This is a genomic window from Paraburkholderia nemoris (genome assembly GCF_905221015.1).
Taxonomy (GTDB): Bacteria; Pseudomonadota; Gammaproteobacteria; order Burkholderiales; family Burkholderiaceae; genus Paraburkholderia; species Paraburkholderia nemoris.
The window spans coordinates 229,251-283,970 of record NZ_CAJNBO010000011.1 but is presented as its reverse complement, the minus strand read 5'-3'; the positions used below and the strand labels follow the sequence as shown (position 1 = coordinate 283,970).

Below are 54,720 nucleotides of genomic sequence, written 5' to 3'. Positions count from 1 at the left end.
CAACGGGCAAGGCCGCGGCGGCCAGCGAGGCGCCCACGCCGGCGATAAACGCGCGACGCGTGAGCAACGGATGACGGGACATAAAAGTGCTCGTTAAAAAGACGGACGCGAAACGGACCGATTAGCTTCGACGATAATTCGTCTGCAAGCCTGGACGAACCGATAAATTCGCATAAGCAAATCACGCCGGAGGGGGCGGGACACCCCAGCGGTCCCGCACTGCGTGTCTCACTGCGTCAAGTCACCTTGCCCCGCTACAATCCGTCATCCGCGCGCAGTCGCGGCTGCGTCAATCGGAAAAAGGGACATCGTGCATCTGACGACAACACTCGCGCCGTGGTCATCCCACGACACTCAACTGATTTTGTCGTGCGTGCTCGGGCTCGCACTGATCATCGTTTTCATCAGCGTGCTGAAGCTCGCACCGTTTCTGTCGATTCTGGTCGGCACGTTCGCAGCGGGCTTTTCGGCCGGTCTGCCGCTGGAAGCGGTGGCCAGCGCATTCAGCAAAGGCGCGGGTGCATTGCTCGGCGACGTCGGCATCATCATCGCGCTCGGGGCGATGCTCGGCGCGCTCATGGCCGAATCGGGCGCCGCCGACCGGCTCGTCTCGACCATCCTCAAACATTCCACGCCACGCACACTGCCGTGGATGATGGCGCTGGTAGCAATCATCGTTGGCCTGCCGCTCTTCTTTGAAGTCGGCCTGGTAATGATGGTGCCGATCATCTTCGTGATGGCGCGCCGTTCGCAGCAGCCGATCCTGCGGATTGCGATTCCCGCGCTCGCCGGCATGACCACGCTGCACGCCCTGTTGCCGCCGCATCCGGGGCCGCTGATCGCCGTGAGCGCGCTGCACGCCGATCTCGGTCTGACGCTCGGTCTCGGCCTGATCGTTGCGATTCCGGCGGTCATTCTGGCGGGACCGGTCTACGGCATCTGGTTGTCGAAGCGGATGCATGTGGTCGAGCCTGAAGAAATGGGCAAGCTTTTCACCGCAGAACAAAGCACCGGCGAGCCGCCGAGTTTCGCGATCTCGCTCATCACGATCCTGTTGCCGGTCGTGCTGATGCTGGGCCGCACGGTCGCCAAACTTCTGCTTCAACCCGAGACCTTCCTGTTCGACGCGCTCAATTTTCTCGGTGAGCCGTTGGTTGCGCTCGGCCTCACCGTGCTATTCGCGGTGGTGGCGCTGGGCTGGTCGCGCGGCATGGCACGCGACCGGGTCGGCGGCATTCTGCGCAAGAGCTTGCCACCGATCGCTGCGTTGCTGCTGACCATCGGCGCAGGCGGTGGCCTCAAGCAGGCGCTCGTGGTGGCCGGCATCAGCACGACGATCGGCAAGATCGCGGTCGGCGCGCACATGCCGCTGATTCTGCTGGCTTGGCTGATCGCCGTCGCGCTGCGGCAGGCAACCGGCTCCGCGACGGTTGCGACCACTACGACGGCCGGTATCGTCGCACCGGTCGTCGCGGGCCTCAGCGCGACTCACAATTCATTGATGGCGCTCGCGATCGGCGCTGGGTCCGTCTTCTTCTGCCACGTGAACGATGCGGGCTTCTGGATGGTGCGCGAGTACTTCGGGTTGCAATTGAAGCAGACGGTGATGGTCTGGTCGGTGCTGCAGACGATCGTATCCGTCGTCGGCCTCGCATTGACGTTCGCGTTGTGGACCGTGTTGACCTGAACCTGGCCCAAGGATCACAAGCGGTGGCAGGAATTGACGCCTGGCTGTCAATTCCGCGTGGTTCGATCCGCTTACACTGCTTCGACACAGACGAGGCGTAGTCCCGCGCCTCGCTTCCCTGCCGACCCGGAGCCACCATGCTTGAACTGAGACCGTCCTGCGAAGGATGCGGCAAATCACTGCCGCCGAACGCGCCCGACGCAATGATCTGCACGTACGAATGCACCTTCTGCGAAGTGTGTGCGCTCAGCACGCTACGCAACGTGTGTCCGAACTGCGGCGGCAATTTCCAGCATCGGCCGATCCGCACGCGCGCGCAGTTGGCTAAACATCCGGCCGGTGCCCAAGCGCATCCCGTTTCCATCGACGAAGCGTCACACGCAAGCTTCTTCGAGCGCTACCGGAACACGCCACCCGGCGAGCGCTAACAAGCGCCACCTCAATCGTCACTACCACCCGCACCCGGCGTCGCAATCCCGCTCACCGTGCGCGCCGCCACGCGCAGCAGACGGATCTGTTTGCGGTAATTGCGGCAGCCGCTGCAAGTCGGCAGATGCAGCCGGATCGCGACCCATTCGCCGGTCGTCAAACGGCGGTCGAGCGCGTCTGATAATAGCCGCGTGATGTGCTTACACTTCCCCATTCGCATCCTCTCTGGATAGGCCCTTTTCGCTCAGGCAAGTGCGCAAGCGCAGCCGCGCGCGGTAGATCAGCACGCTGCAGTGATTGGCGGTCATCTGCAGTTCGGCGCAGATCGCTTCGGTTTCGAGATCGAGGAATTCGCGCATCATGAACACGCGCCCGATGTGCTCGGGCAGGTGCTCCAGACACATCTCGAACAAGGTCCAGAATTGCTGCTGACGCAGCGCGGTCTCAGGCGTCGGCCATGGTTGCGGCTTGCTCTCGCGTGACCAGTGGCCGTTGTCCTTGAAGAGCTCGCGATCGAGCAGCGTTTCGCCGTCGATTTCGGATTCGAGCGCCGACAGATTCACCGTGCGCTGCCGGGCGCGCAAGGTGTCGATAAGCTTGTGCCGCAGGATGCCGAACACCCACGTCTTGTGCTCCGATTGCGCGGCAAACCGGTCGGCTTGTGTCCAGGCGGCGGCCAAGGCCTCCTGGACGGCATCTTCGGCGGCAGCGGCATCGCGCAATTGCAAACGGGCGAAACGCAACAGGTCGCGCCGCAATTGCGTCAGATAAACGGGATCATCGAGCGCCGGCCCGCTTACTTGCGCCATGGCAGGCTCCATCGCCGCGCTCGCAGTTGCCGCGCGTTTTCTTCTGAATCGGTGTGGTTCATAAACGGGTGGCTTTCCTCGCGCGGTTCCCGGACATGGGCGCCATTCTCCCGCACGTTCCAGCGCAAGCGAATTGGTATTGAACATATGCCCGCCTGCAAGCGATGACCAGATGACCTTAGTCGCGCCGCAACGGGCTTTATGACAGCAAAAAATATTATTGCGAAAAATGAAATCAAGGCTGCAGCGGCCAATCGTAACTTCAAGCGCATGAGCGAGACGTGCCGTGACACCCGTCTCAAGCCCGCCGCAAACACGCGTCCCGATTATTTCATTATTTGAAAAAACATCTTCTTGTCTTCGGTATTTTTAGGCGGGCACTGAATCGCTATTCTCCACTCCATCGATCGCCCTAGATCGCGAACTAAACGCCGAAGAGGAGTAGCACCATGAAACGCATTCTTACCGCCCTGATCGCTTCCGTCGCCCTGTTTGCTGCTGCGTCGGGCGCAGCTCAAGCTGCTGCACCGGCCCAATGCAGCGGCCCGGCATCGTACTGCAACGTGTTCTTCGGCAACTAATCGTCTGGCGGACGTGCCCGGACACCGGTCCGGCACAAGTCTGCTGACGAGACGGGTTCTCGAAATCAGGAAAGGGCGCCGATCAAGGCGCCCTTTTTGCATTTAATCCCGAACGTTTTGTCGCGTGTGTGAAGCATCCGCAGAACATGCCTGTGAATCCACTTCATCGGTGTGCGAGCGTCGAGAAACAGAAAGCGGTACGCAATACCCGGCACTCGGAAGCAACACCCGCGCCCGGCGCGCAAATGCGCCTAATGCTCACTCTTCTAACGTGTTACAGTGAGCCAACAGCTTGCAGTTCTCCTGCGCGTCTCGCGCAGTCCCTCAGGCATCAGCCTCTCATCACAGCGCCCTGAATCGAACGGGGTCCTTTCCTTCTACTTCGCTTGACGTTGTCGTCGGCGTGGCCTCACAGAAGCCGCTCCTGACGCGCATCGTCGTCGAAACACCTTGTCCGCTGAAACGCCGCGACTCGCCCGGCGTCACGCCCAACGCACAGCCACACGTTTCACGCGAGATCCTTCACCGGAGACGACTACCATGAACAATACGATCAGAAGCTATCGGGGCCTTGAGATTTACCCACTGGTTTATCCGCACCAGCCGCGTTCTGCCGATGGCGCCCGCCACTACGATTCAGGCTTCGACGCCGCCGTGCGAATCTGCCGCCGCGGCACCGACGACACCTTGACCAGCAGCCGTGTATTTCGCGTGCCGAGCCGTTCACCGTTTGGCGCGGCCGGCGACGCACGCATTGCCTCAGCGAGTTACGCGGAGCGGGTGATCGACGGCATGGTTGCCGGCGAGTCGATCGTCGGACTCTGATGCGCGCACCGATGGCAGGCCACACTTCCAGGCGCTCGCAGGGCGCGAATTCCACGCCGTTGACGGGCCGCGCGAACTATCAGGTCGCCGTGTCGTCGCGTCGGACGTCCAGCGGGACGGTGCCGACGCTGAAAGTGATCCGGTTGAGCGACGAGCGCGTGATCTATCCCTTTCAGGGCCACGCGGACATGCCGTTTTTTGAAAATGCGGATGCGGCTCAGGTGTTTGCCGAGACGTACGGCTGGCAGCTCGTAGATGGCGACATCGCTGTCCCGGAATGACAGCGAAGAACGTGCAGTTGCCTCAAATCGTCCTAGGCCGAAAGCATGCTTGATTGACAAGGCAAAAGTACCAGTTATCCACAAGGTTATTCAGTGAATCTGTGGATAACTTTTGTTGCTACAGGGTTATCCACCGGTAGCAACTTTCGAGCTCTGGACCGGCGCAACCAGAAGCCGGCACTTTTTGTGCGCGCCGTCGCCGCACCGCCCGGCGATTGCCTATGATGGACAGTTCGTACCCTTTAGCGCGTCAAGCGCCCAACCTCAAGGAAGCGAACCATGGCCCATCACATCGCAGTGGTCGTCGGCAGCCTGCGCCGCGAGTCGTTCAACCGCCAATTGGCGCAAGCCGTGATTTCACTCGCGCCCGCGGACTTCACCTTCGAGTTCATCGATATCGGCTCCTTGCCGCTCTACAGTCAGGACTACGACGCCGACTATCCCGAAGTCGCCAGGCACCTGAAGAAGCGCATCGAAGCTGCAGACGGCCTGCTGTTCGTCACGCCCGAGTACAACCGTTCCATGCCAGGCGTCCTGAAGAACGCACTCGACTGGGGCTCGCGGCCATGGGGTACCAATTCGTGGGGCAACAAGCCCGGCGCGGTGCTCGGCACCTCGCTCGGCGCGACCGGCACGGCGCTCGCGCAACAGCATCTGCGCAACGTGCTGGCGTACCTCGATGTCGCCACGCTGGGTCAGCCTGAAGTGTTCATCAAACACGACCCGGCGGCCATCAACGAGAAAGGCGAGATCGTGAACGACGGCACCCGCAAGTTTTTGCAGAGCTTCGTCGACCGTTATGTCGCGTGGGTCAAACGTCAGACCGCTGCCTGACGGCCAATTCGGGCCATATCAAAGCACCCATCCAGACTGAGAACGCCGTCGTCGCCGCAGCTTCACGGCACGCCGGCGCCCCCGCCCCCCGTTTACACGTGATGATGTCCCGTCACCCGTTCCCAGCCATGACGCACGGCGAGCTTGAAGCGCTCCCACGTGCTGTTGGGCGAGGTGGTTTCCCAATGGCGCCTGGCTTCCGGCTCGACGTCGTCCCACGGCCGGTCGCGATAACGCGCGTCCCGACCGATCTCCGCGCCGTAGCGATAGGCCGGCACGTAATCTTCATAGCGCGCATTCTCGGCCGCGTATTGCTCGTCGTAGTGCGTGCGGAAATCCTCTTCGTATTCCAGATACTCGTTTGGCATCTGGCTGCCTAAACCCGCGGTCGGCTGCCCCGCTTCGGAGACGACGTCCGACGGCTGCAGGATCGCGCCCGAACCCGGCATCGAACCGGCCGCAATCGCGGTACGTCCCGCATCGCCGACCAGCGGGTCGATGACCGGCTCGCTGAGCGGGTCGCGCATCGGCCGCACAGCCAGCGGCGGCGGGACGAACGGCTCGGCGTCGGTGCCCATGAGCGGCGGCGGATAGAGCGGATCGGCCGGGGTCACTGGTCGCGTGGTTGAAGCCGGCGTCGCCACGCCGGCCGTCGTCGTGCTCGACGTATGCGGCGTGCCTGGCGTCACGGCGCCAATGCCGAGTTCGTCGAGTATCGAATGATCGCGGCTCGATTCCGGCGGCGTGTCCCAGTCGGGCGAGCGCTCGCCGATGTCGGTCGCGCCCAGCCTCGTCAACGTATTGCGAGCGAGTTCCGCATGCGATTCGCTCGCTGCGCTCACGCAGACCAGCACGGCGCCGCGGCGCACGGCTTCCGTGTAGCGAGCCGTTTCCGACGCGCGAGGGCTGCTCGCAAACAGGCTCGAAAGAAAACGTTCGATATTGGCGAGCACGCCGGAACCCGCGACCTCGTCGGTTGCTGAGCCGACGGAGGGTTCCGGATTCGCCTGCAACTCGATCGTTTCGCGCGCAAAACCGGTCTGTACCAGCGTGTCGCGCGCGGACTCGGCTTGAGAATAGGTGTCGAATAAACCAATCACGGTATGTCGCATGGCTGTCTCCCGACGGTTTCAGGTGGATCGAACGGCGCAAGAACGCGTCGGCCTCTTTCCCAAAAATATCGCAACGATCATGCCGGGGTGGCGCGACGTGTCCGCACGCCCGCTGCTGGCCGCGCTCACGGGTCTGGTTACGTAGAAACCGCAGCATTCCGCTGCCGCGCTTTTACAACCGCCGGTAATTGACGGCGACGCTGAAAACGCCGGCGTTAGCCGGCCGGATGGGCTGCCGCAGCCGGATCGGCGCCCGTTTGCGTCAGCTCGCGCTGGATCGCTTGCAGGAGTTCTTCCAGCAACGCGATATCGAAGGGTTTGGACAGCACCCGCACGTTCACATGCCGCGCACGGTCGAGCTCTTCCGCATAGCCGGTGACCAGAATGACCGGCAGCCGGGTGTCGAAAGCCTGCACGGCTTCGGCCAGGTCGATGCCGTTCATCGTGCCGGGCATGTGGATGTCCGACAGCACCAGGTCGAACGGCAGCGGCTCGCCGGTGCGCGCCTGCCTCGCGTGGGCGTCGTCGAACAGGCAAAGCGCGGTATCGGCGTTGAATACACACGTGACCTGGTGGCCCATCATCTGCAACAGGGCCTCGGTGCCGGCGGCGACTTCGTCGTTGTCCTCGACCAGCAGGATGCGCAAGCCGTGCGGCGTGCCGCTTTCCGCGACGCCCGTTTCAGCCGGCAGTTCGGCCTCGGGAGCGGCTGTGGCGCGCGGCAGATAGAGGCGCACCGAGGTACCTGCTCCGATTGCGCTGTCGATCGCGGCAAGGCCGCCGGAGCGCTCGCAGAAGGCGAAAACCTGCGGCAACCCGAGACCGGTGCCCATGCCTTTCGGCTTCGTGGTGAAAAGCGGTTCGAAGGCGCGCGCGAGCACTTCAGGCGGCATGCCGCCACCGGTATCTTCAAGCGACAGTTGCACGAAATCGCCGGTCAGCGGAAAGCCGTCCTGGTGACGGAAGTTGATATTGGCGGCGCGAACCGTGAAGCGGCCGCCGTTGGGCATGGCGTCGCGCGCGTTCACCGCGATGTTGATCAGCGCCAGTTCGAGCTCGGCGACGTCGACACGCATGGGCCAGATATCGACGCCGATGTCCATCACCAGCGAAATCTTCGCGCCGAGCGATGCGCGCAGCAGTTCGCGGCAGGCCGGCAGCCAACGCTCGAGCGCCAGCGTCTCGTTGCGCAACGGCTGTTTGCGCGCGACGCCGAGCAATTGCCGGGTGAGCGACTGGCCGCCCTTGAGCGCGCGCTCCATCGCCGACAATTCGCGGTCGAGCCCCGGCGCGCCGCGCCGCCGGGCGATCTGCACGTTGGCCGAGACGATCATCAGCAGGTTGTTGAAATCGTGCGCCACACTGCCGACCAGGTTGCCGAGCGCCTCCATCTTGCGCGACTGGCGATACGCGGATTCGATCGAGCGGCGCATCGAGGCTTCGGCCTGCCAGCGCTCCCACGCCTCCTCTTCGGCGCCGAGGCGCCGCAGCGACAGCCAGATCACACACCACAGCACGATGGATGGCGTGAACATCGACAGAATCAGCACGCTCAGGTGCCGGTACCACGCGGCCCAGATCGCCGAGGTGCGATAGCCGCACAACGCGTAGACCGGATAGGCGCCGATGCGCCGGAACGCGAGGATTACGTTGTCGTCGTCGATGTCGGAGTGCATGCGTACGACGCCGGCTCGCCGCCCTTGCGACAGCGCTTCGGCCAGCGGCGAATGCGGCGCCGTTGCCAGCGGCTCGCGCGGGCGGCGCGGATAGTGCGCGAGGATCGCGCCGTCGGTGCGCACGAGGCTCATGATCATCGGCGTGCTGTCGCTGCCGCCGAGCAGTTCCCGGTAGAACGCATCGAAATAGCTGGGCCGCAGTGCGACCGAGACCACGCCGGCAAATGAGCCGTCGGCTGCGAGCCGCTCCACGCCCGTGTTGAATACCTGTTCGCCCACCACATGTCCCGTCATGACCTTCGAGACATGCTCGAGACCCTTGCCGTCGCGAATGCCGGTGAAATCGTCGCGGTCGGCAATCGACAGCACCGGCGCAGGATAGAAACGGCTGGTGGCGAGCAGATCCCCCTCACGACCGAAGATCGAGACGGCCGCCACCTGAGGATAGCCGCCGCCCATGGTGCGGAGCTTCTCGTGAATCTCGCCTTCCTGAGCGCGAATGCCGTTGTCGTCCAGACCTTCCGTCAGATCGACAATGCGCGAGTCGAGCGTCTCGTTCATGTCGAACACTTTCAGCGCGTGTTCTTCCGCCACGCGCACGGTGCGCAGCGTTACGTCGGTCGCGTCGGCCATGCGCGCGCGCAGATCGCTGAACGCCATCGCCGCGACGTACACGCAAGGCAGCACGATGGCGGCGATCAGCAGCGCAATCAGCGTGATGCGCCGGACGTGGAAATTCTGTTCCGGTACGGCTGGAAACCGCGCCTCGTCCTGGCGGCCAGCGGGTGGGCGGCTCGCTTCAGGCGGGTCGAACCGTTCTGATGTCATGGTCGGTAACGCTAAGGTCGTTCAGGACGAAAAGGCCGGGAGTCGGTGTCATACGAAAAGCATAGACATGTAGCAGCCGTACTGGTTACTGTGACAAATGGTCGGCCCCCGATTTGTCGGCCGTTTGAATCAGTGACAAATCGAGCAGCGCAAACGTACACAAAAGTATAAATGTAAAAGAAAGCCTTCGAAATCTACCGAAATGTTTTCAGAAATAGTACTTATAAGGAAAATCTCTTTAATCAAAGCGAAATTGGCGAGTTGCCTTTCCGCCAATTTGCTTCGAAAATCGATGCCATCACAAATAATGCGTCCGCCATGTTCGGATGCATCTGCCGCGAGGACCGCCAGGCAACGCGCACAACGCGTGACCGAAGGCGCTCGCGGAAACAGCCGCGCGGCAAGGGGACCAGCCCGATCCGTGGAGCCGCGCGGATTCATCTACGGGGTAGGCTCGAACATGCCGGTCATAGCCGTCGTCCACCGTGCTCGCACGCATCCATGCGCGCCCACGGCTTCCGTCACAAGCGCCTCGCTGCGCGCGCGCCCCGCTCGTTTGCAAGCTTCATTCTCGCAAGCTTCAGCCCGTTTGAGCGCCGGTCGACAGACCGCGCGCTAAAGAAATCACCTCTACCCGCCGTTAACGCGCAAGAGCTAATTCCGCTTACCGACCCGCCCATGTCTTTGCCCATTGTGATCGCCGACGATTCATTGCTTGCCCGCAAGGTGCTCACCAAGGCATTGCCGCCGGACTGGGATGTCGACGTGTCTTACGCGACGAACGGGCGCGAAGCGCTCGGCCTGTATCGCGAAGGCAAAGCGTCGGTGATGTTCCTCGACCTGACAATGCCGGACATGACCGGCTATCAGGTGCTGGAAGCATTGCAGCATGAGGATCTGAACACCTTCGTCATTGTCGTCTCCGCCGATGTCCAGCCGATGGCTCAGTCGCGCGTGCGCGCGCTCGGCGCCGCCGCATTCATCGCCAAGCCCGTGACGCCCGAGGCGGTACTACCCATCCTCAAGGAGTACGGGTTGTATGTCTGAGCCAGTCCTCACCGAAGACCGGCGCGACGCGCTGCAAGAGGTCGCCAATCTGGCGATGGGCCAGGCCGCGACGCGTCTCGCGAGCCTGCTCGATGCGTTCATCGAATTGTCGGTGCCGCGCGTGAAGGTGGTGGCGGTGAGCGAGGCGGCCGAGGCGCTGCGCGAGATGACCGGGATCGAGGACACGGTGAGCGCGGTGCGCCAGGGCTTTCGCTCCGACATCAAGGGCGAAGCGCTGGTGATCTGCCGCAGCGACAGCGTCGACCAGTTGTGTTCGCTCGTGAGCGACCCGTATTCGCGCTCGAGCTATGAGGCGGTGAGCCAGCAGGAACTCGTGTTCGACGTCGCCAACGTGCTGACGGGCGCGTGTGTCTCGTGCATTCTCGACCAGCTCGGCCGCACGCCGGTTTTCTCCGCGCCGGGCCTGCTTGGCGAAGCGATGACGCTTGACGAAGTGTTCCAGCCCGGCGTGCTGCAATGGGAAGTCGCGTTGCTGGTCGAAGTCAATTTCGCGCTCGAGGACCAGAGTTTCCGTGCGCACCTCGTGATGCTGATGGCCGAAGAGTCGATCCGCCATATGAACGAGGCGCTCGACGAGCTGTTGTCCAGCTTATGAATGTGTCCGCGGAGTCGTTGAGCGATCTGGTGGTCGAACGTGTCGGTTTCGGCATCTTTGTGCTCGATCGCAACATGACCGTGCTGATGTGGAATCGCTTCATGCAGGATCACAGCGGCTTGACGCCGGAGCAGGTGGTCGGCAAATCGCTCTTCACGCACTTTCCGGAATTGCCGCGTGTGTGGCTGTCGCGCAAGATCGAAAGCGTGTTTCAGCTCGGCAGTTTCGCGTTCAGTTCGTGGGAACAGCGCCCATACCTGTTCAAGTTCGATCACGACCGGCCGATTACCGGCGGCGTCGACTTTATGCAGCAGGACTGCACCTTCATGCCGCTCACGCGCGATCGCGAAGTGGTGGCCGTGTGCGTGACCATCTCCGACGTCACCCATGTCAGCATCGTGCAGCGCGAGCGTGAAGAGGCGGTCGCCAAGCTGCAGGAATACGCGGACCGCGACGGTCTGACGGGCATCGCCAACCGGCGTTACTTCGAAGCGCGCCTGCGCGACGAATTCACGCGCTGGCAGCGCTATGGCGGCGAGATGTCCGTGTTGCTGTTCGATCTCGATCACTTCAAGAAAATCAACGACCAGTTCGGCCACGGTGTCGGCGATACGGTGCTGCGCGTGATGGCGCAGCGGGTCGCCGAGGTGGTGCGGGCGCAGGATACCTTCGGGCGTTTCGGTGGCGAGGAATTTGCCTTGCTGTTGCCGTGTACGCCGCTCGAAGACGCCATGCGGGTCGCGGAGAAAATCCGCTGCACGATCGCCGACACGCCGGTCGACGTGCAGGGCACGAGCGTGCCGGTGACGGCGAGCGTTGGTGGCGCGGCGGCGCGCCTTGGCGTGCCGGCGTACGACGTGCTCATCAATGAAGCCGACGCGGCGCTGTATAGCGCCAAGCGGCAGGGGCGCAATCGCTCGGTGGCGTTTACCTGAGCGCTTCCCGCGGAGCGCCGCGTCCGTCTTCCGGCCCCTTATTCGCCCCTAAACTGCGGCATCTCACAAAGGTTGTTATACTTTTCGCCGTTTCCGGCATCCCTGCCGGGTGTTTCGCGCGTGTCCGCGCGCGCGGGGCGCATGCCTTGCAGTAACCACAAAATTTCTTGAACGCCTTTCAGCGGGCGCCTCCAGCGGAGATCGTCTTGGCTGTTTCCAATCTTGTCGTGGACGATACAGAAATCGACGCCGCTGCCGCTACGTCCGGCAGCTCGTTCTATCTCGCAATGCGCATCCTGCCGGCCGCGCAGCGTGACGCGATGTATCAGGTCTACGCTTTTTGCCGCGCTGTCGACGATATCGCCGACAGCGACATGCCGCGCGCCGAACGTGCCGCCGCGCTCGAGCGCTGGCGCGCCGACATCGACGCGTGCTACGCCGGCGCACCGCGCGCTTCTTTGCGCGCGCTGACGCGGCACATTCATACGTTTCACCTGCTACGCGAAGATTTTTACGCAATGATCGACGGCATGGCGATGGATGCCGCCGCCGACATCTGCGCGCCCGACGAAGTCACACTCGACCTGTACTGCGATCGCGTCGCGAGCGCGGCGGGCCGTCTATCGGTGAGGATATTCGGGATGCAGGAGGAGCCGGGCCGTTTGCTGGCGCACCATCTGGGCCGCGCGCTGCAACTGACCAACATCCTGCGCGATATCGACGAAGACGCCGGCATCAACCGCTGCTATCTCCCGCACGAATTGCTGGCGCGCGAGGGTATTGCCGTGACGAGCCCGACCCAGATCGCCGACGATCCGTCGCTGCCGCGCGTCTGCGCGACGCTTGCCGAGCGCGCCAAGGAGCATTTCGCCGCCTCCGACGCGATCATGGACCGCGAGCCGCGCAGCCATGTGCGCGCACCGCGCATCATGTCGGGCGTTTATCGCGTGCTGCTCGAACGCACGCTCGAGCGCGGTTTCGACATTCCGCGTACGAAGGTCAGCAAGCCGAAACTGCGCATGCTGTGGATCGTCGCGCGTTACGCGCTCTTCTGAGCTGATGCCGAAGCTCATCCATGTGATCGGCGCCGGCCTCGCCGGCCTGGCCGCAGCGGTGCAATTGCAGCGTCGCGGCGCACAAGTTGTGCTTCATGAAGCGGCGCCGCAAGCGGGTGGTCGTTGCCGGTCGTATTACGACCCCAAGCTTGGCGCCACCATCGACAGCGGCAATCACATGGTGTTGTCGGGCAATTACGCCACGCTCAACTACGTGCGCGCGATCGGCGCCGCCGACGAACTGGTCGGCCCGGCCCAGCCCGAGTTTCCGTTCATGGATATGGCGACGCGGGCGCGCTGGACCGTGCGCATGTCGCCGGGCCGCCTGCCGTGGTGGATCTTCGACCCGAACGCGCGCGTGCCGAACACCGGACCGAGCGACTATCTGGCGCTCGTGCCGCTGCTGTTCGCCAAACCCGGGCGCAGTGTCGCGCAAACCATGCGCTGCAATGGCCCGCTGTGGGATCGCCTGCTGCGGCCGCTGTTTCTCGCGATGCTCAATGTCGAGCCGCGTGAAGCGTCGGCCGAGCTCACGGCCGCGATGGTCAGGGAGACGCTGGTCGCCGGTGGTCTGGCGTGCCGGCCTCTGGTGGCGAAGAACGGTCTAGGCAGCGCCTTTGTCGACCCGGCGCTGCGTCTGTTGCAGCATGGCGGCGCGGCAATCCGGCTCGGGTCGCGCCTGACCGACGTCGTGTTTGCCGACACTGGCACCGGCGCCGGCGCCGGCCCCGGTCGTGTCTCCGCACTGAATTTCGCGGACGAAAGCATCGCGATCGAAGCCAACCAGGCCGTGGTGCTCGCGGTGCCGCCGGACATCGCGCAGACGCTCGTGCCCGGCTTGCGCTCGCCGACTCGCTTCACCGCGACCCTCAACGTGCATTTCGCTGTCGAGCCGCCGTTCGGCATGGCGCCGATCACGGGGTTGTTGAATGCGACGGCCGATTGGCTGTTTGCCTTCGAAGGCCGCATGTCGGTCACGGTCAACGCGGCTGAGCGTCTGCTCGACACACCGCATGACGCACTGGCGAAAACCATCTGGGCCGAAGTGGCTCAGGCTGCCAACGTGCCGGCCGAGCCGATGCCCGCCTGGCAGATCGTAGTGGAAAAACGCGCGACGTTTGCCGCCTTGCCGGATCAGGAAATGCTGCGCCCCGGCACACGTACTCGCTGGAACAATTTGATGCTCGCGGGCGACTGGACGGCCACCGGCCTGCCCGCGACGATTGAAGGGGCGATCCGCTCCGGCCAGAAGGCCGCGGACACGCTGCTGAATCAACCGATGGAACGCCGATGAACGACTTATCTCAAGCCCAGCCGCTGGACGCCGTCCTGCCTGAATTCGCCGATGCGGCGCTGAATGTGCCAAGCACGGTGTCGAGCGCTGCGCCTGATGCCGCGCCGCAAGCGTACGCGCCGTCGCTCGACGCCGCGATCACGCGCGCCACCGACGCGATCCTCGGCGCTCAGAAACCGGACGGCCACTGGGTCTACGAACTCGAAGCCGACGCGACGATTCCCGCCGAATACGTGCTGCTGGTCCACTATCTCGGCGAAACGCCGAACGTGGAACTGGAGCAGAAGATTGGCCGCTATTTGCGCCGCATCCAGCTGGCGGACGGCGGCTGGCCGCTCTTCACCGACGGCGCGCTCGACATCAGCGCCAGCGTCAAGGCGTACTTCGCACTGAAGATGATCGGCGACTCGCCGGACGCCGACCACATGGTCCGCGCGCGCGAAGCGATTCTGGCGAACGGCGGCGCGGAAACGGTGAATGTGTTCACGCGGATTCTGCTTGCGCTGTTCGGCGTGGTGTCGTGGCGTGCCGTGCCGATGATGCCCGTGGAAATCATGCTGTTGCCGCAGTGGTTCCCGTTCCATTTGTCGAAGGTGTCGTACTGGGCGCGTACCGTGATCGTGCCGCTGCTGGTGCTGAACGCGAAGCGGCCCGTGGCGCGCAATCCGCGCCGTGTGCGGATCGACGAGCTGTTCCGCGGCGCGCCGGTCAATACCGGTATGCGCGATCGTGCGCCGCATCAGCATCTCGGCTGGTTCCGGTTTTTCCGGGGCGTGGACGTGATGCTGCGCATGGTCGATGGCCTGTTCCCGAAGGCGACGCGCGAGCGTTCGGTGCGCGAGGCGGTGCGCTTCGTCGACGAACGGCTGAATGGCGAAGACGGCCTCGGCGCAATTTTCCCGGCGATGGCCAACTCGGTGATGATGTACGACGTGCTCGGCTATCCGGCCGATCACCCGAATCGCGCAATCGCCCGCCAGTCGATCGAAAAGCTGCTCGTCATCAAGGATGACGAAGCATATTGCCAGCCGTGTCTGTCGCCGGTGTGGGACACCTCGCTCGTGGCGCATGCGCTGCTTGAGACCGGCGAAGCGCATGCCGAACAGGCGGCTGAACGCGGGCTCGCCTGGCTGCGTCCGCTGCAGATTCTCGACGTGCGCGGCGACTGGATCTCGCGCCGCGCGAACGTGCGTCCTGGCGGCTGGGCGTTCCAGTACAACAACGCGCACTATCCGGACGTCGACGATACGGCGGTGGTAGCGATGGCGATGCAACGCTCGGCGGCGCTGACGCAATCAGATGTCGATCGCGAAGCCATTGCGCGGGCGCGCGAATGGGTAGTCGGCATGCAGAGCAGCGACGGCGGCTGGGGTGCGTTCGAACCGGAAAACACGCAGTACTACCTGAACAACATTCCGTTCTCCGATCACGGCGCCTTGCTCGATCCGCCGACCGCGGACGTGTCCGGCCGCTGCCTGTCGATGCTTGCGCAACTCGGCGAATTTCCGCAGGGCAGCGAGCCGGCGCAGCGCGCGTTCGACTACATGTTGAAGGAACAGGAATCGGACGGCAGCTGGTACGGTCGCTGGGGCCTGAACTATATCTACGGCACGTGGACCGCGCTGTGTTCGCTGAACGCCGCTGGCCTGCCGCACGACGATCCGCGCATGAAACGCGCTGCACTGTGGCTCCTGTCGATCCAGAACGAAGACGGCGGCTGGGGTGAGGGCGGCGAGAGCTACAAGCTCGACTATCACGGCTACGAGCGCGCGCCGAGCACGGCTTCGCAAACCGCATGGGCGCTGATGGGCCTGATGGCGGCGGGCGAGGTGAATCACGAGGCGGTGGCGCGTGGCGTCGAGTATCTGCAGCGCGAACAGCGCGAGCACGGCTTGTGGGACGAAACGCGCTTCACCGCGACCGGCTTCCCGCGCGTGTTCTATCTGCGTTACCACGGCTATCGCAAGTTCTTCCCGTTGTGGGCGCTGGCGCGTTTCCGTCATCTGAAACGCAACGGGCTGACGCGCGTCGCGGTCGGGATGTAACGGATGGCGTTTTCGACAACGCTGTCAGGCGACGCCGGCCGTAACACCTTGCCGGTGATCGTGGTGACGGGTATGGCGTTCGAAGCGCGCATCGCGCGCGGCAAGGGCGTCGAGGTGGTCTACGCGGCTCGCGCCGATCTGCTGGAACGGGCGTTGAGTGCGGCTGTTGCGCGTGGCTGCTCCGGGATCGTCAGCTTTGGTACGGCGGGTGGGTTGGCGCCCGATCTGGAGCCGGGCACGTTGATCGTCGGTGAGGCCGTCGATGGGCCGTTCGGGCGGCTCGAAACCGATCGCTCATGGGCTGACAGGTTTGCCGCCGCTCTGGCGACAGGGCCGCTCGCGGCGCGTCTGCGGCGTGGGGTGATGGCGGCTGTCACCGCGCCTTTGGTCAGCGCTGATGGCAAGCGGTTACTGCATCGTTCGACGGGTGCCTTGGCTGTTGATATGGAGTCGCATATTGCTGGGGCGACGGCTGCCGCGCATGGGGTGCCGTTTGCGGTTTGCCGGGCGGTTGTTGATCCGGCCTGGCGGACGTTGCCTGCTGCTGCGACTGCTGGCCTGCGGGATGATGGGACTACTGCGTTGGGGCCGATTTTGCGGGAGCTTTTGCGGCAGCCTTCGCAACTGGCGGCACTGATTCAGGTGGCCGTCGATGCGCGGGCGGCGCGGACCTCGCTGGTCCAGGCGCGCCATGCTATGGGAGAGGCGGGGGTTTTGGTTTTTCCTTGATCTGGCTTTGGTGCCTTTCCTTGTTTTGGTAGTGGTCTATTAGCGTTGCCCCTGTGCGGGGCGGCACTTACTTTCTTTGCCGCCGCAAAGAAAGTAAGCAAAGAAAGCGGCTAGAAGCCCCTGCTAAGCGGGTCCCGCAGCTCGCTCAGGGTAGTGGTGCGACTGGAATCTGTGTTCGTGCACCTGCATGCACTTGTGACAAGGGCGTCATACTTCCGGCGGCGCTCCGCGCGCCGAAGCGTTATTCATAAAACCGTCTGGTTTGGTCAGGCACACCATCCGCCCGCTCTTCAGGGCTGCCCCCGGCGCGCTTTGCGCGCCTCGGGGGCCTGACGCACATCCCTTATTGGACTGCTGGCGCTGCTTCCTGCGGTTTCTTGTCCGTCGGCGCCGTTTGTGGTGCCGGTGTCATTGCGCCCGACGCGGCAGCAGGCGCTGCCGCCGAGGCGGTCGGTGTCTCGCCTGGGTCGGTGTAGTTCGGTACGCCGGCCGGGGCGCCCGCGGCGCTTCCTGAGGCCGCGTTCGGGGCTTCCGGTGCGTCGCCCGGGTCAGCGTAGTTCGGTAAGCCCGCTGGGGCGCCTGCCGCTGCACCCGACGCGCCCTTGGCGGGGGCGGCGGCGCCGGAGTCGTCCTGGTCGTCGTAGGTCGGGAGCGGCGCGGCGTTGTCGCCGGTGCCGCGCAGGCGCGCCTTACGCTGCTGGGTGTAGGCATCGCGAACGAACGAATACTTGTCGAGCGCGGCCTGCTGCAGCAGGCTGGATGCGCCCAGCAAATCGGAACGCACACTCACGAACTGCAGCACGTACAGCGGATTGCGTACCGCCGGCTCAATGTAGTTCAACGGGTTGAACTTCACGTCCACGATCAACCCCATGCTGTCGCGTACCGTGCTCGGACCAAATAGCGGCAGGACGAGGTACGGGCCCGACGGAATGCCCCAGTGCCCCAGCGTCAGACCGAAGTCCTGGTGGTGCTTCGGCAAGCCGGCCGGCGTCGCCCAGTCAAGCAGGCCGCCAAGTCCAAAGGTCGAGTTGAATGCGAAACGCACAAGATCTTCCGTCGCGTCGGTGATCTTCAACTGCAGCAGGTTGTTGGCGGCGTTCGTCAGGTCGCCCAGATTCGAGAAGAAGTTGCTCACCGCCGTACGCAAGGGCTGCGGTGTCACCTTCTGGTAACCCTTGGCGACCGGCACGGCGACGAAGCGGTCCACACCGTCGTTGAAATTGAAAATCACGCGGTTTGCCGGCTCGAACGGATCGCCAGGCTTGCGGTCGGGGCCGGTCGCGCAGCCAGAGATCAGACCGGTGGCGGCCAGCGCCAGCACGGTGTTTCGCAGCTTCATACTTATATTCCTTTACGCTTCGCGCGACGTTGACGCGGCTTGCCCATCAGTACGGGTTGGAACACCACCGCGCCGATCAGGGTGCAAAACAACGAGAGTGCCAGCAAGCGTCCCATACTCGACGTCCCCGGATGATGCGACAGCCAGAGGCTCCCGAACGCCGTCGCCGTGGTCGCCGCGCTGAACAACACGGCATGCGTGAGGCTCGACTGCAAAAGGCCAGTCTGCCCGTTGCGCCACGCCATCACAAAGTAAATCTTGAATGCTACGCCGACGCCGAGCATCAGCGGCAGCGCAATGATATTCGCGAAGTTCAGCGGCATGCCGAACACCACACACAATTCCAATGTCACCAGCGCCGATACCAGCAGTGGAACCAGGGTGCGCAGCATATCGCTGACCCGGCGCAGCGCAATCCACAGCAGGACTGCAATCGACAGCAACGCGTAGCCCGCGGCCTGCAGGAACGCCTTGATGATCGTGTCCGCGGAATTCAGGATCGAAATCGGGCCGCCGATCGCGTCCGGCTCTGCTTTCTTCACCGTGTGAACGAAGCGGGCGAGCATGGCGTCGTCGTTTGGATCGTTACCGGGTTTGACCTTCGGCGCGATGTCGACCAGCGCGCGGCCGTCTTTCGAAACCCAACTCGTGGAAATCTCCTTGGGCAGGTTGTCGCGCGTAATCTCGGTCGGCTGCAGCAGATCCGCCAGTTGCTTCAGCGCGATGCGCAGCGGCTCGGACATTGCGGTTTCGGCGCGATCGCGCGTGGCGGCGTCGGCGTCGGCCAGCTTTTGCAGCGTCGTGGACAGGTGCTGGGCTTCGGCGGCGCCCGGTCCCGGGTGGTCGTCTGCGGCGAGCGAAAGCTGGTTCGAGGCGCGCTTCAACGCGGCGACGCGTACCGCGTCTGTGGCTTGAGGCGCGGGCTGCTGCTGCAGCGCGGGCAACAGCTGCTGCGCGGCACTTGCAACCAGCATCAGCTTTTGCTGCTGCTCGGTCGGAATGAAGGTGCTCAGCGTGGTCACACGACCCACTTCCGGCAGCGCGCGCAGATGCGCGGCCTTCTGGTCCGCGTCGGCAAGCGTCGGCGCGAGCACATGGACGTTGTTGACCGCGGCTTCCGGCGAATCCTTCAACGACAGCAGCGTGGCCATCGATTCCGTATGCGGGTCTTTCAGATGCAGCGGGTTGAAGTCGAAGCGCAAATGCGTCAGCAAAGGTGTCGCGCCAATCACGACGATGAGCGTGCCGATCAGCACCGGTTTGCGGTGATGATCGAGGAAATCGTCGACGGGGGCGAGTTGCTTGAAGCCGGGCGAAACGGCTTCAACCGGCGGTTTGAAGATTTTCAACAGCGCCGGTAGCAGCGTCATGTTGGTGAAGTACGCGACGAACATGCCGACGCCGGCGATCTCGCCCAATTCCGACACGCCGCGGTAAGCCGTCGGCAGGAACGAGAAGAAGCTCAACGCGACCGCCACAGCCGCAAGCGTCAGCGGCACGCCAATGCTGTGCGCGGTATGCATGAGGGCGGCGGAAAGACGGTTGTCGCGAGTCCGCTCCTCACGATATTTGACGCCGAACTGCACGCCGAAATCGACCCCGAGCCCGACGAACAGCACCATGAAGGCGACCGAAATCATGTTGAGCGCGCCCACCAGCAACAGGCCGAGCGCCGCGGTGATCGCGAGCCCGACGAACAGCGTGATGAACACGGCGACGATCATGCGGCCCGAACGCAGTGCCAGCCATAGAATCACCAGCACGACGATGAAGGTGCCGATACCGTTGAGCACGGCGCCGTCCTTGACCGATGCGAATTCTTCGTCCGCGAGCGGCTGTTCGCCTGTCAGACGGACCGTGGCGCCGTAGCGCGCATCGAGGTGCAGCGATGCGGCCGTGGCGCGGATCGCTTTCGATGCGGTGGCGCCCGGCTCCAGCGCGTCGTAGTCCACGACCGGCTGTACCGTGATGAAGGCGCGCGCCGGATCCGTGGCGGCACTCTTGTCGACCAGCGCGCGCCACGAGAACGCTGCCGGCTGGCCGGCCAGCACGCGATCGAGCGTGGCTGCGCTTTGCGACAGCAAATGACTCATATCGGCCAGCCTCACCTGACCCAGTTGCAGCGGCAGCAGCAGGCTCGTGGTGAGCGTGCCGGCAAGGCCGGTCAGGCTCGGATCGTGCGCAAGAGCATTGACGAGCGGGCGGGACTGAACGAGCTGCGAGGTGGTGGACAGCACCTCATTGGTCGACGGGAACAGCAGTCCATTGTGTTCGAAGAACGGCCCGCCAGCGGGCTGCGAGACGGCGACGAATTCCTTCGGATCGGCTTTGAGCGCGGCGGTCAGGGCATTGGCGGCGGCGTCGGCAAACTCCGGGGCACGGGCTTCGACCACCACCAGCACGGTTTGACCGCGATCCGGGAAGGCCGCGTCCATCGCATTTTCGAGCGCCGTCCATTGCTTGTCGGTCTCGACCAGCTTGCTGATATCGGTGTTGATTTTGAAATTATGGGCAACGTAGAAGCCGCTCAAAACGGCGAGCACGAGCGACAGAGCGATGATCCGTAACGGATGACGCACCGAATAGGCGACGAGACGGACGATAGATGACTTCAGCATGTAGGCGGAGGTGGCCTTATCACGAGTGGTGTTTTTGACGAAAGTGCACAAGTATACAGAGCCGGAGCGACTCGGCTCCACTTCGGTAGCAAGTACGACGCCCAGGCGGCGCGGCTGGGGGCGGGAACGCAATATCGGTATACTGGTCTATCCTGCTTTCGCTGCGGGCTTCTTAGCCTGCCGGCGCTTACTTCTTGGGGTTTTGGCGAGCGTATGAAACGTTATCTGTCTGCTTTTCTGGCTGCGGCCGTGGTGTCCACTGCGGCCTATGCGCAAAGCGCGCCTGATGCGGTGGTGAAGGGTGCCGTCGAAGGCACGGTAGCCGCGATGAAGGCCGATCCGCAGGCGCGCGGCGGCGATATGGCGAAGATCACCGAGCTGGTTCAAACGCGCTTCGTACCGGCTACCGATTTTCAGCGAACCACGCGGATCGCGGTAGGGAAGGCATGGAGTACGGCGACCCCCGAGCAGCAGAAGCAGCTCTATGACCAGTTTACGCTGCTGCTGGTGCGCACCTACGCCGCCTCGCTGTCGCAGTTGCGGGATCAGGATGTGAAGTTCAAGTTCTTGCCTGTCAACGTGCCGGCCGGCTCCAAGGACCTGGTGGTGCAGTCGCACGTGCTCAGCAATGGCGGCGACGATGCCATCGATTACCGGCTGACCAAGGGCGCTAACGGCTGGAAGATTTACGACATCAACATGATGGGCGCCTGGTTGATCCAGGTGTATCAGACGCAGTTCGCCGATCAGATTTCCAAGGGCGGCGTGGATGGGCTGATCAAGTTCCTGACTGCGCATAACGCACGAAGCGCGGGCTGACATATAGCAACGCAATAAAGAAAAAGCGCGGTGGCAATCAGGCCACCGCGCTTTTTTTCTATCTAACGTGTACGTCCTGGGGCGGACAAAACCGCCCCAGGCACAAGCGCTTAGTGTGCGGAAGCGGAAGCCGCCGTCTGCACCTTCTTACCCGTTCCAGCGCGCCCGATTTCCTCGAGCTTGATTTCGACGTGTCGCGAGAACACGTACTCAGCCGGACGCTGCTTATCCAAAGCAATATCTTTGGTGAAGGCACCCGAAGTCTTCGGGCCGCGCAGGCTGACCTTCAACGCCTTCAACGGGTGCGCCACCGTATCCATCACGGCAGTCGCTTCAAAGCCGCAGTGCACCATGCAATCCGCGCACTTCTCGTAGTTGCCCGTACCGTACTTTTCCCACTCCGTGGTTTCCATCAATTCCTTGAAGGTCTTCACGTAGCCTTCGCCGACCAGGTAGCACGGCTTCTGCCAGCCGAACACCGTACGCGCCGGGTTGCCCCAAGGCGTGCACTCGTACGTCTGATTGCCGGCCAGGAAGTCGAGGAACATGCCCGACTGGCTGAACGACCAGTTCTTGCCGTTGTTGCCGCGCTTGAAAATCTCGCGGAACAGTTGCTTGGTCTTGTCGCGGTTCAGGAAGTGCTGCTGATCCGGCGCGCGTTCATACGCATAACCCGGCGAGACGGTGATGCCGTCCACGCCCATCGGGCCGAGCGTGTCGAAGAACGCGGCGACGCGTTCCGGCACAGCGTCGTTGAACAACGTGCAGTTGATGTTCACGCGGAAACCGCGGCGCTTCGCTTCCTTGATGGCGGCGACAGCCTTGTCGTACACGCCTTCCTGCGACACCGAGTGATCGTGCGCCTGCTGATCGCCGTCCAGGTGAACCGACCAGACGAAGTACGGATTCGGCTCGTAGTCGTCCATCTTCTTTTCCATCAGCAACGCATTCGTGCACAGGTACACGAACTTCTTGCGTGCGATGATGCCCTTCACGATCTGCGGCATTTCCTTGTGCAGGAGCGGCTCGCCGCCTGCAATCGAAACGACCGGTGCGCCGCATTCGTCGACTGCGCCAAGGCATTCTTCGAGCGACAGACGCTGATTCAGGATGGGATCCGGATAATCGATCTTGCCGCAGCCATTACAGGCAAGATTGCAGCGGAACAGCGGCTCCAGCATCAAGGCGAGCGGGTAGCGTTTGTTGCCAGAGAGATGCTGACGCATGATGTATGCGCCAACCCGGACTTTCTGTAGCAGCGGAATAGACAAGGTGTCCTCCTTAAACTTCGCGTGCAGCGAGTGGTTGCATCAGTTTCGATGGCAACTTGAATTCGACTTTCTCTTCACGGCCCGCCATCGTCGTGACATCGACAGGCCCCAATGCGCGCAGCGCATCGATTACGTTCATTACCATCTCTTCCGGTGCTGAAGCACCAGCCGTGATGCCGACGGTCTGCACGTTCGCAAACCACTCCGGCTTCACTTCCGAACCGTCGGCGACGAGATAGCTCGCCACGCCGGTTTCGCTGCCGATCTCACGCAGCCGGTTCGAGTTCGAACTGTTGGTTGCGCCTACCACCAGCAGCACCTCGACCTCTTTACTCAGTTCGCGCACCGCCGCCTGACGGTTTTGCGTGGCGTAGCAGATGTCACGCGTGTCGGGACCGACGATGTCGGTGAAACGGCGCAGCAGGGCATCGATAATGCCACGTGTGTCGTCGACCGACAGCGTGGTCTGCGTGACGTACGCCAGCGGCGTATCGAGCGGCAGGTCCAGATGCGCGACTTCAGCCTCGCTCTGCACCAGCAGCACCTTGCCGGGAATCTGGCCGATCGTGCCTTCCACTTCCGGATGGCCCGCGTGGCCGATCAGGATCAGGGTACGACCCGCTGCCACATATTGGCGCCCTTGCACGTGAACCTTGGTCACGAGCGGGCAGGTCGCGTCGAGCACGTCGAGGCCGCGCTGTTCCGCGTCGCGCTCGACGGTTTGCGCGACACCGTGTGCGCTGAAAATCGCCACGGCGCCGTGCGGCACCTCATCGAGTTCTTCGACAAAGCGCGCGCCTTTCTGGCGCAGGTTATCCACCACGTGGCGATTGTGAACAATCTCGTGGCGAACATACACGGGCGCGCCGTGTTGCTGTAACGCGCGATCGACGATCTCGATTGCACGTACAACACCCGCACAAAAGCCGCGGGGCTGAGCAAGGATGACTCGCATAAATTGGCGAACTCCGACTGACGCGGGTTTCGAAGAAGTCGGTAATTATGACTTTATCGCCGCGATCATCTATTTAGTTGACGTCTTGAGCCCCGGCGACCAGCCGGTACAGCAAAACCAAACGCGCATTCTAACGCTATCAGGCCGGCTTTGCTTTGGCGTACCCGCCAGGGTGTTGGGGCCGGGCCGCACTGCGGGTTGCGGCCCGGAGCCGCCCGCGTGGCGCAGGTGGCAATGATTACACGCTGCACCGGTTTGGCGGAACCCTTAAACTACGTGGTCCTGCGGCACGTATCGGCTGCCGCATTACAAAAAGGTTTCGAGGCTCGCTGGATGGACGTCGATCAATACGAAAACTTTCCGGTCGCGAGCGTGCTGCTGCCAAAGGCGCTGCGCGCGCCTATCGGCATTATCTATCAGGTTGTCCGCACCGCCGGCGACATCGCCGATGAGGGCGACTGGAGCCCGGCCGAGCGGCATGCCCGCCTCGCCGACTTTCGCGCCGGCCTCGACGCGGTGGCGGAGGGGCGCGCGGCGCCCGTGCATCCGCTCCTGTTCGGCAAGCTCGCCGGCGTGATCGCGCAGTATAAACTGCCGCTCGCGCCGTTCTACGATCTGCTCCACGCCTGCGGTCAGGACATCGACACCCGTCGTTACGCGGACCGGTCCGCCTTGCTCGACTATTGCCGCCACTCGGCCAGCCCGATCGGGCAGTTGATGCTGCATCTGGTGGGCGCCGCCACGCCGGAGAATCTCGCCGACGCCGATGCGATCTGCACGGCTTCGCAACTAATCAGTTTCTGGCAGGACGTCACCGCCGACTGGGAAAAAGACCGTGTGTATCTGCCGCTCGCGGATATGCGGCGCTTCAACGTGACCGAGGCGCAGATCGCCAAAGGCGTCGTCGACGATGCGTGGACGAAGCTGATGGCCTACGAAATTTCGTTCGTGCGGACCACGCTGGTACGTGGCGCGCCGCTCGCGTTGCGGATTCCAGGGCGCCTGGGAATCGAACTGTGCGGCGCCATCCACGGCGGTTTGCGGATCCTCGAACGGATCGAAAAAGCCGGCTACGACGTGTTTCGCGAGCGGCCGGTACTCAACACATTTGACTGGTGCGTCGTCGCGGTACGCACTGTGGTGATGCGCCTGTCGCGGCGCGTCGGCGTACAAGCCGGTTCACTCGAGGGTAATGCTTAATGGCGGTGGTTCTGTTTCTTCTTTCGTGTCTTTCCCTGCTGATCTGGTGTGTGTTGCTGTTTGCACGCGGCGGTTTCTGGCGGGCGCGGCCCGCCGCGCCGCTCACGCTTGAGCCGCGCGAAACATGGCCGGCGGTCGCCGCCGTGGTGCCGGCACGCAATGAAGTCGATGTGATCGCGCAAGCGGTCACCACCTTGCTTGAGCAGGACTATCCGGGCGAATTTCACGTGATCGTGGTCGACGACCACAGCACCGACGGCACCGCCGATGCCGCCCGTGCCGCCGCGTTGCAACTGCAATGCCCCGATCGTCTGACCGTGCTGAGCGCGAAGCCGCTGCCGCCGGGCTGGTCCGGCAAGGTGTGGGCGCAGTCGCAAGGTATCGAGGCGGTGCGCACGCTCGGCCTGCCGGCCGATTTCCTGCTGCTCACCGATGCTGACATCGGCCATCCCGCCGACGCCGTCGCGCAACTCGTCGCCCGTGCGGATGCGGAAAAGCGCGACCTCGTCTCGCTGATGGTCCGTCTGCGCTGCGATTCGTTCTGGGAGAAGGCGCTGATTCCGGCCTTCGTGTTCTTCTTCGCCAAGCTGTACCCGTTTTCGTGGGTCAACAACCCGCGCAACCGCACGGCAGCGGCAGCGGGCGGCTGCATGCTGGTGCGGCGCAGCGCGCTCGAAGAGGCGGGCGGCATCGAGTCGATTCGCGCCGAGCTGATCGACGATTGCAGCCTTGCTGCGCGTATCAAGCACCGCGGCACGGGGCGTCATCCGATCCGTCTCGATGTGGCGGCGCGCAGCGTGTCGTTGCGTCCTTACGATAGCTGGCGTGAGATCTGGAACATGATCGCGCGCACGGCCTTTACGCAGCTGCATTACTCGCCGCTGCTGCTGGCCGGCACGCTGTTGGGCATGACCGTCATCTACCTGGTGCCGCCGGCGGCCGCGCTGGCGCTCGGTCCTCAGGGCTCGCCCGCCTGGCTCGCCTGGGCGGCCATGTGCTGCGCGTATGCGCCGATGCTTAGCTACTACCGTCGCTCGCCGCTGTGGGCCCCGTTTCTGCCGCTGGTGGCGTTGTTCTATGTCGGCGCGACGTTTGCGTCCGCCGTGCGCTACTGGCGCGGCAAAGGCGGTCAATGGAAGGCACGCGTGCAGGCGCCGGTGCAGGAGCGCTGAGATGCGCGTGCGCAGGGATTGATCAGACGAAAAAAACGGCGCTCTCGGGCGCCGTTTTTTTTATATCGACCTTTGTTTCAGCCCTTGGTGAGCATCATGTACATCTGGATCACCATGTCGGGCGAGAACGTGAACGGCACCCAGCCGTGACCGGTGTGGCGCATGACCAGCAGGCGGTCGCCATTCGACTGTTTCTGCACGGCCATGACGGGATTCTTCGTCGAGACGAAGCGCCAGCCCGGCGGAATGCCCGGCGGCGGTTCCGGCGTCATCGAGGCGCGCGCGTTCGACAACTCCTCGATCAGCTGCCCGATCTGCTCGGCACGCAGCGCGACCGTCTGGCCGCCGATCGTCATGGTGATTTCGTTTTGCGCGGGGCGGTTGATTTCGAGCGTGGGCTGCACCTGGGCGGCCGGCTCTTTGCCCGACTCCGCGGCATCTGCTGCGATTTCCGCCGTCGTTGCCTCAGACGCAACAGTTTGCGTTTTTGATTCCGATGAGGCGTGATTCGGCGCCGGCGTTTCCTGCGCTGCCACCTCTGCGCCGTTTGCAGTGTGTGCGGGTGTCTCGGGGATGTTTTCGGCCTGCGGGGCCACGACAGCCTGGATGAGCTGATCGACGCCCATTTCCAGCGCGCCGAGCTGTTCGTGAAGATTCATGCGAGCTTTCTCTGGTAAGACCCACGATTTTAACTGCTGCGCGTAGGCTTTTACCTGTCGCAAACACAGTGACGTTGTAACAAAGTGCGTGCAGGCCGCACCAGATCGGCGCGACCTGCGTCAGCACTTTTATCAAGCCTTCAAATACCCGGCTTGCCTGAACCATTCGATCGCATCGCTCAAGCCTTCGCGATAGGGCCGCGCGCGATAGCCGAGCTCGCGTTCCGCCTTCGCCGAGCTGAAGTACATCTTGTTCTTCGACATCTTCAGACCGTCGACGGTGAGGAACGGTTCACGTTTCGTGATCTTGGCGACGGCTTCCGCGCCCGCGGCGAGCGGATAAAGCGGCCAGCGCGGCAAACTCAGCGTCGGCGCCTTGCGGCCGGTTAGCGCGGCGATATCCGCGAGCATCTGCTGTAGCGGCAGATTTTCGCCGCCGAGAATGTAGCGCTCGCCGATCTTGCCGCGTTCGAGCGCGAGAAAATGACCGGCGGCCACGTCGTCCACGTGCACGAGGTTCAGCCCCGTGTCGACGAACGCGGGAATCTTGCCGAGCGCCGCTTCGACGATGATGCGCCCGGTCGGCGTCGGCTTGACGTCGCGCGGACCGATCGGCGTGGACGGATTGACGATCACGGCCGGCAGGCCGTCTTCGGCGATCATGCGCTCCACCGCGCGTTCGGCCAGCACCTTGCTGCGCTTGTACACGCCGATTGCCTGGTCGGCCTTGAGCGGCGAGGTTTCATCGGCGGACTGGCCGGAACTGGTGACTTTCAACGTGGCCACGCTGCTCGTGTAGACGATGCGTTCGACGCCTTCCTTCAGCGCCGCGCGCATGGTCGCCTCGGTGCCTTCGAGATTCGAGCGCTCGATTTCGCTCGGGTCCGGCGCCCACAGGCGATAGTCGGCGGCGACGTGCAGCAGATAGCGCACGCCGCGCAGCGCGTTGCGCATCGACGCTTCGTCGCGCATATCGCCCACGACGATTTCCGCATCCAGCGCCTCGACGTTTTTACGCGGACTGGTGGCGCGCACCAGCACGCGCACCTTGAAGCCCTTCTGTTGCGCGATGCGCGCCACCGACGAGCCGACGAAGCCGGATGCGCCGGTCACGAGCACGAGATCGCGATTCTGTTCGGTCATTCTGTTTGATTCCCTGCGTGACAGTCGACGGATTGTACGTGTCGCGCGGGCCACGTGTCGTGCCGGGGGACCGAGGCGCGCAGGAGAACTTGGAGAGACCACCGAGCAATGTTGCCGCGACGCGTCTAGAATGCCGGCTTGAAAGAATGTGAAGAGAGGACGGCATGGCCCCGGATCTGGACCAGCGGATCGAAACATATTACGTACGGGTGCGCGGCACCGTGCAGGGCGTGGGTTTTCGCCACGCCACTGTGCGGCAGGCCCACGCGCTCGGTATCAAGGGATGGGTGGCGAATCTCGACGACGGTTCCGTCGAAGCCATGTTGCAGGGCTCGGCCAACCAGGTCGACCGGATGCTGTCGTGGCTGCGTCACGGGCCGCCGGCGGCGCGCGTCACCGAAGTGAGCGGCGAAGAGCGCGCGACCGAAAAGCGTTTCGAACGGTTCGAGCAGCACTGAGCACGTCAGTGAGCTTCACGCAAAAAAAGGCGGCGCGCCATCATCCCGATAGCGCGCCGCCTTGCCGTTTGCGCGTCCTGTTTGTCCGATCAGTCAGCCGATAACGCTTTGCGCCTAGCGCGCCACCAGCAAACTCTCAGCGAACCCCCATCCGTCTTCGATCCATTGATGGCTGCACACGAAGCCGGCATCGTCGGCGATCGCGGGCACCTCGTCCGCGCGATATTTGTGGCTGCTCTCGGTCCAGATTGTTTCGCCTGCCTTGAGCGAGACCGTCAATTGCGCGGCGCCCACATGCGCGGTGACATCGCGCTTCGCACGCAAATGCATCTCGATGCTGCGCGCGTCCGGATTGAAGCGCGCAACGTGTTCGAACGCATCGAGCGGAAAATCGCCGTCGAGCTCCCGATTGATACGCGCCAGCAGATTCAGATTGAACGACGCGGTCACGCCGACCGAATCGTCGTAGGCGGCCACCAGCACCGGTACCGGCTTGATCAGATCCGTGCCGAGCAGCAACGCGTCGCCGGGCGCCAGCATGTTGCGGATATCGCGCAGAAAACGCGTCGCTGCGAGCCGGCCGAAATTGCCGATCGTGCTGCCAAGAAACAGCACGAGTAAGCGCTCGTCCGCCGCGCGGTCCTGGCTCACCTCGGCGAGCCCGGCGAGGTAATCGCGTTCGTAACCGACGATCGAAATCCGCTCGATGTCGCCAAGTTCGCGCCTGCACAACTGCAACGCGCTGCGCGAAATTTCAATCGGGAAGTAAGAAGTAGGGCGCTTTTTACACAGCGCTTCAAGAATGCGCCGCGTTTTGCGACCGCTGCCGCTGCCCAGCTCAGCGACGGTCACGTCGTGCGGCAGATGCGCGACGATGTCCGCTGCGTGCTTCGCGAGCAAGCGTTCCTCGGCGCGTGTCACTCCGTATTCGGGCAGTACGGTGATCACTTCAAACAGCGCAGAACCCACTTCGTCATACAGATACTTCGACGGCAACTCTTTTTGCGGCGTGTGGGTGAGTCCGGCGCGAACCTCGGCGGCAAACGTGGCGCGGAGCAGGTCGGGCGATGCGTCGTGCGATAGGGCTGGCTGGGTCATGCTGGCTCCAGTAGTCACATTCGATGAGCGGGATTGCTGGCCGGGCGGCGGCAGGTGCAACGGAGCGCAGTTGCTTGCAGTTGCGCGCAGTTGCGGTATGCCGCGGGAAAGAAGGGCGGGCTCGGTCCGTGTGGACTGCCTTTGCCGGCCCGGCTCATTGATGCTGTGATGACAGTTGAAAATGACGCTTGCGACGGATATCCAAGGTGTCTCAGATGACGTTGCAAACGGTGCCGCTAGACTTCGTAGCAAGATTCGCGCTTGCGCAACTGCGCTGCAAGCTGCCGGCGTTGCAACTGCGGATTCGCCTGGCGCGCGTGAAGTTATGTTCTAGTGCATCGGCGCGCGATGCGCACGGGAAAAATTGCTATTGGCTGCAAAGAACGAACGGGCACGTTGTTCGGGAACCCGTCTAGAATGCCGGCTTGCATCGCATATCGAAGATAAAAACGTAGCGCTTGATACGCACTACCCGCCGTACTGCTTGCTTGAGAGACTTTACTTCCAATGACAACAACTCGAGGCGCACAGCCATATGCTGCGCCGCACACACCTGCACCTGTATCCGTTCTCGCACCTGCACTGCATCTCAAAGCGATTGCGCCACGGGCCGCGCAATGAACCAGTATGACCCAAAGCGCGGTATCGCGTTGTCGGTCGGCGCGGCGGCGATGTTTGCTTTACTGTCCGCTTACGCCAAGCTGCTTGCGCCGTTGAGCGGTCTCGACATTTTCGCGTGGCGTATTGTGTGGACTGTCCCGGGGGCGCTATTGCTGATCGTGTTGCGCAAACGCCTGCCGATTCTCCGGCAACTTCTTTACCGCATGGTGACGGAGCCGACGCTCGGCGCGGCGATGGTTGTCAGCGCGGCGTTGCTAGGCGCGCAGCTGTGGGTTTTTCTATGGGCGCCGCTGCATGGGCGCATGCTCGAAGTCTCGCTCGGCTATTTTCTGCTGCCGTTGGTGATGGTGTTGGTTGGCCGTTTCTACTATCGCGAGAGCCTCGACGGTCTGCAGTGGCTCGCTGTTATCTGCGCCGCGTTGGGTGTCGTGCATGAACTGTGGATGACGGGCGCCTTTTCGTGGCCCACGTTGCTCGTCGCGCTCGGCTATCCACCGTATTTCGTGCTGCGCCGCAAAATCAACCAGGATTCGCTCGCCATGTTCACGGTCGAAATGGCGCTGCTGTTGCCCGCGGCGGCGCTGTTCATCATCATCGGCGGTTCGCTGACGATGATCGGCGGCCGTATCGACATGTGGTGCTTATTGTTGCCGGGACTCGGCGCGCTCAGCACCATTGCGCTGGCTTCGTATCTGAAGGCGAGCCGTTTATTGCCGGTCGCCTTGTTCGGCATTCTTGGCTATGTCGAACCGGTGTTGCTCGTGTTTGTCTCGATCACGCTGCTCGGCGAGACGCTCAGCGCCACACAGTTAGCCACCTATGTTCCGATCTGGATGGCGGTTGCGCTGACGGCTTTGCATAGCGTGCGGCTCATTCGGTTTGCGCCGCATTGATACGCGTTGCGCCGACCTGTGCCTCGATCGTTTCGCGCAGCGCCGGCCGCCAGCCAACACCGAACAACGCTTCAGCAAGGACGAATAACGGCCCGATCAGCAGACCGATCACATCGTCGACAAATGCCGGCTTGCGATGTTCGTAGGCGACGTGGCCGATGAACTGGAACACCCAGCCGACTACGAAGAGTCCGATGCCGGAGGCGAGCCAGGTGAGGGTAGTTTGCGCGGCGAGCCACTCCCCGCACGCGACGCACAACACCGATACGACTGCCATCATCACGCCGAGCGGCACGTCGAGCACGAGGTAATAGACGGTGGCTACGGCGAACAACACCCACGCGGGCGACAACGTAAATGGCAGCGCGCCGAAGCTGAAAGCAGGCCGGCTCAACAACACTGCCAGCGCGAGCACGATCATCGGAATGCCGATGAAATGCGTGGCGATATTGCGCCGGTCACGATGGTAGGCCGCGTATTGCGTAAGCTGTTGCGTCAGCGTTCTCATGGATGCCGCTCCTCAATCAAAGCCAGCATAATCGCGGGCAGCGGAATTTGAAACCATCGGGTAGCCGACAATCGGGCACGGATACCGTTCTATGACTGCGAGTTTTTCATCCAATGAGCTTGCCGCGCTGCTTGAACGCAGCGCGTGGTTTCGCTCGGCGCCCGCTGCCATGCGGGCGCAGCTGATCGAAGCGGGGCGTGTCGAGCGCCTCGCGGCCGGTCAACGGCTCTTCACGCGCGGCGATTCCGACGACGGCCTCTATTGCGTGCTCGACGGTCTCGTGAGAATCGGCGCGGCCAGCTCGGCCGGCAAAGAGGCGTTGCTCGCGGTCATCGAACCGGTCAACTGGTTCGGCGAGATCGCGCTGTTCGACAACCGCCCGCGAACCCATGATGCGTATGCCGAACGCGATTCCGAGCTGTTTCATGTGTCGCGCGCCGCGCTTGCCGCGTTGCTCGAACGCACGCCCGAGTATTGGCATGTCTTCGGTTTGCTGTTGACGCAAAAGCTGCGCCTCGCTTTCGACGCCATTGAAGAAGCCGCCTTGCTGCCCGCCGCACCGCGCGTGGCGCGCCGCCTATTGTTGATGGCAGGCGGCTACGGCGAACCCGGCGCATTGAGGCGCGTACTCAAAGTACCGCAGGAGGACCTCGCGATGATGCTGGCCCTGTCGCGGCAGACGATCAATCAGGTGCTCAAGCAGTTCGAAACGCAGGGTGCGTTGAAGCTCGGCTATGCGGAAATCGAAATCACCGACGTGCAAAAGCTCAGGGCGCTGGCTGATCTGAATCCGGCCGCGAACTGATCGCCTCGATCTACGCGCAAAGCGCGACCTTGCATCCCCTATACGTCCACTGACACGTCGCTGCATCTTTATAAGCATTTTACGGCGCACCCCTATTTCTTTGGCGATTCGCTACACCAAGCCCGGTAAGGTCGATGTACCCCGGTCAGGAAGCGAACCTATGCACGGAAATAGCGCTCTGGATGGTGTCCAGGTACAACGAAACCTTCGCCGCAAAGCCGGCCTGAAGGTGATGTTCGCGGCGATCGTCTTCTCGTTCGCCGCGGCATCGCACGCCGCCGACGCGCAGTCGGCGTTGCCATTGCCATTGCCGTTAGCCGCTCCAACTGTCGCGAGCGACGCAGCGCCTGACGCCGGCTTGCCGGCGCTCAGCGATATCACCGCCATGCTGCGCGCGAAGTTTCGCGTTGCGCCATTGGAATCCATGAAGATCGCTCGCGCGGTGTTGATCGAAGCCGAGCGTCAAGCCATCTCGCCGGTATTGCTGCTTGCTGTGATGTCGGTCGAGTCGAGTTTCGATCGTCACGCGGTCAGCATCGCAGGCGCGCGAGGATTGATGCAGGTCTTGCCCGCTGCGCATCCGCAATTGATTGCGGGCACAACCGATTTGTCCGATCCGGCAATCAACGTACGCATCGGCTCGACCATTTTGCGTGGCTACCTCGATCAAAGCGGCGGCGATCTCGACGCCGCGCTGGTTCGCTACAGCGGCGGCGGCCGCGGTTACGCGCAGCGCGTCGTGCTGCGGATGCAACGCCTGGACGCAAGTTTGCGCCACGAATGATGAACTCATTCGTGGCGCATTCCTCCTCGGGCCCTCTTGTTGTTGCTCCAGCGCTTTAGCTCATCGCTCCGGCAAACTCGGCACGCAGATCTTGCAACCTGTCGCGCGCGGTGCCGAGACGCTCGACGAGTTGTGCCGACGCGCGCGTGATCGGCATGCGCGTTTCGTCGGTCATTGAATGATCGAATGCCAGCATCGCCTTGATCGCGGACGGATTGGGTGCGGCGAACAGCAGACGCAATACCGGCAGCAAACTGGCGAACAGATTGCGCTCGTCCGGATCGCGGTCGGTGCGGATCAATTCCTGTACGGCAACCAGCAGGTCTGCGCAAACATGTGCGCTCGCCAGAATGCCACCGGTGCCGCCGCTATGCAGACAGTCGTCCAATGCTTCATCGGTGCCGCATAGCACGCTGATCGGTAGGCCGCGCAGCTTGCTGAAATGGTCCTTCACGCATTCCTTGATTGCGACGATGTTGCTGTATTCGACCAAACGCGCAACCGTTTCAGGCGCGATCGCCACACCGGTGCGATGCGGTACGTCGTACAAAACGATAGGGCGTTCGGTGGCGAGCGCGGCCTGTTCGAAATGCCATTGCACGCCGGCTTGATCCGGACATACGTACGACGGTGGAGACACCAGATAGCCCGCGCAGTCCCAGCGCTCATAGCGCTGAATATCGTGAAGGACGTCGCGCGTATTGGCGCCGCCAACGCCGATCAGCATCGGCAGACGCGAGCCGATCACATCGGTCAGCGCCTGCAAGACGGTGAGGCGTTCGGATTCCTGTAACAAAGCGGCTTCGCCCGTCGTGCTCAAGGCGACAAATCCGCTGATCTCCGTGCGCAGGTAATAGTCCGCGAGGCGCTGCAACGCGTCGACGTCGACTTCACCATTGCGAAACGGGGTGACGATGGGCAACCAGATTCCTGAGAACATGATTAGCGCGCCTTTGCGACGGCATGGCGGCGCTTCAATGGTCCGATGAGTGCTGCAGGGAGTGTCGAGATCAGCGTATGCAAGGTGAAATCCAGGTCGCCGAGCGCAATGTCGAGTTGCACGCGCACTTCTTCGCGTACGGCCTCCGTGCTGACCACATACACGCCGAGCGGCGAATGAAGCAGTGTGCGGAGCTGGATGCCAGGAAGATCGTGCGGAGGATGAGGCAGGGTGATCTGCAAGCGGGCGCGAGCCGCGGGGAAGGGGATGACATTGTTGCGCTGGACCGGCGGCGCGCTAAGCGGCTGCGTTTCGAAGTTGTCGATTGATTGCGTGAGTGCCATTTGATGCGGCGTTCGTTGACGCCATGGTTGATCAAGACAGTTCGAGATTAGACGTCTACGGGTAAACGCAGTGCAAAAATTGAGGTGTCCGCTGAAAAAATCACGGGGACTAGACGAGTTGCTCGAATTGCATCAGGGGCCGTGCTGGCAATTTGACTTGGAGTGAGCTTCAACCAGGCCCATGCGACGCGCCCATAAAAAAAGGCGAGTCGTGAGACTCGCCCTCCCTGAACGGCAGAGTTCGGCTTCGATTAATTACAGATGCCTGGCCGGTGCATGCCGAATACCGATCACGTGTTATTGCGTTTTCGTCGTGTCGGTCTTTGCGCCGTCGGTTTTTGCCGGGGCATTGCTGGCCTCTTTCGCGCTCTCCGTCTTTGTCTTGCTTGCGCTCGTATCTACTGCGGTCTTCTTGGTGGCCTTATGAGTCTTTGCCGTGTGGCTGGCGGAAGCCTTCTTCACATGCGCCTTCGTCGCGGCCTTCGTCGGCGCTTTGGTCGTGGCGGTGCCTTCATCTGTGGCGCCCGTTTGCGCGGCGGTGCTCGCCTTCAGATTCGCTTGGCCGGCAGGTTGCGTTTGCGCAGGTTGTGCGGCCGCGGGTGCTGCGGTTTGTGCGAATGCGGTCGACACGACGAGAGCGGAAGCGAGAGCAGCGAAAAGCGTCTTCATGATGTAACTCCTGGTTAAACCGGTTGTTCTTTGTGTCGCGGCTGAAATGTTTCAGCGCTGCCGGTTTAACGTTGGTGGGAAGACAGCAGTTGACGGTGCTCTGGTGACAAAACGTAACGGCGGATACATATCGGGGTCCTGAATCAGCCTGAGGCCGTTAAGGCGCGTTCGCAGCGGAAGCCTGTGTCCGCTTTGATTCGGAAGCTGGCGTGCATACGAGGCGCGTCTTATATTGTGATGCGTCTCGCTAACTGGCGATTATCATCTACCTTTCCCGATGACCGAAGTCGGTTGTCTGCCGTTGCCGCGACCAGGCTTCGAATCAAACTTGTGCAAAAAACCAGATGAACGACACACGTCAATCCGCGCTGCGGCGTGCAAACGATCCTGAATTTTTGTACCGCTATTTCTCCGGTATTGGGCTGGACATCGGTACAGGTGCAGATATCCAGAAAGACTTTGCGTCTAATTTTCCTGCTATCCAGCAACTGGTCGGCTGGGATATTGAGCAGCGTGACCCGGTCCATATGGATGGCGCGCCGGCCGACGTCTTCGATTTCGTTCACTCGCACTGCCTTGGGCGCTTCGCGAATCCCCGCCAGGTTATCGCCAGATGGCTTGAACTAGTCAAACCTGGCGGCTATTTGATTCTGACTGTACCGGATGGGAAGCGGGGCGAAGGCGGCGTGCCGTCGACCGGCTTCGATGCCGATCATAAGCATGGCTTCACGATCTACGAGCCGGCCGCGGCAACGCAAGATTCGGTAAACGTGCTGGATCTGGTGATCGATGCATCGCCGATAGCGTCGTGCGAACGGACCTGCCTGATCCGTGAGTACGAACACAATCGACGCGACCCGCTCGACGAGCCGCAGGACAAAGGTCAGCGGTGCGCGATAGAAATCGTGCTGCGCAAACGCCATGTTCCGCAACTGTCCGACGTGCTCGATGTCATCGACAAGGCGGAAGACGAATCAATGCTCGCACAAAATTGCCGCGAGGCGCTAAGACTTTACCCTTACCGGTTCGAAACCTACTATCGCGTGAGTTTGGCGGTGCTGCGCCGGGACCACAGTCATGAACTCGAAGCATTGTGGACCGCTTGTGTTCGGCGGCTTCCGAACGAATATCTACCTCGGCTCTTCAGTGCCTTGGGACTCGTTGCGCTGGGTAAGCTGAACGAGGGTTTCCGGCAACGCGAAGCGTTGCTTGCCGGCGTGGAGTGGTCACGCCGAACAACGGCTCAGCCGCCGGCTTACGCGGACTGGCGCGGCGAACCGCTTCGGGGCAAATCGATTGTTATCTGGAGCGAATTCGGTCTCGGCGACGAAATTTTCTTTTTCCGGTTTGCACGGACGCTTCGCGAGCATTACGGGGCGTCGCATGTCACGGTGGTGTGCCAGGCACCGCTCGTGGAACTGTTCAAGGCCTCGGGAGAGGCCGCTGCCATCTACGCCGTTGAGGAGGCGCAGTTATTGCCGCCTCACGACTATTGGGTCTATCCCCATGCAATTCCCGCGTGGGCCGTGCTCGACATTGATCATTTACCGGAAGTGGTGCCGTACCTGCGGGTGACTGGCAGCAGTGCGCCGACGGTCGAGCCATGCAGCCGGCGGGCATTGAAAGTCGGCGTGGTGTTCAAAGGGGCGCCGACACACGAGAACGACGGCGCCAGATCACTGCCGTCGCTCGGCTGCCTCGACCCGCTGTTCGAACTGGAGGGGATCGAGTTTTACGTCATGCAAAAGGGCCAGGGCGAAGCGGAGGCGGCCGAATACGCAGCGCGCTTGAATCATCTTCATGATCTGGGCCCTCGTCTTCGTTCCTTTGGCGATACGGCAAAGGAGCTGGAGGCGTTGGATCTGCTGATTAGCGTGGATACGTCAGCAGCTCACCTGGCGGGTGCGATGGGTATGCCCGTTTGGTTGATGTTGCCTATGTATGGCGACTGGAGATGGCACTTCGGTCGTGACGACAGCCCGTGGTATCCGTCTGCTCGTCTATTCCGGGAAAGAGGCGTGGGGTGGTTAGAAGTTGTTGCGCGCGTCCGCCAGGCATTGATCGATTTGCGTGACAACAGATAAGGCCAGGCGGCGCGCAGGTAAAAAGGGAAATGCTTTGACGGCCGGCGCCTTACGTCGCTAGTTGAACGGATTCTGCACGACACCTGGCTTCGCATCCGGCTCGTCCTTCACCTTCGCCGGCAGATTGGTCTGCGCCTGCAGCGCGGCCACTACCGCATCGATCGCTTCCTTCAGCGCTAGTGCTGCCTTCAGCCCGCGCTGGTCTTGCGTCAACTCCAGCGTTCCGTTCAGCACTACGCGTGTGGTGCCGTTGCTGACGGTGAGTGCATCGCCCTGGATGTTGAGCACGTCGTCATCGTTCGAATAGGGTTTAAACACCTTTTAGTCCTCCCGGTCGCTGATCTTTGCCGGCTCTCCGGAATGCCCGGAAAACGGATACCCGATGCTGTCTCGAGTTCGTGAATCGTCCTGATGTCATAGCGGTTGGTCGAGACGTTGTCTACCATTACCGCGAACGCCATCTGCCGGGACGGCACATAGACCACCTTGAACAATTGCGTCGGCACGAAGACGCGCGTCGGTCCGATGGTTTGCAATTGCTGGCCGCTGAAAATCGGCCCGGTGACGACATACGTATCGTTGTACGACATGGCGATCTTACGCACCGACGTTTCGATACGCGCCCACAAGCGCTGATTGTTCTCGCGATTTTGCGGCACGACGTTCGCCAGCGAAAACGATTGTGCCATCGCTTCCTGATTCCAGCGATTGCCTGCGGGACTCATGTGACCGCGATCGAAGCCGCTGCGTTTATAGTCCGCGAGCGTCGCGCCTTCACCGTCGGGCAAACGCGCGTCTTCGAAGAACTTGTTGGTGCGTACCATGTCTTTAGCGGCTTCGATATGGTCGCGCGTCAGATGCTCCGCGGACCACAAAGGACCATGCGTGATACCCGAATGCAGCACCGCGAAATCGCTATAGCAAAGCATGCGCGTTTTCGGTGCCATCTTCTGATTGGTCAGAACCGGCCATTGCGCATTCGGGGTGAACTGGGTGCAGGAAGGAGCCGCACTCGCGTGAGCGGCAACGGCGAACAACAGACAGGCAAACCACTTCTTCATGTGTGGATCAGTTGAGGGATCGGGGGCGCAAGTATAGCGTCGCGAGCCTGTGTCGAGCGACGTTGAACGCAGAAGAAAACGAGGGAAGGAAGTGGCTTTGCGCAGTGTCCGTAGCGATGAAAGCCGCTACGAGCGGAAGAAGCGGAACAGGCACGGCAAAAACCGCTGCACCAAAAAAACGGGCCGCTTTGCAGCGACCCTAATGCGTGGAATTCAAACTCTACGCACGCAAACTTAAGACGGACTTAAGCGCACGGAATGCGGAGCGCGGAAATATGGGCCGACGGTCGAACGCGCACACAAACTCACCCACCACGCACGCAGGCGGCGCGTTTTGGATGAGTGGAAATTTCGACCGACGAAAAAAAGCGCCGAAACCTAATTGCCGAAAACACTGTGTTCGGCGTGCACATTCTGGCGATCGACGGCTTGCAAGCGCCAGAAGCCGCTGGCCGGCGCGCGCGTCGGCAAGGCTGTCCACGCTGCGGCACCTTGCGCCGCGCTCACACGTTGTTTGCGATCCACGTGCAATCCGCGCAGCGTGCACAGGGGCGCATCCGTGCTCGGCGCACAGAGGGTCGTCACGCCATTGTCGTCGTGTAACTCGCCCCACGGGGGCAGATCGATCCCTTGATGCGCTTCCCTCGACCACCGATGTTCGTCGGTGTCGAGCCATAACACAGCGTAGTCGTGGCTGACGGTGGGATCGGAACCGTTGATGAGGATGGTCAGGCGCATGGCAGTTCCGTACAAATTGCGAAGTAACGCTTTATCAGTCTATGTCGCAACGCGTGTTATGCAAGGCGAAAAGGTACGACGATCGGGCACGAAAAAAACTTACGCCCAGCGCGCACGGCTGTACGATAGCCGCGTCGGAAAGACATTCGCGGAGGCGAGCCATGCTGCGTCGATTGCTGCAACTCACGATGGTGGCGGGATGCCTCGGCGCGATATCGACGCTCAGTGCAGCCGCGGACAGCGCCCCCTTCGCCGCGCCCGCGCCGATCGTCTATGTGTCCGACTTCGATCTCGACGTGGCCAACGTGACGCCTGACAGCGGACCGGGGCAACGTGTGCGCCGCCTGCGCGGTCTGCTGCCGAGCGGTCCAGGACCGATGGGCAAGGACAAGAATCCGCAGGACCACGCCAAGGACATCGTGAACGAGATGGGCGATGCGCTGACTGCGGACCTGAAAAAAGGCGGAGTCGACGCGCGCCGTATTGCGCCCGGCCAGCCGTTACCCGCAACGGGTTGGCAAGTGCGAGGCGTGTTTCTGAGCGTCGACGACGGCAATCGTCTAAGACGCGCTATGGTCGGTTTTGGTGCGGGTCAGAACAATATTCAAGTGGCGGTGTCGTGCGACAGCCTCGCGACGGCCGATTTGCCGCCGCTCTATCAGTCCGTCGAAGAAGCCGACAGCAAGGGAAAGCCAGGCGCGGTGATCAAACTCAATCCGTACGTGATCGCGGCGAAGTTCGTGATGGCGAGCGGTGACGAAAAGAAGACGATCGAGAAGACCGCGCAGCAGATCTCCGATGCAGTGATTGCCAAGCTGCACGGGGTGGCGCAGTGACGGTTAGGGTAATCGTCGCTTCACGCGCCAACTGTTGTGCGTCGAGTCGATGGCGAACAGAAGCCAATGTCTGGCGTCCACGGGATGACGCCGCTGTGTAGCGTAACGGTCAACGGTCAATTCGAGTTCATCGAATGTCCGCCGATGGCAGGTGGCATGCGCGCCGGAGCCGTCTGCGAATTCGACTATCGCCGCCGCCGCGCGGGCCGGCTCGGGCAGGTGCGCGATCTGCACTGCGCAGCCCGGATAAAGATGTGAGTCGGCAACCTGGATCTGTACGGAATCGGACATGGACGTGGCCTCCGGACGCCTGGCGCGAGCCAATGCGCGGCAGTGAAACCTCGCGCGATGGACCGCATCAAAGCATAGCACCGCGCGAAACGAAAATGACCGCCGTGTGCTTCGCGCTATCATGTTGATCTGTATCCGATGAACAGCAGAGACAACGGCAAAGACGGCAGCCAAGATGGCAAAAGAAGAGCAGACAGGAGCGGGACGCAAGCACGCGAGGCCACGCGGCGCGACAGTTTCAACTCCGCGAGACGAGGCGGTGCGGTCCCTGGCGGACGGCGCCGATTCCCCCGATTCCACTGATGAAGAGAGCACCGGCGGATCGACTTATCTCGTGCCGGGGCTGGAGCGCGGGCTGCGCATCCTCGCCGAATTCAGCGCGCGCGAGCCGATTCTAGGCGCGCCCGAATTGTCGAAGCGCATCGGCATTCCGCGCACCACCACATTTCGTCTGCTGCAAACGCTCGAAGCTTTAGGCTTTCTCGAGCGCGTGAACGGCGACCGCTATTTCCGTTTGAGCGTCGCGGTGCTGCGACTCGGTTTCGAATATCTGAGCTCGCTCGAACTGACCGACGTTGGCACGCCGATTCTCGAGCGTTTGCGCGACGCGACCGGCCTCAGCACGCATCTGCTGATCCGCGACCAGCGCGACGTGGTGTTCGTCGCCAAAGCGCAAACCCATGAGCCAATGTTCAGTTCGGTTAAGGTGCACGTCGGCACGCGCTTGCCCGCGCATGCCACGGTGCATGGCCAGGTGCTGATGGGCGATTTGAGTTTCGAAGAATTGCGTCAGTTGTATCCGGAGCCGCAACTCGAGCGATTCACCGAACGCACGCCGGCGACCGTCGAAGAACTGTATGGAAGAGTGCGCGAAAGCGCGGCGCTCGGCTACGCGTTGAGCGAAGCGTCTTTTGAACGTGGCATTTCAGTAGTGAGCGCGCCGGTGCGCGACCAAAGCGGCAAGATCACGGCGGCGTTGACCGTCACCATTCCCCGTTCCGATATCGGCGAAGCGGAAGAACGCGAACCGCTCATCATCGCGGTTTGCCAGGCGGCGCTCGAATTGTCCGAGCGGCTCAGCTATCGTCCGCGGCCAGATGATCCGACCGCCGCTCAAGCGCGTCGCAGATCGGTTGCGGCGAACTGATTCTGATTTTCTTGGCGCTTCTGCTCATGTCAAACGGCCCGGCTGCTTTCGCACCCGGGCCGTTTGCCTTACACCGCTGTCATCGTCGGCGTCACTGACGTCAGAACGAGTGGTGGATACCTGTCAGGAAAATCGTCTGGTTCCGGCCGCTCGACACACCCGCCGTAAAGAACGCGGCGTCCGTATTCGAGCCCGCGCGCTCATACAGCGCATTCACATACAACTGAGTCGATTTCGATAGCGCGTAGATGTCGCCGATCTCGAACTGCGTCCAGCGATGGCCGGCCATCGTCGTGGTCGCGGCGCCGCCGGCGACGCTGTTGAACGGCGTGAACTGATAATTCGCGCCCACGTCGTAGCTCTGATACGTGTCCGAATGGCCGGACGATTCCAGCTTCACACGCGTGTACAAACCGTGCACCAGTAGCTTGCCGAACTGGTATGACGCGCCCGCGCCCATGTTCTCGACCTTGGCTGCCGTGTAGTTTGCCGCCGCCACACCCTGGAAGCTGGTGATGCCCGTTGTCACGATCGACGGCGTACGGTCGTGCTCATTCGCATAGGTCGCGCCTGCCTTGAACGGACCGTTCGCATAGCTAAGCGCAAAGCTCAGTGTCTTGCCGGTCGAGAAGTTGGTCGTGTTGCCGAGACCCATCATCGCGCCGACCGAGAAACCGGCGAAGCTCGCCGAGCGGAACTTCACCGAGTTGTCGAACGGCACCACGCCGGTGTCGGCGAGTTCGTCGATGTTGCCCGGGTGGAACGCATACCAGCTCGCAGCCTGATAGGCCGTGCTCAGCGGACCCAGCACGTCGAAGCTGAACGGCGTCTGATGGCCGAGCGTCACTGTGCCGAACTGGTCAGAACTCAATCCGACAAAAGCCTGGCGATTGAACAGCGTGCCCGCTTTGGCGAATGCCCCCGTGTTCGTATAGAAGCCGTTTTCCAGCTGGAAAACCGTCTTAAGACCACCGCCCAGATCCTCGACGCCCTTCAGGCCCCAGCGGTCCGGCTGCATGTTGCCCTGCTCCTCGATCCACTTCGAATGGCCACCCGCGTTGCTGATGTACGCAATACCGGCATCCAGGCTGCCGTATAGCGTCACGCTGCTTTGCGCCCAGGCGCCGGTCGTTGCGCAGATTGCCGTCAAGCCGGCCGCCGCAATGATGTGCTTCACCGTTGGTTCTCCTGATCACACGACGGATAGCTCGCGCCAATTTCGTCGTCCCTGATCTTTGCTTTGGGTTGAATACAGCTTCGGGTTTATGCGCCAAAACTGCTCCGCTTTATGTTCCACCTATGGGCGACTGTATCGCCTATGGAATAGTATAGTGAGTCTAGAAGTGGTCAAAATAAATTTTCGGACCCCGTACAAACCCGCATTAGGGTCGCGGTATTTGTCTGAAAATTATTGGAAAACCCAAGCCTAGAAAGGCTTTCAAGCGGAAACCGCCGTTCACGTCAGTTCACGCAAAGCTGTGCTGCGAATGCCACAGTCGGTGTTTTCCCCTACCAGCCCAGATTTTTATTTTCTCGAGCCAAAGCCACTCCTATAATTATCCATACACGAACTGATGTTCCTTATATGGAACATAGGGCTTCAGGAGAAGGCGAGAAATGACTGAACAATGGCGCTGCGCCGGCCATGCCGGCGACCTGTCCGAAGACGCGCCGCTCGAGTTCAAACTCGACGGCACCGAAATCGGCATCTACAAGGTGGGCGATGCGCTGTACGCGCTGGAAAACGTCTGCCCCCATGCGTACGCGCTGCTGACGCAGGGCTTTGTCGACGGCGACACTGTCGAATGCCCGCTGCACGAAGCCGTGTTCCATATCCCGACCGGCAAATGCCTGAAAGAGCCGGGTGGCCGCGACCTGAAGATGTACTCGGTACGTCTCGCCGGCGAAGAAATCCAGATCAAGGTGGAATGACATGTCAGAACACATCGTGAGCTTCAATCCCTTCCTGAAGCCGTGGCTCGCGCCGCAGCCGAACAACGTTGCCGGCAAGGGCGTGATCGAAAAGCCGGGTGAGACCGAAAACTTCATCTGGCAAACGCGCAAGGCTGAGCCGACCCAGTACGAGAACGACTTCGGCGATGCGCTGGAAAAGGTTTTCGAAGCCGGCGCGAATGAGCTGCAGGAAGTCGTCGACGGTTTGAATCGTGTGGGCTTCCGTACTCCGGAAGGCAATGCGTGGAACGCCGATCGTCTTGCCGCCGAATTCCGCCTGCTCGCTGAATAAGCGCGCTCTCCCGCACACGTCTCTTCGCTTTCGCATCCGGAGTCTCTTCATGACGCCCCCCAATACAACGACTCAAGGCGCGGCCGACCCGATTCAGTCTTATCTGAACCGAGGCCTGCGTAATTACTGGTATCCCGTTGCACCGAGCTGGCAGGTTGGTGACGCGCCGGTCGGCGTGACGCGCCTCGGCGATCAGATCGTGCTGTGGCGCGACAAGGAAGGCAAAGTCCGCGCGCTCGAAGACCGTTGTCCGCACCGCGGCGCGCGCTTGTCGCTCGGCTGGAACCTCGGCGGCAGCGTGGCGTGCTGGTATCACGGCATTGAAATCGACGGCGGCGGCACGGTCACGAAGGTGCCGGCTGTCTCGAACTGCCCGCTGGAAGGCCAGAAGTGCGTGAAGTCGTATCCGGTCGAAGAGCATGCCGGCGCGATCTTCCTGTGGTTCGGCGACGACGCCCATAAGGAACCCACGCCGCTCGTGCTGCCTGAAGAACTGGTGGGCGACGAGTACGCGAACTTCCTGTGCATGTCGAACTGGAAGTGCAATTACCAGTATGCGATCGACAACGTGATGGACCCGATGCACGGCGCGTATTTGCACGCGACCTCGCACTCGATGGCCGAAGGCGACAAGCAGGCCGACATGCGCGTGCGCAAGACCGAAACCGGTCTGATGTTCGAAAAGGTCGGCCAGCGCGACGTGAACTTCGACTGGGTCGAGCTCGGCGAAACCGGCGCGCTGTGGATGCGCCTCGCGATTCCGTACAAGAAGAAGTTCGGCCCGGGCGGCAACTTCGGGATCATCGGCTTTGCTACGCCGGTCGACGAAAACAATTGCCAGGTTTACTTCTGGCGCACGCGCAAGGTGTCGGGCTGGCAGCGCGACGCATGGCGCTTCATGTATCGCAACCGTCTGGAAGGTCTGCACTGGGCCGTGCTGGAACAGGACCGCTATGTTCTCGAAAGCATGGCGCCGAATGCACGCGAGCACGAATTCCTCTATCAGCACGACGTCGGTATGACGCGTGTGCGCCGCATGTTCCGTCAGCGCGCGCAGCAGCATTTCGCTGAGCTGGACGCGTATCACGCTCAAGCCGCTCAGGCCAGCACTGCGCAGACCGAAGCAGCAGGTCACAGCCATGCATAACGAAGCGTCCCAGGCATTGGCTGCACTCCAGGGCAGACGCGTCCTCGTGACGGGCGGCGCGCGCGGCCTCGGCGCGGCGTTTGTTCGCTCGCTGGTGCAAGCCGGTGCGCAAGTCGTGTTCGGCGACGTGTTGCATGACGAAGGCCGGGCGCTCGCGGCGTCGCTGGTCGAGCAAGGCCATGCAGTGACGTATTTGCCGCTCGATCTCGCCGACCCCGCCAGCATCAAGCAGTTTGCCGATCGGGCCGCGGCGCAACTCGGCGGGCTGGACGCGCTGATCAACAACGCGGCGATCACCAACTCGGGCGGCAAGTTCGCCGATGAGTTGTCGGTCGACACGTGGGACGCCGTGATGAACGTCAACGTGCGCGGCACGTGGCTGATGAGCATCGCCGCATTGCCATATCTGCGTGATTCGGGCCGCGGCAGCATCGTCAACATCGCGTCGGACACAGCGATGTGGGGCGCGCCGAAGTTGCTCGCGTATGTCGCGAGCAAGGGCGCGGTGATTTCGATGACCCGCTCGCTGGCGCGCGAATTCGGCGCACATCAAGTGACCGTCAACGCGATCGCCCCGGGCCTCACCGAAGTCGAGGCCACCGCCTACGTACCTGCCGAACGTCACCAGTACTACCTGCAAGGCCGCGCGCTCACGCGCGCACAAGTGCCCGACGACGTCACTGGGCCCGTGCTGTTCCTGTTGTCCGATGCCGCGCGCTTCGTGACTGGCCAGTTGCTGCCGGTCAACGGCGGCTTCGTGATGAATTGATCTTGTCAAATCGAAAGGAGAAAGAGATGGCGGATGCCGAAGTCGAACGCAAATCGTGGGAACAACCCGCGGACGCGAGCTTTGCACAATGGTTGGACAGCCGCGTCGCGCGCCTGGAAACGCGTCGTTACGACTGGGACGCGCTGAAATTCCAGGCCGACTACGACCCGAAATATCGCCGCGCGCAAATGCGCTATGTCGGCACGGGCGGGACGGGCGTCGCGAAGGACATGAACACGGTGCCCGCAGGCGGCTTCACGTTTTCGACGATGGTGATCCCGGCTGGCAACATCGGTCCCAGCCATATTCATATGGATGTCGAAGAAATCTTCTTCGTGCTGCGCGGCAAGATGAAAGTGATCTGCGAGAAAGACGGCGAAACGTGGGAAGCGGTGCTCGGCGAACGCGATCTGATTTCGGTGCCGCCGGGCGTGTATCGCACGGAAGTGAATATCGGTGAAGAAGATGCGTTGATGTGCGTGATGCTTGGTGCAGCCAAGCCGATTACGCCGACGTATCCGCCGGATTCGCCGTTGGCCAAGCTCAAGCGCTAAGCCCTCAAGTTCGTTTTGAAAACACCCACGAAGGAAATCATGTCCGCAGTCCCGTCCGCTACCGTCGATCAGAACGCTACGCTCGAAGCGCGCCTTGCACGCTTTCCCGCGCAGCAGATCTGGCTGGCATCGCAACGCGCGGTGAGCTATCGCGACGCGGATAGCGCCGAAAGTGAAGCGCTGCCTTTGGTGCTGCTTCACGGTATCGGGTCGGGCGCGGCTTCATGGGTGCAGCAGTTTGAAATGCTGGGTGACAAGCGCCGTGTGCTGGCGTGGGATGCGCCGGGTTATGGTGCATCAACACCCGTAGAGGCCGATTCGCCCGCAGCAAGCGATTACGCAACTGTATTGAAGCAATGGCTCGACGCGCTCGGCATTGAACGCTGTGTGCTGCTGGGTCATTCGCTTGGCGCGATCATCGCGGGTGCGTTTGCCGTGGCGAATCCGCAGCGAGTGGCCGGTTTTCTGTTGTTGTCGCCGGCTGGCGGTTACGGCGCTTCCGCGGCGAAAGTGCGTGAAACAAAACGCGATCAACGTCTGGCCATGCTGAAAGAACTCGGCCCGCAAGGTCTCGCCGAAAAACGCAGCACCAATATGTTGTCCACCCACGCGAGCGACGAAGCCCGCGCATGGGTGCGCTGGAACATGTCACGTGTGATCCCGCACGGCTATGCGCAAGCGACACATCTACTCGCCAATGCCGATCTCGCCAGCGACCTCTCACGCCACAAAGGCCGCATCAGCGTCGCGGTCGGCGCAGAAGACACCATTACGCCCCCCGAAACCTGCGAGCGACTTGCTCTGGCCGCCGGCACCAAACTGCAGGTTGTGCCGCGCGCCGGGCACGCCGGCTATATCGAAGCACCCGCCGCGTACACCGCGATCATCGACACGTTCTGCCGCGCAAGCGACGGACAACGGAGCCAATGAATGACGTCCGACACGCATGACATGGTTAGCGCCGAGCGCGACGCGGACGACGACCGCAACGACGCAGACACGAGCAGCGATATTAGCTATCGCGTGCCGGGTCTGGAACGCGGTCTGAAGATTCTGACGGAGTTCTCGCCACGCGAGCCGGTACTCGGCGCACCGGAACTATCGAAGCGCCTGAAGATTCCCCGGACGACAGTGTTCCGTCTGCTGCAAACGCTCGAATCGCTCGGCTTTCTCGAGCGTGCCGACAAGGACCGCAACTATCGCCTCGGCGTCGCGGTGCTGCGGCTCGGCTTCGAATATCTGAGCTCGCTCGAACTGACCGACCTCGGTTTGCCGATCATCGAAGCGCTGCGTAACGACACCGGTCTCACCAGCCACATCGTGATTCGCGACGGACGTGACGTTGTGTTCGTGGCCAAAGCGCAAAGCCATGCGCCGATTTTCAGTTCGGTGAAGGTGAATGTCGGCACGCGCCTGCCGGCCCATGCGACGACGCACGGCCAGGTGCTGATGGGCGACATGACGCTCGACGACCTGAAAAAGCTCTATCCGGAGCCGGAACTCGAACGCTTCACGAAACAAACGCCGGCCACCATCGACGATCTGTACGAACGCATTCGCGATGACGCCAAGCGCGGCTACGCCGTCAGCGAGTCGTCGTTCGAGCGCGGTATTTCGGTGGTGAGCGCGCCGGTACGCAACGACACGGGCCGCATCGTCGCCGTGATCACGACGACGATTCCGCGCCACGAGATCGATGCGTCGCTGCTCGACAGCGGCCTGATCGACAAGGTCCGTCGCGCGGCCGACGAACTCTCGCAGCGGCTCAACTTCCGGCCGACGGGTAGCGCGAACTCGGGCGCGAAATACTTTAAGGCACTGGGGCTCAAATGATTCAAATCGACTTGACCGGACAGGTAGCGGTGGTGACGGGCGGCTCGTCCGGCATCGGCCTCGCAACTGCCGAACTGTTTCTGCGAGCAGGCGCTTCGGTTGCGATCTGCGGCCGCGACAGCGAACGTCTCGCGCAAGCGGAAGCATCGCTGAAGGCGCAGTTTCCGCTTGCGCAATTACTGGCGCAAACCTGCGACGTGCTAGACGCGGACGAGGTTGCAGCGTTCGCGCAAGCAGTGCAAGCGCGTTTCGGCCGCACCGACATGCTGGTGAACAACGCAGGCCAGGGTCGCGTGTCGACGTTCGCCAACACCACCGACGACGCCTGGCGCGAAGAGCTCGACCTGAAGTACTTCAGCGTGATCCGCCCGACCCGCGCCTTTCTGCCGATGCTGCGCGACGCCACAAACCCCGCCGTGGTCTGCGTGAACTCGCTGCTGGCTCTGCAACCCGAGCCGCACATGGTGGCGACTTCGTCGGCACGCGCCGGCGTGCTGAGCCTCATCAAATCACTTGCGGTCGAACTCGCGCCGCAACGCATTCGCGTGAATTCGATTCTGATCGGCATCGTCGAATCGGGTCAATGGCGCCGCCGTTACGCGAAAGAAGCGCAGCCGGGCCAGAGCTGGGAAGACTGGACCGCCGAACTGGCGCGCAAGAAAAACATTCCGCTAGGCCGCTTCGGCAAACCCGAAGAAGCCGCTCAAGCGCTCTTTTATCTGGCTACGACGCTGTCGTCCTATACGACGGGCAGTCACATCGATGTTTCTGGAGGCGTTGCACGACATGTCTAATAAAACCACCGTTGGCGAACTGATCGCCGCTTTTCTCGAGCAATGCGGCGTTCAAACCGCATTCGGCGTGATCTCGATCCACAACATGCCGATCCTCGACGCGATCCACAACCGCGGCAAGATTCGCTACGTCGGCGCACGTGGCGAAGCGGGCGCGGTGAACATGGCTGATGGCCTGGCGCGCGTCTCCGGCGGCCTTGGCGTGGCATTCACCAGCACCGGCACTGCTGCGGGTAATGCTGCCGGCGCGATGGTCGAAGCGCTGACCGCGGGCACCGCGCTGCTGCATGTGACGGGCCAGATCGAAACCGAATACCTCGACAAGGATCTCGCCTATATCCACGAGGCGCCGGATCAATTGTCGATGCTGTCGTCGATCTCGAAGGCCGCGTTCCGCGTGCGCTCGGTCGAAACCGCATTGCCGACCATCCGCGAAGCCGTGCGTGTCGCGCAAACCGCGCCGAGCGGCCCGGTCAGCGTCGAAATTCCGATCGACATTCAAGCGGCCGAAATCGAATGGCCTGCCGATCTGGCCGCGCCGCACGTCACCACGCTCACACATTGCAGCCAGCGTGTCGTGCAACTCGCGGATCAACTGGCGAATGCGAAGCGTCCGCTGTTGTGGCTCGGTGGCGGCACGCGTCATGCACGTGCTGCGGTTGAACGTCTCGTGGCCTTGGGCTTCGGTGTGGTGACCAGCGTGCAGGGTCGTGGCGTGTTGCCTGAAGATCATCCGGCGACGCTCGGCGCGTTCAACGTGCATGCCGCTGTCGAGAGCTTCTACAAGACGTGCGATGCGCTGGTGGTGGTCGGTTCGCGTCTGCGTGGCAATGAAACGCTGAAGTACAAGCTGGCGCTGCCGCAACCGCTGTATCGCATCGACGCCGACGCACTCGCCGACAACCGTGGCTATCGCAACGACATGTTCATTCACGGCGATGCATCGGCCGTTCTCGAAGAACTTGCGACGCTGCTCGAAGGCCGACTGAAGGTCGATCCGACGTTCGCACCGGATCTGGCTGCCGCGCGCGAAAGCGCCGTCGCCGATGTGGGCAAGGGCCTCGGCCCGTACAAGCGCCTTGTCGACGCCCTGCAGCAGGCCGTGGGCCGCGATTACAACTGGGTGCGCGACGTCACGATCTCGAACAGCACGTGGGGTAACCGCATGCTGAAGATCTTCTCGCCGCGCGCGGGCGTTCATGCACTCGGCGGCGGTATCGGCCAGGGCATGCAGATGGGGATTGGCGCAGCGCTCGCGGGCAATGCCGCGAAGACGGTGTGCCTGGTTGGCGACGGCGGCCTGATGGTCAACGTCGGCGAACTCGCAACAGCCGTGCAGGAAAACGCCAACGTGATGATCGTGCTGATGAACGATCAGTGCTACGGCGTGATCCGCAACATTCAGGACGCGCAATACGGCGGCCGCCGCTGCTACGTCGATCTGCACCAGCCGGATTTCGCGCAGTTCTGCGAGAGCTTGAAGCTCACGCACTACCGCATCAAATCGCTCGACCAGGCCGAGGAGATCATCCGCGAAGGCATGGCGAAGATCGGTCCCGTGCTGGTCGAAGTGGACATGCTGTCGGTCGGCTCGTTCGCCACCGCGTTCGCGGGCCCGCCGGTCAAGGAAAAGGAGCCGGAACATGCGTGAGACCGGCTACGCGGGGCATCACGCTCCCGTCGACGTCGCGATGATCGGCTTCGGCGCGATCGGCCAGGCGGTGTATCGCTCGGTCGAGTCCGATCCGACCGTGCGCGTGTCGCACGTGATCGTGCCGGAGCGTCATATGGCGTCGGTGCGTGAAGTGGTGGGCGCGTCGGTCGATGTGGTGGCCTCCGTGTCCGCGTTGAGCAGCCAGCCGCATTTCGCACTGGAATGCGCGGGGCACAGCGCATTGGTCGATCACGTGGTGCCCTTGCTGAAAGCCGGTACGGATTGCGCGGTCGCCTCGATCGGCGCGCTGTCCGACATGATGTTGCTGGACGCGCTCTCCGCTGCAGCCGATGAAGGCGACGCAACGTTGACGCTGTTGTCGGGCGCAATCGGTGGCGTGGATGCGTTGTCTGCCGCCAAGCTCGGCGGCCTCGACGAAGTGCTGTACACGGGCCGCAAGCCGCCTTCGGGCTGGCTCGGCACGCCCGCGGAACAGCTCTGCAATCTGCACACGCTGAGCGAAGAGACCGTGATTTTCGAAGGCAGCGCACGGGAAGCGGCGCGCTTGTATCCGAAGAACGCCAACGTCGCCGCGACGATTGCGCTGGCCGGCCTGGGACTGGACCACACCATGGTCCGCTTGATCGCCGACCCGAACGTGTCGCGCAATGTGCACCGCATCGTGGCGCGCGGCGCCTTCGGTGAGATGTCGCTGGAAATGTGCGGTAAGCCGCTGCCGGACAACCCCAAGACGTCCGCATTGACCGCGTACAGCGCGATCCGTGCGCTACGCAATCGCGCGGCCCGCTGCGTGATTTAGACCTTAGCTGATTAGTTGAAGCAAACCGGAACGACCGACATGACTCACTTCGATACCAGCCTCGTGCCCACCGGCGATATTTTCATCGGCGGCGAATGGCGGCAAGGGCGTGGCAACCCGTACAAAAGCCTGTATCCGGCGGATCAGTCGGTCAACATGGAAATCTCGACGGCGAATGCCGACGACGCCCGTGAAGCCGTGGAAGCCGCGGATATCGCCTGGCGCCGCGCGGATTGGTCGGGTTTGAAGCCGCATCAACGCGCGCTGATCCTGTATCGCGTTGCTGATCTGATCATGGCGCGCCACGAAGCGCTCGCGCAATTGCAGCGTCGCGACAACGGCAAGCCGATCGGCGAAACGCGCGTGCTGGTGGCGAGCGCTGCGAACACTTTCCGCTATTTCGCGGCCTGCCTCGAAACGCTCGACGAAGAAGTGACGCCCTCGCGCGGCGACTATCTGACGATGAGCATCTACGAGCCGATCGGCGTGATCGCGGCGATTACACCGTGGAATTCGCCGATTGCATCGGATGCGCAGAAGCTGGCTCCAGCGTTGGCAGGCGGCAACGCCGTGGTGTTGAAGCCGGCTGAAGTCACGCCTTTGGTCTCGCTTGCGTTGGCGCGTATCTGTGAAGAAGCCGGCGTGCCAAAGGGTGTCCTCAGCGTTGTGCCGGGCAAAGGCTCGGTAATCGGCGACGTGCTAGTGCGCCATCCGTTGGTCAAGAAAGTGTCGTTCACGGGCGGCACCGAAGTGGGCCGCGGCATCGCGCGCATCGCTGCGGACAAGCTGATGCCCGTGTCGCTCGAACTCGGCGGCAAATCGCCGACCATCGTGTTCGACGACGCCGACTTGGATCACGCCGTGAATGGCGTGCTGTACGGTATTTTCAGTTCGTCAGGTGAGGCATGCATCGCGGGCTCGCGTCTGTTCGTGCAGCGCTCGATTTACGACGCGTTCATGAAGCGTCTCGCGGAGGGCGCGTGCAAGCTGCGCGTCGGCGATCCGTCGCGTGCTGAAACGCAGATGGGTCCGCTGATCACTGCCGCACATCGTGAAACCGTCGAACGTTACGTCGCATTGGGCCTGGAAGAGGGCGGCCGTTTGCTGTGCGGCGGCGAACGTCCAGTTGGCGATGGCCGCGAGCAGGGTACCTATTTCCAGCCAACGATCCTCGAAGGTCTTACGAACGACGCCCGCATCTGCCAGGAAGAAATCTTCGGCCCGGTGCTGGTCGCCATGCCGTTCGACGACGAAGCCTCGCTGCTGAAAGAAGCCAACAACAGTGTGTTCGGCCTCGCCGCCGGCATCTGGACGCGCGATTACAAACGCGCTTACCGGATCGCCCGTGCGCTCGAAACCGGCACCGTGTGGATCAACACCTACAAGCTGTTCTCGATCTCGACGCCGTTCAGCGGCTGGAAAGAGAGCGGCATGGGACGCGAGAAGGGCCGACTCGGCATCCGCGAATACATGCAGCAGAAGAGCCTCTACTGGGGCTTGAACGACGCGCCGCTGGCGTGGGCGAACTAATACGCGAAATACGCAAGAGGCACGTTATGACGATTCTCGGCATTGAACAGATTATTTACGGCGTGACGGATCTCGCCACCTGTCGCCGCTTTTTCGCGGACTGGGGTTTGAAAGAAGTCGCGCATGACGAAACGCACGCACGTTTTGAAACACTGAACGGCTGCACGATTCTCGTCGTCGATGCAAGCGACCCGTCGCTGCCGCCCGCATTCGAAGAAGGTCCGACGCTGCGTGAAGTGACGTGGGGTGTGGCAACGAAAGCGGAACTCGACGAACTGCGCGGCCGCTTTGCCGGTCAGCCGGGCCACTTCGAAACGGAAGATGCTGTGGGTTGTATCGATCCGAACGGTATGGCGATTCGCGTTGAAGTGACTCGCAAGCGTGCGCTCGACATTCACGGTTCGCCGTCGAACGTGTGGGGCCAGACGCTGCGCGTCGATCAACCGTCGCCGATTTACGAACGTGCCGAACCGGTTGAAGTGGGCCACGTGGTGTTCTTTACGAACCAACTCGCGGCACAAGAGAAGTTCTACCAGGAACTGCTCGGCTTCGAAATGTCGGACCGTTATCCGGGCCGTGGAGCGTTCATGCGCTGCGCACCGCACGGTGGCCATCACGACATTTTCCTGCTGGCTTTGCCCGGTGGTAAGCGCGGTCTGAATCACGTCGCGTTCACCGTGCGCGATATCCACGAAGTGTTTGGCGGCGGCATGCATATCAGCCGCTGCGGTTGGGATACGCAACTCGGTCCGGGACGTCATCCGGTGTCGTCGGCGTACTTCTGGTACTTCCAGAATCCGGCCGGCGGCCTGATCGAGTACTACGCCGACGAAGACCAGCTCACGCCCGAATGGCAGCCGCGCGATTTCGAACCGGGTCCGACCGTATTCGCCGAGTGGGCGATCGACGGTGGCATCGACGGCAATACACGTCGCCAGAAAAACGCGAAGGCGCCGGAAGGCAAGTTCATGACGGAGCGGAAAAATGACTGACGCTGCTGCTGAAAAGGCACAAGCTGCACACGCTGGACTCGAAGCGCCGCGCACGATTGTCGTGATCGGCGGCGGCCAGGCGGCGGGTTGGGTCGTGAAGACGTTGCGCAAGGAAGGCTTCGACGGCCGCCTTGTGATGATCGCCGACGAAATCCATTTGCCGTACGAGCGCCCGCCGCTGTCGAAGGCCGTGCTCTCCGGTGAAGCCGATATCGAAACCGTGCGCCTCGTGAAGCCTGACGATTTCGACGCGCTGAACGTCGAAGCATGGCAACCGGATTGCGCGACGTCGATCGATCGTGAACAGCGCATCGTGCGCACGCAGTCAGGTCGCGAAGTGCAATACGACCGGCTTGTGATCGCAACCGGTGGCGCCGCGCGCCGTTTGCCGGACGCGCTGGTGAAGACCTCGCACATCACCTATCTGCGTACGCTCGACGAAGCGGTCGTTCTCGGCGAACGGCTGCGCGCAAGCAAGCGCGTGCTAGTGGTTGGCGGCGGGTGGATCGGTCTCGAAGTCGCAGCTACTGCGCGCAAGCTCGGTGTGGACGCGACGGTCGTGGAGGGCGCGCCACGTCTGTGCGCCCGCTCGCTGCCGCCGATGGTGTCGGATTTCCTGTTGCAACTGCATCGTGCGAACGGCGTGGATGCGCGTTTGAACGCGTCGCTCGTGTCGATTGCGGATCATCCGAACGACGCCAACCGTATCCGCGCAACGTTCGCTAACGGTTCCACACTTGACGCCGACTTCGCCGTCGCCGGCATCGGCCTCACGCCGCATACGGCACTGGCCGAAGCAGCGGGTATCAAGGTGGAAGACGGCATTGTCGTCGATCATTTCGGAGCAACCGACGACCCGCGCATCTTCGCGTGCGGTGACGTCGCGAACCATCCGAGTGCGTGGCTCAAGCGCCGCGTGCGGCTCGAATCGTGGGCCAACGCGCAGAACCAGGCGATCTCGGCGGCAAAAGCGTTGCTCGGCAATTTCGAACCGTACGCGGACATTCCGTGGTTCTGGTCCGATCAATACGACGTCAATCTGCAAATCCTCGGCGACATTCCGGGCGATGCGCAACTCGCGATACGCGGCGATTTGCCGGGCAAACACGCCACGCTCTTTCATCTGGAAGACGGCGCGATTCG

General features: G+C 62.3%; 58 protein-coding genes and 1 pseudogene (2 of these 59 running past the window's edge). 38 read left to right on the top strand and 21 right to left on the bottom strand.

Annotated elements, in window-relative coordinates:
- A protein-coding gene (locus tag KHO33_RS19365) for a sulfonate ABC transporter substrate-binding protein (protein ID WP_054034202.1) crosses the window boundary here: on the bottom strand, positions 1–82 show its 5' end (the start). Its footprint begins 902 nt before the window's first position; only the first 82 of its 984 coding nucleotides appear in the window; the start codon lies at positions 80–82; its stop codon lies beyond the left edge, outside the window.
- 228 nt (positions 83–310) lie between these two features.
- Here KHO33_RS19365 and KHO33_RS19360 point away from each other — a divergent pair, with 228 nt between their 5' ends.
- Both KHO33_RS19360 and KHO33_RS19355 read left to right on the top strand, forming a co-directional pair.
- The gene (locus KHO33_RS19360) at positions 311–1,687 is read left to right on the top strand and encodes a GntT/GntP/DsdX family permease (protein WP_200561170.1); all 1,377 of its coding nucleotides are present in this window, start codon (positions 311–313) and stop codon (positions 1,685–1,687) included.
- Between the two features lie 137 nt (positions 1,688–1,824).
- Positions 1,825–2,115 carry a DUF1272 domain-containing protein gene (locus KHO33_RS19355; RefSeq protein ID WP_200561168.1) on the top strand — a complete coding sequence of 97 codons (291 nt, stop codon included), beginning with the start codon at positions 1,825–1,827 and terminating at the stop codon, positions 2,113–2,115.
- Positions 2,116–2,126: 11 nt separating this feature from the next.
- Here KHO33_RS19355 and KHO33_RS19350 read toward each other — a convergent pair whose 3' ends face one another.
- Together KHO33_RS19350 and KHO33_RS19345 are read right to left on the bottom strand one after the other, a co-directional pair.
- Positions 2,127–2,330, bottom strand: coding sequence for a zf-HC2 domain-containing protein (locus KHO33_RS19350; protein WP_054034200.1), 204 nt, complete (start codon positions 2,328–2,330; stop codon positions 2,127–2,129).
- Positions 2,317–2,925 (bottom strand): RNA polymerase factor sigma-70, encoded by a 609-nt coding sequence (locus tag KHO33_RS19345; protein ID WP_054034290.1) that lies wholly within the window; start codon positions 2,923–2,925, stop codon positions 2,317–2,319. The genes KHO33_RS19350 and KHO33_RS19345 overlap by 14 nt, the downstream gene beginning before the upstream one ends.
- Positions 2,926–3,126: 201 nt before the next feature.
- Between KHO33_RS19345 and KHO33_RS19340 the strand changes: the two genes are divergently transcribed.
- From KHO33_RS19340 to KHO33_RS19325, 5 genes are all read left to right on the top strand, one after another.
- Positions 3,127–3,267 (top strand): hypothetical protein, encoded by a 141-nt coding sequence (locus KHO33_RS19340; RefSeq protein WP_200561166.1) that lies wholly within the window; start codon positions 3,127–3,129, stop codon positions 3,265–3,267.
- A gap of 107 nt (positions 3,268–3,374) precedes the next feature.
- Positions 3,375–3,506, top strand: coding sequence for a hypothetical protein (locus KHO33_RS42625; RefSeq protein ID WP_257021004.1), 132 nt, complete (start codon positions 3,375–3,377; stop codon positions 3,504–3,506).
- A 540-nt stretch (positions 3,507–4,046) separates the two neighbouring features.
- The gene (locus KHO33_RS19335; protein ID WP_054034198.1) at positions 4,047–4,331 is read left to right on the top strand and encodes a hypothetical protein; all 285 of its coding nucleotides are present in this window, start codon (positions 4,047–4,049) and stop codon (positions 4,329–4,331) included.
- 11 nt (positions 4,332–4,342) lie between these two features.
- Positions 4,343–4,612, top strand: a complete 270-nt coding sequence (locus KHO33_RS19330) for a DUF6723 family protein (RefSeq protein ID WP_234480340.1) — start codon at positions 4,343–4,345, stop codon at positions 4,610–4,612.
- A 279-nt stretch (positions 4,613–4,891) separates the two neighbouring features.
- Positions 4,892–5,446: an NADPH-dependent FMN reductase gene (locus tag KHO33_RS19325; RefSeq protein WP_054034194.1), complete on the top strand. Its 555-nt coding sequence runs from the start codon at positions 4,892–4,894 to the stop codon at positions 5,444–5,446.
- 92 nt (positions 5,447–5,538) lie between these two features.
- Here the strand turns inward: KHO33_RS19325 and KHO33_RS19320 are convergent, their stop codons facing one another.
- Positions 5,539–6,558, bottom strand: a complete 1,020-nt coding sequence (locus KHO33_RS19320; protein WP_200561162.1) for a hypothetical protein — start codon at positions 6,556–6,558, stop codon at positions 5,539–5,541.
- Between KHO33_RS19320 and KHO33_RS19315 the strand changes: the two genes are divergently transcribed.
- Positions 6,557–6,703, top strand: coding sequence for a hypothetical protein (locus KHO33_RS19315; RefSeq protein WP_200561160.1), 147 nt, complete (start codon positions 6,557–6,559; stop codon positions 6,701–6,703). The genes KHO33_RS19320 and KHO33_RS19315 overlap by 2 nt on opposite strands.
- A 70-nt stretch (positions 6,704–6,773) precedes the next feature.
- On the opposite strand, the gene KHO33_RS19310 is transcribed toward KHO33_RS19315, so the two are convergent.
- The gene (locus KHO33_RS19310; protein WP_054034192.1) at positions 6,774–9,062 is read right to left on the bottom strand and encodes a hybrid sensor histidine kinase/response regulator; all 2,289 of its coding nucleotides are present in this window, start codon (positions 9,060–9,062) and stop codon (positions 6,774–6,776) included.
- A gap of 678 nt (positions 9,063–9,740) precedes the next feature.
- Here KHO33_RS19310 and KHO33_RS19305 point away from each other — a divergent pair.
- From KHO33_RS19305 to KHO33_RS19275, 7 genes are all read left to right on the top strand, one after another.
- Positions 9,741–10,109 (top strand): response regulator, encoded by a 369-nt coding sequence (locus KHO33_RS19305; RefSeq protein WP_120345191.1) that lies wholly within the window; start codon positions 9,741–9,743, stop codon positions 10,107–10,109.
- Positions 10,102–10,725, top strand: a complete 624-nt coding sequence (locus tag KHO33_RS19300) for a chemotaxis protein CheC (RefSeq protein WP_054034188.1) — start codon at positions 10,102–10,104, stop codon at positions 10,723–10,725. Before KHO33_RS19305 ends, KHO33_RS19300 begins: the two co-directional genes overlap by 8 nt.
- Entirely contained in the window at positions 10,722–11,660 is a 939-nt protein-coding gene (locus KHO33_RS19295) for a sensor domain-containing diguanylate cyclase (protein WP_054034186.1), read from the top strand. The genes KHO33_RS19300 and KHO33_RS19295 overlap by 4 nt, the downstream gene beginning before the upstream one ends.
- A 206-nt stretch (positions 11,661–11,866) precedes the next feature.
- On the top strand, positions 11,867–12,715 hold the full coding sequence (hpnD, locus tag KHO33_RS19290; RefSeq protein WP_200561158.1) for a presqualene diphosphate synthase HpnD: 849 nt from the start codon (positions 11,867–11,869) through the stop codon (positions 12,713–12,715).
- 4 nt (positions 12,716–12,719) lie between these two features.
- Positions 12,720–14,009: a hydroxysqualene dehydroxylase HpnE gene (gene hpnE / locus KHO33_RS19285; RefSeq protein ID WP_200561156.1), complete on the top strand. Its 1,290-nt coding sequence runs from the start codon at positions 12,720–12,722 to the stop codon at positions 14,007–14,009.
- Positions 14,006–16,054: a squalene--hopene cyclase gene (gene shc, locus KHO33_RS19280; protein ID WP_200561154.1), complete on the top strand. Its 2,049-nt coding sequence runs from the start codon at positions 14,006–14,008 to the stop codon at positions 16,052–16,054. Before hpnE ends, shc begins: the two co-directional genes overlap by 4 nt.
- A 3-nt stretch (positions 16,055–16,057) precedes the next feature.
- Positions 16,058–16,783 carry a phosphorylase gene (locus KHO33_RS19275; protein WP_200561152.1) on the top strand — a complete coding sequence of 242 codons (726 nt, stop codon included), beginning with the start codon at positions 16,058–16,060 and terminating at the stop codon, positions 16,781–16,783.
- A 343-nt stretch (positions 16,784–17,126) separates the two neighbouring features.
- Here KHO33_RS19275 and KHO33_RS19270 read toward each other — a convergent pair whose 3' ends face one another.
- Both KHO33_RS19270 and hpnN read right to left on the bottom strand, forming a co-directional pair.
- Positions 17,127–18,125, bottom strand: coding sequence for an MlaA family lipoprotein (locus KHO33_RS19270; protein ID WP_200561150.1), 999 nt, complete (start codon positions 18,123–18,125; stop codon positions 17,127–17,129).
- A 2-nt stretch (positions 18,126–18,127) separates the two neighbouring features.
- Positions 18,128–20,743 carry a hopanoid transporter HpnN gene (hpnN, locus tag KHO33_RS19265; RefSeq protein ID WP_200561148.1) on the bottom strand — a complete coding sequence of 872 codons (2,616 nt, stop codon included), beginning with the start codon at positions 20,741–20,743 and terminating at the stop codon, positions 18,128–18,130.
- A 213-nt stretch (positions 20,744–20,956) separates the two neighbouring features.
- Between hpnN and KHO33_RS19260 the strand changes: the two genes are divergently transcribed.
- A complete protein-coding gene (locus KHO33_RS19260; protein ID WP_093634318.1) occupies positions 20,957–21,562 on the top strand; it encodes an MlaC/ttg2D family ABC transporter substrate-binding protein in 606 nt (201 codons plus the stop codon).
- A 110-nt stretch (positions 21,563–21,672) separates the two neighbouring features.
- On the opposite strand, the gene hpnH is transcribed toward KHO33_RS19260, so the two are convergent.
- Complete coding sequence (gene hpnH, locus KHO33_RS19255; RefSeq protein WP_093634317.1) at positions 21,673–22,833, bottom strand: adenosyl-hopene transferase HpnH; 1,161 nt, start codon at positions 22,831–22,833, stop codon at positions 21,673–21,675.
- A 10-nt stretch (positions 22,834–22,843) separates the two neighbouring features.
- Entirely contained in the window at positions 22,844–23,788 is a 945-nt protein-coding gene (gene ispH / locus KHO33_RS19250) for a 4-hydroxy-3-methylbut-2-enyl diphosphate reductase (protein WP_054034174.1), read from the bottom strand.
- A 333-nt stretch (positions 23,789–24,121) separates the two neighbouring features.
- Here ispH and hpnC point away from each other — a divergent pair, with 333 nt between their 5' ends.
- Positions 24,122–24,988, top strand: coding sequence for a squalene synthase HpnC (hpnC, locus tag KHO33_RS19245; RefSeq protein ID WP_200561147.1), 867 nt, complete (start codon positions 24,122–24,124; stop codon positions 24,986–24,988).
- On the top strand, positions 24,988–26,160 hold the full coding sequence (locus KHO33_RS19240) for a glycosyltransferase (protein ID WP_200561145.1): 1,173 nt from the start codon (positions 24,988–24,990) through the stop codon (positions 26,158–26,160). Before hpnC ends, KHO33_RS19240 begins: the two co-directional genes overlap by 1 nt.
- 77 nt (positions 26,161–26,237) lie before the next feature.
- Here the strand turns inward: KHO33_RS19240 and KHO33_RS19235 are convergent, their stop codons facing one another.
- Positions 26,238–26,819, bottom strand: a complete 582-nt coding sequence (locus KHO33_RS19235; RefSeq protein WP_200561143.1) for a hypothetical protein — start codon at positions 26,817–26,819, stop codon at positions 26,238–26,240.
- A 132-nt stretch (positions 26,820–26,951) separates the two neighbouring features.
- A complete protein-coding gene (gene hpnA / locus KHO33_RS19230; RefSeq protein ID WP_200561141.1) occupies positions 26,952–27,962 on the bottom strand; it encodes a hopanoid-associated sugar epimerase in 1,011 nt (336 codons plus the stop codon).
- Between the two features lie 164 nt (positions 27,963–28,126).
- Between hpnA and KHO33_RS19225 the strand changes: the two genes are divergently transcribed.
- Positions 28,127–28,420 carry an acylphosphatase gene (locus tag KHO33_RS19225; RefSeq protein WP_054034168.1) on the top strand — a complete coding sequence of 98 codons (294 nt, stop codon included), beginning with the start codon at positions 28,127–28,129 and terminating at the stop codon, positions 28,418–28,420.
- 114 nt (positions 28,421–28,534) lie between these two features.
- On the opposite strand, the gene egtD is transcribed toward KHO33_RS19225, so the two are convergent.
- A complete protein-coding gene (gene egtD / locus KHO33_RS19220; RefSeq protein WP_200561139.1) occupies positions 28,535–29,518 on the bottom strand; it encodes an L-histidine N(alpha)-methyltransferase in 984 nt (327 codons plus the stop codon).
- A gap of 617 nt (positions 29,519–30,135) precedes the next feature.
- Here egtD and rarD point away from each other — a divergent pair.
- Complete coding sequence (gene rarD / locus KHO33_RS19215; protein ID WP_200561137.1) at positions 30,136–31,032, top strand: EamA family transporter RarD; 897 nt, start codon at positions 30,136–30,138, stop codon at positions 31,030–31,032.
- Here rarD and KHO33_RS19210 read toward each other — a convergent pair.
- A complete protein-coding gene (locus KHO33_RS19210) occupies positions 31,010–31,540 on the bottom strand; it encodes an Mpo1 family 2-hydroxy fatty acid dioxygenase (protein WP_200561135.1) in 531 nt (176 codons plus the stop codon). The two genes, rarD and KHO33_RS19210, sit on opposite strands and share 23 nt — an antisense overlap.
- A 91-nt stretch (positions 31,541–31,631) precedes the next feature.
- Between KHO33_RS19210 and KHO33_RS19205 the strand changes: the two genes are divergently transcribed.
- Together KHO33_RS19205 and KHO33_RS19200 are read left to right on the top strand one after the other, a co-directional pair.
- Entirely contained in the window at positions 31,632–32,345 is a 714-nt protein-coding gene (locus KHO33_RS19205) for a Crp/Fnr family transcriptional regulator (RefSeq protein WP_200561133.1), read from the top strand.
- 160 nt (positions 32,346–32,505) lie between these two features.
- Positions 32,506–33,129 (top strand): lytic transglycosylase domain-containing protein, encoded by a 624-nt coding sequence (locus KHO33_RS19200; protein ID WP_054034155.1) that lies wholly within the window; start codon positions 32,506–32,508, stop codon positions 33,127–33,129.
- Positions 33,130–33,184: 55 nt separating this feature from the next.
- Here KHO33_RS19200 and KHO33_RS19195 read toward each other — a convergent pair whose 3' ends face one another.
- The 3 genes from KHO33_RS19195 to KHO33_RS19185 all read right to left on the bottom strand — a co-directional run bounded on the left by KHO33_RS19195 (position 33,185) and on the right by KHO33_RS19185 (position 35,082).
- Complete coding sequence (locus KHO33_RS19195; protein WP_054034153.1) at positions 33,185–34,069, bottom strand: 4-hydroxy-tetrahydrodipicolinate synthase family protein; 885 nt, start codon at positions 34,067–34,069, stop codon at positions 33,185–33,187.
- Positions 34,070–34,071: 2 nt separating this feature from the next.
- The gene (locus KHO33_RS19190) at positions 34,072–34,413 is read right to left on the bottom strand and encodes a hypothetical protein (protein ID WP_200561131.1); all 342 of its coding nucleotides are present in this window, start codon (positions 34,411–34,413) and stop codon (positions 34,072–34,074) included.
- 297 nt (positions 34,414–34,710) lie between these two features.
- Positions 34,711–35,082: a hypothetical protein gene (locus KHO33_RS19185; protein ID WP_054034149.1), complete on the bottom strand. Its 372-nt coding sequence runs from the start codon at positions 35,080–35,082 to the stop codon at positions 34,711–34,713.
- A gap of 344 nt (positions 35,083–35,426) precedes the next feature.
- On the opposite strand from KHO33_RS19185, the gene KHO33_RS19180 reads away from it, so the two are divergent.
- Positions 35,427–37,166 (top strand): methyltransferase domain-containing protein, encoded by a 1,740-nt coding sequence (locus KHO33_RS19180; protein WP_200561129.1) that lies wholly within the window; start codon positions 35,427–35,429, stop codon positions 37,164–37,166.
- Between the two features lie 57 nt (positions 37,167–37,223).
- On the opposite strand, the gene KHO33_RS19175 is transcribed toward KHO33_RS19180, so the two are convergent.
- The 3 genes and pseudogenes from KHO33_RS19175 to KHO33_RS19165 all read right to left on the bottom strand — a co-directional run bounded on the left by KHO33_RS19175 (position 37,224) and on the right by KHO33_RS19165 (position 38,965).
- Entirely contained in the window at positions 37,224–37,484 is a 261-nt protein-coding gene (locus tag KHO33_RS19175) for a hypothetical protein (protein WP_200561128.1), read from the bottom strand.
- Positions 37,477–38,227: pseudogene (locus KHO33_RS19170) on the bottom strand (DNA/RNA non-specific endonuclease). The gene KHO33_RS19175 and the pseudogene KHO33_RS19170 overlap by 8 nt, the downstream one beginning before the upstream one ends.
- Before the next feature lie 378 nt (positions 38,228–38,605).
- Entirely contained in the window at positions 38,606–38,965 is a 360-nt protein-coding gene (locus tag KHO33_RS19165; protein WP_054034144.1) for a DUF3564 domain-containing protein, read from the bottom strand.
- Between the two features lie 161 nt (positions 38,966–39,126).
- Here KHO33_RS19165 and KHO33_RS19160 point away from each other — a divergent pair, with 161 nt between their 5' ends.
- Positions 39,127–39,801, top strand: coding sequence for a DUF4410 domain-containing protein (locus tag KHO33_RS19160; protein WP_054034142.1), 675 nt, complete (start codon positions 39,127–39,129; stop codon positions 39,799–39,801).
- A 3-nt stretch (positions 39,802–39,804) separates the two neighbouring features.
- Here KHO33_RS19160 and KHO33_RS19155 read toward each other — a convergent pair whose 3' ends face one another.
- On the bottom strand, positions 39,805–40,092 hold the full coding sequence (locus KHO33_RS19155) for a hypothetical protein (protein ID WP_054034140.1): 288 nt from the start codon (positions 40,090–40,092) through the stop codon (positions 39,805–39,807).
- A gap of 175 nt (positions 40,093–40,267) precedes the next feature.
- On the opposite strand from KHO33_RS19155, the gene KHO33_RS19150 reads away from it, so the two are divergent.
- Positions 40,268–41,239, top strand: coding sequence for an IclR family transcriptional regulator (locus tag KHO33_RS19150; protein ID WP_200561124.1), 972 nt, complete (start codon positions 40,268–40,270; stop codon positions 41,237–41,239).
- Positions 41,240–41,339: 100 nt separating this feature from the next.
- Here the strand turns inward: KHO33_RS19150 and KHO33_RS19145 are convergent, their stop codons facing one another.
- Complete coding sequence (locus KHO33_RS19145; RefSeq protein WP_200561122.1) at positions 41,340–42,416, bottom strand: porin; 1,077 nt, start codon at positions 42,414–42,416, stop codon at positions 41,340–41,342.
- Between the two features lie 440 nt (positions 42,417–42,856).
- On the opposite strand from KHO33_RS19145, the gene KHO33_RS19140 reads away from it, so the two are divergent.
- The 13 genes in view from KHO33_RS19140 to KHO33_RS19080 are tightly spaced (at most 49 nt apart) and all read left to right on the top strand, a layout consistent with a single transcriptional unit that may run on beyond the window.
- Positions 42,857–43,171: a non-heme iron oxygenase ferredoxin subunit gene (locus KHO33_RS19140; protein WP_020068683.1), complete on the top strand. Its 315-nt coding sequence runs from the start codon at positions 42,857–42,859 to the stop codon at positions 43,169–43,171.
- A 1-nt stretch (position 43,172) separates the two neighbouring features.
- A complete protein-coding gene (locus KHO33_RS19135; RefSeq protein WP_200561120.1) occupies positions 43,173–43,484 on the top strand; it encodes a recombinase-like helix-turn-helix domain-containing protein in 312 nt (103 codons plus the stop codon).
- A gap of 49 nt (positions 43,485–43,533) precedes the next feature.
- Positions 43,534–44,631: an aromatic ring-hydroxylating dioxygenase subunit alpha gene (locus KHO33_RS19130; protein ID WP_200561118.1), complete on the top strand. Its 1,098-nt coding sequence runs from the start codon at positions 43,534–43,536 to the stop codon at positions 44,629–44,631.
- Positions 44,624–45,400 (top strand): SDR family oxidoreductase, encoded by a 777-nt coding sequence (locus KHO33_RS19125; RefSeq protein WP_200561116.1) that lies wholly within the window; start codon positions 44,624–44,626, stop codon positions 45,398–45,400. Before KHO33_RS19130 ends, KHO33_RS19125 begins: the two co-directional genes overlap by 8 nt.
- A gap of 26 nt (positions 45,401–45,426) precedes the next feature.
- Complete coding sequence (locus KHO33_RS19120) at positions 45,427–45,954, top strand: cupin domain-containing protein (protein ID WP_054034130.1); 528 nt, start codon at positions 45,427–45,429, stop codon at positions 45,952–45,954.
- Between the two features lie 39 nt (positions 45,955–45,993).
- Positions 45,994–46,884 carry an alpha/beta fold hydrolase gene (locus tag KHO33_RS19115; protein WP_200561114.1) on the top strand — a complete coding sequence of 297 codons (891 nt, stop codon included), beginning with the start codon at positions 45,994–45,996 and terminating at the stop codon, positions 46,882–46,884.
- A 21-nt stretch (positions 46,885–46,905) separates the two neighbouring features.
- On the top strand, positions 46,906–47,787 hold the full coding sequence (locus KHO33_RS19110; RefSeq protein WP_054034289.1) for an IclR family transcriptional regulator: 882 nt from the start codon (positions 46,906–46,908) through the stop codon (positions 47,785–47,787).
- Positions 47,784–48,581, top strand: coding sequence for an SDR family oxidoreductase (locus KHO33_RS19105; RefSeq protein ID WP_200561113.1), 798 nt, complete (start codon positions 47,784–47,786; stop codon positions 48,579–48,581). The genes KHO33_RS19110 and KHO33_RS19105 overlap by 4 nt, the downstream gene beginning before the upstream one ends.
- Positions 48,574–50,232: a thiamine pyrophosphate-binding protein gene (locus tag KHO33_RS19100; RefSeq protein ID WP_200561111.1), complete on the top strand. Its 1,659-nt coding sequence runs from the start codon at positions 48,574–48,576 to the stop codon at positions 50,230–50,232. The genes KHO33_RS19105 and KHO33_RS19100 overlap by 8 nt, the downstream gene beginning before the upstream one ends.
- Positions 50,225–51,055 (top strand): aspartate dehydrogenase, encoded by an 831-nt coding sequence (locus tag KHO33_RS19095; RefSeq protein ID WP_054034124.1) that lies wholly within the window; start codon positions 50,225–50,227, stop codon positions 51,053–51,055. The genes KHO33_RS19100 and KHO33_RS19095 overlap by 8 nt, the downstream gene beginning before the upstream one ends.
- 39 nt (positions 51,056–51,094) lie before the next feature.
- The gene (locus tag KHO33_RS19090) at positions 51,095–52,585 is read left to right on the top strand and encodes an aldehyde dehydrogenase (protein ID WP_200561109.1); all 1,491 of its coding nucleotides are present in this window, start codon (positions 51,095–51,097) and stop codon (positions 52,583–52,585) included.
- A 26-nt stretch (positions 52,586–52,611) separates the two neighbouring features.
- Positions 52,612–53,577 carry a VOC family protein gene (locus tag KHO33_RS19085; protein ID WP_200561107.1) on the top strand — a complete coding sequence of 322 codons (966 nt, stop codon included), beginning with the start codon at positions 52,612–52,614 and terminating at the stop codon, positions 53,575–53,577.
- On the top strand, positions 53,570–54,720 hold the 5' portion of the coding sequence (locus KHO33_RS19080; protein WP_200561105.1) for an NAD(P)/FAD-dependent oxidoreductase. The gene runs 115 nt beyond the window's last position; 1,151 of the gene's 1,266 nt are visible here — the first part of the coding sequence; it begins with the start codon at positions 53,570–53,572; its stop codon lies beyond the right edge, outside the window. Before KHO33_RS19085 ends, KHO33_RS19080 begins: the two co-directional genes overlap by 8 nt.

Coding starts and splice junctions, on each gene's coding strand:
- KHO33_RS19320 (WP_200561162.1), bottom strand. CDS start 6,558: ATGCGACATACCGTGATTGGTTTATTCGACACCTATTCTCAAGCCGAG.
- KHO33_RS19225 (WP_054034168.1), top strand. CDS start 28,127: ATGGCCCCGGATCTGGACCAGCGGATCGAAACATATTACGTACGGGTG.
- KHO33_RS19160 (WP_054034142.1), top strand. CDS start 39,127: ATGCTGCGTCGATTGCTGCAACTCACGATGGTGGCGGGATGCCTCGGC.
- KHO33_RS19345 (WP_054034290.1), bottom strand. CDS start 2,925: ATGGCGCAAGTAAGCGGGCCGGCGCTCGATGATCCCGTTTATCTGACG.
- KHO33_RS19125 (WP_200561116.1), top strand. CDS start 44,624: ATGCATAACGAAGCGTCCCAGGCATTGGCTGCACTCCAGGGCAGACGC.
- KHO33_RS42625 (WP_257021004.1), top strand. CDS start 3,375: ATGAAACGCATTCTTACCGCCCTGATCGCTTCCGTCGCCCTGTTTGCT.
- rarD (WP_200561137.1), top strand. CDS start 30,136: ATGAACCAGTATGACCCAAAGCGCGGTATCGCGTTGTCGGTCGGCGCG.
- KHO33_RS19165 (WP_054034144.1), bottom strand. CDS start 38,965: ATGCGCCTGACCATCCTCATCAACGGTTCCGATCCCACCGTCAGCCAC.
- KHO33_RS19210 (WP_200561135.1), bottom strand. CDS start 31,540: ATGAGAACGCTGACGCAACAGCTTACGCAATACGCGGCCTACCATCGT.
- KHO33_RS19200 (WP_054034155.1), top strand. CDS start 32,506: ATGCACGGAAATAGCGCTCTGGATGGTGTCCAGGTACAACGAAACCTT.
- KHO33_RS19110 (WP_054034289.1), top strand. CDS start 46,906: ATGGTTAGCGCCGAGCGCGACGCGGACGACGACCGCAACGACGCAGAC.
- hpnE (WP_200561156.1), top strand. CDS start 12,720: ATGCCGAAGCTCATCCATGTGATCGGCGCCGGCCTCGCCGGCCTGGCC.
- KHO33_RS19180 (WP_200561129.1), top strand. CDS start 35,427: ATGAACGACACACGTCAATCCGCGCTGCGGCGTGCAAACGATCCTGAA.
- shc (WP_200561154.1), top strand. CDS start 14,006: ATGAACGACTTATCTCAAGCCCAGCCGCTGGACGCCGTCCTGCCTGAA.
- KHO33_RS19335 (WP_054034198.1), top strand. CDS start 4,047: ATGAACAATACGATCAGAAGCTATCGGGGCCTTGAGATTTACCCACTG.
- KHO33_RS19260 (WP_093634318.1), top strand. CDS start 20,957: ATGAAACGTTATCTGTCTGCTTTTCTGGCTGCGGCCGTGGTGTCCACT.
- KHO33_RS19195 (WP_054034153.1), bottom strand. CDS start 34,069: ATGTTCTCAGGAATCTGGTTGCCCATCGTCACCCCGTTTCGCAATGGT.
- KHO33_RS19305 (WP_120345191.1), top strand. CDS start 9,741: ATGTCTTTGCCCATTGTGATCGCCGACGATTCATTGCTTGCCCGCAAG.
- KHO33_RS19095 (WP_054034124.1), top strand. CDS start 50,225: ATGCGTGAGACCGGCTACGCGGGGCATCACGCTCCCGTCGACGTCGCG.
- KHO33_RS19085 (WP_200561107.1), top strand. CDS start 52,612: ATGACGATTCTCGGCATTGAACAGATTATTTACGGCGTGACGGATCTC.
- KHO33_RS19235 (WP_200561143.1), bottom strand. CDS start 26,819: ATGAATCTTCACGAACAGCTCGGCGCGCTGGAAATGGGCGTCGATCAG.
- KHO33_RS19330 (WP_234480340.1), top strand. CDS start 4,343: ATGGCAGGCCACACTTCCAGGCGCTCGCAGGGCGCGAATTCCACGCCG.
- KHO33_RS19240 (WP_200561145.1), top strand. CDS start 24,988: ATGGCGGTGGTTCTGTTTCTTCTTTCGTGTCTTTCCCTGCTGATCTGG.
- KHO33_RS19150 (WP_200561124.1), top strand. CDS start 40,268: ATGGCAAAAGAAGAGCAGACAGGAGCGGGACGCAAGCACGCGAGGCCA.
- KHO33_RS19130 (WP_200561118.1), top strand. CDS start 43,534: ATGACGCCCCCCAATACAACGACTCAAGGCGCGGCCGACCCGATTCAG.
- KHO33_RS19120 (WP_054034130.1), top strand. CDS start 45,427: ATGGCGGATGCCGAAGTCGAACGCAAATCGTGGGAACAACCCGCGGAC.
- KHO33_RS19350 (WP_054034200.1), bottom strand. CDS start 2,330: ATGGGGAAGTGTAAGCACATCACGCGGCTATTATCAGACGCGCTCGAC.
- KHO33_RS19300 (WP_054034188.1), top strand. CDS start 10,102: ATGTCTGAGCCAGTCCTCACCGAAGACCGGCGCGACGCGCTGCAAGAG.
- KHO33_RS19105 (WP_200561113.1), top strand. CDS start 47,784: ATGATTCAAATCGACTTGACCGGACAGGTAGCGGTGGTGACGGGCGGC.
- KHO33_RS19205 (WP_200561133.1), top strand. CDS start 31,632: ATGACTGCGAGTTTTTCATCCAATGAGCTTGCCGCGCTGCTTGAACGC.
- KHO33_RS19325 (WP_054034194.1), top strand. CDS start 4,892: ATGGCCCATCACATCGCAGTGGTCGTCGGCAGCCTGCGCCGCGAGTCG.
- KHO33_RS19115 (WP_200561114.1), top strand. CDS start 45,994: ATGTCCGCAGTCCCGTCCGCTACCGTCGATCAGAACGCTACGCTCGAA.
- KHO33_RS19275 (WP_200561152.1), top strand. CDS start 16,058: ATGGCGTTTTCGACAACGCTGTCAGGCGACGCCGGCCGTAACACCTTG.
- KHO33_RS19270 (WP_200561150.1), bottom strand. CDS start 18,125: ATGAAGCTGCGAAACACCGTGCTGGCGCTGGCCGCCACCGGTCTGATC.
- hpnA (WP_200561141.1), bottom strand. CDS start 27,962: ATGACCGAACAGAATCGCGATCTCGTGCTCGTGACCGGCGCATCCGGC.
- hpnN (WP_200561148.1), bottom strand. CDS start 20,743: ATGCTGAAGTCATCTATCGTCCGTCTCGTCGCCTATTCGGTGCGTCAT.
- KHO33_RS19185 (WP_054034149.1), bottom strand. CDS start 35,082: ATGAAGACGCTTTTCGCTGCTCTCGCTTCCGCTCTCGTCGTGTCGACC.
- hpnC (WP_200561147.1), top strand. CDS start 24,122: ATGGACGTCGATCAATACGAAAACTTTCCGGTCGCGAGCGTGCTGCTG.
- KHO33_RS19310 (WP_054034192.1), bottom strand. CDS start 9,062: ATGACATCAGAACGGTTCGACCCGCCTGAAGCGAGCCGCCCACCCGCT.
- KHO33_RS19090 (WP_200561109.1), top strand. CDS start 51,095: ATGACTCACTTCGATACCAGCCTCGTGCCCACCGGCGATATTTTCATC.
- KHO33_RS19355 (WP_200561168.1), top strand. CDS start 1,825: ATGCTTGAACTGAGACCGTCCTGCGAAGGATGCGGCAAATCACTGCCG.
- KHO33_RS19140 (WP_020068683.1), top strand. CDS start 42,857: ATGACTGAACAATGGCGCTGCGCCGGCCATGCCGGCGACCTGTCCGAA.
- KHO33_RS19135 (WP_200561120.1), top strand. CDS start 43,173: ATGTCAGAACACATCGTGAGCTTCAATCCCTTCCTGAAGCCGTGGCTC.
- KHO33_RS19340 (WP_200561166.1), top strand. CDS start 3,127: ATGACAGCAAAAAATATTATTGCGAAAAATGAAATCAAGGCTGCAGCG.
- KHO33_RS19190 (WP_200561131.1), bottom strand. CDS start 34,413: ATGGCACTCACGCAATCAATCGACAACTTCGAAACGCAGCCGCTTAGC.
- egtD (WP_200561139.1), bottom strand. CDS start 29,518: ATGACCCAGCCAGCCCTATCGCACGACGCATCGCCCGACCTGCTCCGC.
- KHO33_RS19100 (WP_200561111.1), top strand. CDS start 48,574: ATGTCTAATAAAACCACCGTTGGCGAACTGATCGCCGCTTTTCTCGAG.
- KHO33_RS19155 (WP_054034140.1), bottom strand. CDS start 40,092: ATGTCCGATTCCGTACAGATCCAGGTTGCCGACTCACATCTTTATCCG.
- KHO33_RS19295 (WP_054034186.1), top strand. CDS start 10,722: ATGAATGTGTCCGCGGAGTCGTTGAGCGATCTGGTGGTCGAACGTGTC.
- KHO33_RS19315 (WP_200561160.1), top strand. CDS start 6,557: ATGGCTGTCTCCCGACGGTTTCAGGTGGATCGAACGGCGCAAGAACGC.
- ispH (WP_054034174.1), bottom strand. CDS start 23,788: ATGCGAGTCATCCTTGCTCAGCCCCGCGGCTTTTGTGCGGGTGTTGTA.